Origin of the sequence: Vibrio navarrensis (assembly GCF_000764325.1) — a bacterium.
Taxonomy (GTDB): Bacteria; Pseudomonadota; Gammaproteobacteria; order Enterobacterales; family Vibrionaceae; genus Vibrio; species Vibrio navarrensis.
This window is the reverse complement of the sequence record NZ_JMCG01000001.1, coordinates 3112464-3170134: the sequence shown is the minus strand read 5'-3', so window position 1 is coordinate 3170134 and position 57671 is coordinate 3112464. Positions and strand designations below refer to the sequence as shown.

Below are 57671 nucleotides of genomic sequence, written 5' to 3'. Positions count from 1 at the left end.
GAGGGGCAAAAATGTAATTGATTGCAAATTTGGTCCACACATAACAAACTGTTCAAGCAGATTCGGCATGCGTGGCATTTTTGGTTTGCGGTGGTTTGAGTGATTACGTAGTGATGCGGTAACTTTTGTTGTGCATGCCTCACTCCTTAACAGGGCGTTAGCTTAAAACAAATAAAATCAATTGGTTGTGGTCTTTTCTTTCTTCCCTTGGCCATTCGTTCAGGTTTTTCGGCAAATCAGCATTGTTTAACAATGCGAGTTTTGAGCCGTTGCCTCAATTGAGTGCTGGGATTGTGCGAGGTTAGCTGATTTGGCGCAAAGTCGCTTTGGAAGTTTTGCGTTCGCTTTGATTTTTGCGAAAACGGGTTGTCAAAATTTACTGATTTTTAATGTAAATGAACGGCCACAAAGTTTGCGTTATTTCGGGTTTCAAAGCTTAAGTGGTTTGTTGGTTTTCCAAATCGGTTTAATCTCAGGCTTGGTAAATCTAAAGTGCTGAAATTTAAGCTAACAAACTGCTTAAGAGGGATTCGCAATGCGTGGCATTTTCAGCATGCGTTGGGTTTTGTGGTTAAGGCGGTGTGCGGTAGCTTTCGTATTGCATTGCTCACCCCTTAGCAGGGCGTTATGTTTATGGAGATAATATGAAAAAATTTAATTCAATCTCTAATTTGATTAATTATCTCAAAGAGAATGATATAAATAACCCTTTTTTCCCAAAGACAGAGGATGGCCCAAACTTCGAATGGATTGACAAAGGTAACGGATTCGGTGCAATTATTCCGTCACTTAACAAAATTAATAGCTTTTATGTGTATCGGGGACAGAATAAGCGTTTTAGTCCATGCGTTTCTTCCTTACTAAGAGGGGTGGTTAGGCATGAGGATATTTTTGCGTACAAAATTAAATTGGCTGAGTTTAAGAGTATTTTAGATAATCCGCGGAAACAACTAGCCAAAGAAATAGGCCTAGAGTTGAATTTGGAGGCACTTGCCCAGCACTAAGAAGTGGCCCCCAATTTTCGGACATGACTTTAAGTGGTCGATCTGTTTTGATAGTACCCAACAATACAGGGACAGATTATGACTAGAAAACGTAGAAACCACTCTCCTGAGTTTAAAGCTAAGGTGGCTCTCGATGCCGCTAAAGGCGATAAAACCGTCGCTGAGCTAGCTCAGAAATATAACCTGCACGCTAACCAGATCTCAACATGGAAAAAGGAGCTGCTTGAAAACGCAGCCATGATTTTTGCCACCGAAAATCACTCAGGAAAAGAGAGTTCCGAAGATGTGGACAAACTTCACGCCAAGATCGGTCAATTGACCATGGAAAATGATTTTTTGGCCAAAGTGCTCGGTCGTTAGACCGAGCCCAGCGAAAGAGTTCGCTGGTTAAATCCACCCCATTGCCGATAAAGCGCCAATGTGAGCTGCTCAATATTGCTCGCTCTACCGCTTACTATCAGCCCATCGGACTCTCTGCTGAGGAGATCACGTTACGACGTATGATTGACGAAATTCATCTGCAGTATCCGTTTATGGGCAGTCGGCGCATTCGAACTGAGCTGGCTAAAAAGGGCCATAGCGTTAATCGTAAGCGTGTTGTTCGACTCATGCGCGATATGGGGATTGGGGCGATTTATCCCAAGCCCAAAACGACGCTGGCTAACAAAGCACACAAGGTGTATCCCTACCTGTTGCGTGATATCGAAGTCACTTACCCAAACCAAGCTTGGGCGATTGATATCACGTACATCCCGATGGCGAAGGGGTTCCTGTACCTCGTTGCGATTATCGACTGGTATAGCCGCAAAGTGCTGGCTTGGCGACTATCCAACACCATGGACACGAGTTTTTGTATCGAAGCGCTTGAGGAAGCGCTGAAGCATTATGGGCCACCTGATATCTTTAACTCAGATCAAGGCAGCCAGTTTACCAGCACAGAGTTCACACAGAAGTTAATTGAACATGACATACGTATAAGCATGGACGGGAAAGGCCGCTGGGTTGACAATGTTTTCATTGAGCGATTATGGCGAAGCCTGAAATATGAGGAGGTTTACTTAAAGGCTTATACCACGCCCCGTGAAGCCGAGCTTGAAATCGGCAACTACATGGTGTTTTATAATGAAGAGCGTAACCATCAAGGACTGAATAACCTCACTCCTGATGAGGCCTACTTCGGTAGGCAAAGATACGCAGCATGAGCTGGGTCAACCACTTAACAAATGAGCTTATGTGTCCAACCAGCGGGGTCCACTTCTCTATGGTCTCAAAACAACGCACTTAGATGTTACTCACTCCTTAGATGTTGCTGCATTTTTTGCTTGTTGCGAATGTACAAATAATACCTGGAGTCCGGTAAGTGATGGTGTAGGAGTTATTTATAGGTTGCCATTTATACCAGGTTCTACGTGTGAACTGGTTGGCGCTCAAGTTTATCCAAGACCAAAAGAGCAGATGGCACAATCTGTGTTAGTGGATATCAATCAAGACTTTGAAAAAATGCCCTTTGTTGAAATTTATGAATTCGAGCATTCCTATGAGGAATCTGATAAATACTTTCGCATGTTCAACGAGGGGAAAGAACTCTTCCCATTCGACTTGTTAGCTGAAAAGGCGAATTTAGTCGCCAACGATTCATCCCTATCTATCGTCACAGTTTTGCGTGCAATGGATGAAGACGGTCTACCTTATGATATAAGAGAAGATAAGCTGAATGAGTTTAAAACAAAACTGAGCAATGGAGGAAAGTACTCAATAAGTCATAGAAATGAGCATGTTTTTTCTCAAAGTGAGCTAGAAATCCTTGCAGGTACAGTCAATGAAATAAAGGAAAGTCTGCTTGGTGATACAGGAGCGAGATTTATTTTCACAAAATAAACATAACAAAGCATTTAAGAGGGACTCACAACGCGTGGCATTTTTATCATGCGTTTATTTTTGTGATGAAGGTGCTATGCGTTAAGTGCTTTTGTGTGTTGTTCGCCCCTTAATGCGGCGTTAGCTTAAAACATTGAAAATCAATTGGTTGTGGTCTTTTCTTTTTTCCTTTGGCCATTCGTTCAGGTTTCTCGGCAAATCAGCATTGTTTGCCAACGCGAGTTTTGAGCCGTTGCCTCAATTGAGTTTTGGGATCGCGCGAGGTTAGCCAGTTTGGCGCAAAGTCGCTGTGGTAGTTTTGCTTTCGTTTCGGTGTTTTTCAAGATAGTTGCCATCATTTGCTTGCTTATTAAGCAGCTTCTCTTTCTGGATTTAGGTGGACTTCACCAACTGGTTCACAGTTCCTGATATCACCAGGCCAGCGCTCAGGTTTTCGCTGTTTTGCTGCGAGCAATACCTCAGCTCGGCGCTTCAAGATCTCTTCATCTTTTCCATTATGACGCTCTGAAGGCGTGACATAATTTAGCTTACTGTGTTTGTGCTCGGTGTTGTACCAGCGCACGAAGGCTTCAACCCAACGTCGACTGCTGTCGAGACTTTCAAAGCCCTTTGTCGGCCAGTTTGGCATGTACTTTACCGTGCGGAACAACGATTCTACATACGGATTATCATCACTGACTCTTGGACGGCTATACGATGAGGTAATGCCTAACTCATCCATCTTCGCTTTGAACGTCAGCGACTTCATAGGCGCACCGTTATCTGAGTGAAGAACCAGCGGTTGACTGAAGCACTGCTCTCGCATCAACGTCCGCTGCAGGAGTTGTGAGGCTAACTCGCCGCACTCACGTTCATACACCTCATAACCCACGATTTTTCGGCTGTAGATGTCCTCAATGACGTACAGATAATAGTGCTGGCCTCGAACCTTTGAAGGCAAGTAAGTGATATCCCATGTGTAGACTTGATTCGAGCCTGTCGCCGTATAACTCGTTGGCTTCGCTTGTGTTTGTCTACTCCTCTGACGGCCTCGATGATGAAGTTGCCCTTGTGCACTCAGTACCCGATAATAGCTCGACTCTGAGGCGATATACTCACCTTTATCAAGCAGTGTCGGTACGATTTGAGTTGGAGGTAAGCTCGCGAACTCTGGGCGGTTACACACCTCGATAATGGCATCACGCTCTTGCTGAGAGAGCTTGTTAGCTGGCTCAGGTCTGGCACAGGTCGGTCTTTTATCCGCTTGAACCTCTCCTTGCCGATACCATCGACGATACGTTCTCAGGTCAATTTGAACCTCATAACAAGCTCGCTCTAAGCGGCAACCACTTTGCTTGGCATCGTGGATAAGAGCAATCAGGTGCTGCCTTTCATCGGTTGAGGTTAGTCGTCCTCTGGCTCTTCCCCGTAAAAGGCTATGAGCTTTTTTCGTAGAACCAACAGGGCAGCCGTTTCAGCGAGCGCCTTTTCTTTGTGGCGTAACTCCTTCCTAAGCTCTTTGATTTCAAGCTTATCCGCTTTGGCCTGCTTCTTTGCTTGTGCTTCCCGCTCTTTACTCGACATGAAGCCTTGCATACATTCGCTGCGCCAGCGTTGGACTTGCTCTGGAAACAGACCTTTTTCACGACAATATTGGCTGAGTTCATTCTCGGTCATCGAGTAAGTCTCGGCGACGATGGCGAGTTTAGTTTGAGCAGACCACTGCTCTGATGAAGTGTTGCTGTTTGGCACTGCGGCTCCTGAACGTCTGAGTTGCTGTCGCCAATGATACAGGGTTGCAGTGCTAATGCCTTCCTCTTTTGAAAGTTCGCTCACTGACATTGAGTATGGAGGCAGCAGCTTCTTCAATATGGCTTCTTTTCTTTCTGTTGGAATACGAGACACAATTCACTCTTACCGCCCTAGACTGGTTAAATTTTAACAGTGACAACTATCCTGCCAGAGGGGGGTTTTGAGTATTTCGAAAATGATTTATCAAAATTTTCGAGTTTTCAAATCGCACGAAAGGCCACAAAGTTTGAGTCAATTCGGGTTTTAAATCTCAGGTGGTTTGTTGGTTTTCCAAATCGGGTTAATCTCAGTTTTGGCAAATCTAAGGTGCTGAAATTTAAGCTAACAAACTGCTTAAGCGGGATTCGCAATGCGTGGCATTTTTAGCATGCGGTGAGTTTTGTGATTAAAGCGTTGTGCGGTAGCTTTTGTAGTGCATTGCTCACCCCTTAGCAGGGCGTTAGCTTAAAACGATAAAAATCAATTGATTGCAGCCTGTTTTTCCACCCTTGGCAGCTCGTTCCGGTTTTTCGGCAAATCAGCATTGTTTGCCAACGCGAGTTTTGAGCCGTTGCCTCAATTGAGTTTTGGGATCGCGCGAGGTTAGCCAGTTTGGCGCAAAGTCGCTTTGGTAGTTTTGCTTTCGCTTTGAGTGTTCCGAAAATGATTTATCAAAATTTTCGAGTTTTCAAATCGTGTGAAAGGCCACAAAGTTTGAGTCAATTCGGGTTTTAAATCTCAGGTGGTTTGTTGGTTTTCCAAATCGGGTTAATCTCAGTTTTGGCAAATCTAAGGTGCTGAAATTTAAGCTAACAAACTGCTTAAGCGGGATTCGCAATGCGTGGCATTTTCAGCATGCGGTGAGTTTTGTGATTAAGGCGGTGTGCGGTCGCTTTCGTAGTGCATTGCTCACCCCTTAGCAGGGCGTTAGCTTAAAACAATAAAAATCAATTGTTTGCTGCTTGTTCTTTCTTCCATCGGCAATTCATTCGAGTTTTTCGGCAAATCAACATTGTTTGTCAACGTGAGTTTCGAGATGTTGCCTCAATTGAGCTTTGAGATTGCGCGAGGTTAGCCAGTTTGGCGTAAAGTCGCTTTGTAAGTTTTGCTTTCGCTTTGAGTTTTCCGAAAGTGATTTATCAAAATTTTCGGGTTTTCAAATCGTATGAAAGGCCACAAAGTTTGAATCAATTCGGGTTTCAAAGCTCAGGCAGTTTGCCGGTTTCCCAAATCAGGTTAATCTCAGGCTTGGCAAATCTAAGGTGTTGAAATTTAAGCTAACAAACTGCTTAAGCGGGATTCGCAATGCGTGGCATTTTTAGCATGCGGTGAGTTTTGTGATTAAGTTGGTGTGCGGTAGCTTTCGCAGTGCATTGCTCACCCCTTAGCAGGGCGTTAGCTATTATTTTATTCAGCAGTAAGGAAATTCAAGATGCCAAAATATCAATTTTTCTGTAAACCAAATTCAAATCGTAGTGAGTTTACTTATCTGAATATGGGTTCAGAAACTGGTCGCGGTAGGAATAGCGGTCACCCGCTACCCCCCGCACAGATCCGTACGTGCGCTACTAACGCATACGGCTCCTACCTTGGGTCTAACGTCAAATCGCTGCTCAGGATAAGGGTGGACAATTCTTGCTTTGGGGATCCAGTAATCAACTAATTTCCTAAAACGTGACCATGTCATTTTATGACGCTGGCTACGCCTTCGCAGTTGCTTTAGCCATGCATTAGTGATCTCTGTAATAAACAGATTTAGGGAGCTACCATTCATTGGGACACCATAATAGTTGATGTGCCCTCGAATAATCTGATTCAGCCACTTTCCAACCTTCCACGGCGGTAAGTGAAGCCTTTTCTTTAGCTCCTGTCTGACCCATTTTATCTTACTGATAAGTCGCTTTTTGATTGTCTTCCGCTTGATCATTATGGCCTTTTGGCTCTTAGTCAGGTCACAGTAATGTGTGAATCCAAGGAAATCAAAGGTTCCTGGTCTTTGAACTTTCCCTCTTTTAAAGTCTTCAAAAGCGAATCGTCCAAAATGTATCAACTTGGTTTTGTCCGGATGAACGGATAAGCCAAATTGAGAGAGGCGTCTTTTCAACCCCTCTAAACACGCATTTGCATCATTTTTATGCTGAAAACCGATAACAGCATCGTCAGCGTACCTAACCATGATGACATCGCCAGTTGCACTTCGATGCCGTTCTCGGTTCAGCCAAAGATCAAAAGTATAATGAAGATAAACATTTGCCAACAATGGTGAGATCACCGATCCTTGAGGAGTCCCGAGGAGCGATTTAACTCGCTGGTTATGTTCATCAACGTACCCTACTTTTAACCATTTGGTAATAATTTTGAGCAATGGTTTATCTGCGACTCTGTGCTCTAAGAACTGGATCAACCAATCATGTTCTACAGTATCAAAGAACTTGGTTATATCTAAATCAAGCACCCAGTTTATCTTTCTCCGGTTGAGAGCAACATACAGTGCATCAAGAGCTTGATGCTGATTCCGCTCTGGTCGAAAACCATATGAAAAGCCCATAAAGTCGCTCTCATAGATCGATTCTAGAACTTTACTGACTGCTTGTTGAACAATTTTGTCCCTAATGCATAGGATATTCAGCGGTCGCTGACTACCGTCTTGTTTAGGGATATAAATTCTTCTGGCAGGTTTTGGCTTATATCGTCCTGATTGAATATCTTCACATAGCTGCTTGATGAGCTGTTTTGAGAATAATTGATATTTATCCCATGTTACCCCATCGATCCCTGCGGCAGAATCACGCTTGAGAGTGTAAAAGCACTCCATGAGCAATTCTTCCGTTATAAGATGAAGAAGGTTGTTAAACTTCAGTGTCTTATTTTGAGCTGCGAGTTTGCGTATGGCCACCAACTTTGACATCACGGGGATCCAGCTCTGTGTCTGGCCGTGGTTAGACTGTTGACCATTCCCCTTGGTCAGGATACTTCCCTCCGCAGACTCCGCGTCTGTTTTACGAGTTTTGTTCGTCTGTTTCATCAGTACTATTATCCTGTCCGACTTCCTATACCATATTTATCTTGCCTGAGAGGGTTCAATAATTATGCCCGGTTGATACTTACCGGGACTGTATAGGATCTCCTAGGTTCCGGCGTATAAATTTCTCTGTATGCATAAGGTCTCCGACCCCGGGAAGTGTGCCCAAGAACTCACCAAATTACGCTCTTGTCACTATTGGATTCTGCTTCGCTTAACAACATCTCCACTTCCAAACTGAATTTCGTGGCTCAATACTTAGCCTACAGATGCCTCTACTAACACTTCACTAATGCAGTTACCCACACTCAGCGCATAGCTCGAGAACCCAGCGGATGGTTAGTCCTTACTGAGATGGGACTTCCACCCATTATTTATTCGCCAGCTTTGCCTAGCGTTCTAAGCGCATCATAAACCCCGCATTCTAATCGTCTAGCCCGAATAATAAGATCAAACCTCCAACCCAAAGGAGATTTGAAATGGCCAAACGACGCACTAACCAAGAATGGCGAACCCTGTTCGAACACTATGAATCCAGCCAGTTATCACAACGATTATTCTGTGAACGTAACGGACTGAGTCTCTCCACTTTTTACGCTAAGCGCCAACAGTTAAAGCACTGCGAAAAACCGAACACGGTTGGCTTTGTTAAAACAGAAGTCGTTGAAAAGACCACAAAGTATCAAGCCACTCACGTTGCCGTTGCCAATATGACCCTGCTCGTCAATGATGTTGAACTGAGCATCCCACAAGGCACGCCAGCGACCTATCTCGCAGAGCTTATCGGTGCGCTGTCATGAAACGTATGCTCAGTGCTCCCGAAATCTATCTCTATCGCGAAAGCAGGGAAAAATCATGAACATGCCCGTGTTTAAAGGGTTTGCAGCATTCTGATAAAGAATTCGAAAGTGAAAAATCCGGATAGATTGAATAGTTTGAATCGAGTTGATTTTCATGGTTGATTAAAATCAATGAGTTACAATTTTTGGCTATTTATCTAATAGGCTCGTTGTGAAGTTTTTGACCAGCTTTGAGCCCTTATGTAGCAAGGATGTTCATGATTTTTCCCTGATCGCGAAAGCGTCGATTTTAGAAAGTCCATCAACGGCCTCGCGGCGATTATCGAAAGTGACACCGACTTACCCTTGGGCAGTGGTGCGCTGTTCCTATTCACCAACAAACAGCGCGATAAAGTCAAAGTGTTGTACTGGGATAAAACAGGCTTCGCTCTTTGGTACAAGCGCCTCGAAAAAGCCAAGTACAAGTGGCCTTCCAAAGAGCAAAATGAGGTGTTTACCCTAACTCAATTCGAGCTTGATAGACTGCTTTCTGGCTTCACGATTATCGGCCATAAACCCATTGAAATAAACGATTTTACAATGACTTAAGCGATAATAAAGTCTTATCCACCAAGCGTTAACGTCATGATTTTAGTATAATCAACGCCATGAAAAAGACGCTAAATATCAACCCAGAAAGCCAAGATGTTGCCGAGCTACAAGCGATGGTGAAAGTGCTGATGTCGGAGAAAAATGAGTGGCAACAAGAGCGTCAATCCCTACTTGAACAGCTCAAGCTTGCCTTCGACCGTCAGTTCGCTAAACGCTCAGAGGCGTTAAAGCCTTACAATGAATCCCAAGGTGACCTCTTCAACGAAGCGGAGTGTGAAGCTGCTAAGGAAGAAGAGGTTGATGTTGTCACAACGACCACCACAATGAAGAAACGCGGCAAACGTCAGCCCCTGCCAAAGAGCTTGCCTCGTGAGGTTATCGAACTTGATTTAGACGACGATGAAAAGCAGTGCACTTGCTGCCAACATCACCTGCATAAAATCGGTGAAGACCGTAGCGAGAAACTTGAGTTCACGCCAGCGGTACTCAAAGTGTTGGAATATGTTCGTCCTAAATATGCTTGCCGCCAATGCGAGCAAACTCAGGACAACAGCCGCATCGTTCAAAAGCCAGCGCCGCAAAGTATTATCCCTAAAAGCTTCGCTACAGAAAGCTTGTTGGCCAATATCATCCTCGGCAAATACCAATACGCGATGCCACTTTATCGACAAGAGTCGTTGTTTACCCAGTCGGGTATCGAACTCTCGCGCACCACCATGGCAAGGTGGATTATCCAAGTCAGTGAGAAGTTCGCTCCACTTTATGCGGCCTTGAAAGCGCACCTACTTGAGCAAATGGTGATTCAGGCGGATGAAACGCCGCTCAATGTCCTCAAAGAAGATAAACAGTGTTACATGTGGCTCTACTGCTCGGGCGCGGACTCGCCAGATGCCGCACTGCCCAATGTAAAAAATATCGTCTTGTATGACTATCAAAACAGTCGCGCGAGGTCGTGCCCTGTTGCCTTCTTGGGCGACTATGATGGGTATCTGCAAACCGATGGCTATGGTGTTTATGATGGGCTTCATCGAGTCACCAATGTCGGTTGCTTTGCGCATGCTCGGCGCAAGTTCATGGACACGAAAAAGCTTCAAGGCAAAGGTAAGTCAGGCAAAGCGGATAAAGCGCTGGCCAAAATCCAGAAACTCTATGGGATAGAATCCCGCTTAAAAGGTGCCAGTGCCGAAAAACGGAAAGCAGAGCGCCAAGAGCATGCTAAGCCGATACTGGATGAGCTTTATGAATGGATGACAACTCAGAAAGTGCTTGAGTCTAGCCCGCTGGGTAAAGCGATAAAATACACGCTCGGTCAGTGGCCGAAGCTCATTCGCTATATCGATGACGGTCACTTATCGATAGACAATAACCGTGCTGAACGCGCAATAAAACCGCTGGTTATTGGGAGAAAGAACTGGCTCTTCTCGACCAATCCCAATGGAGCGGAAGCGAGCGCGATGCTTTACAGTATCGTCGAGACAGCGAAAGCCAACGGCCTTATCCTTTACGACTACATAGTCAAGTGCATGCAGGAGTTAGCGAAAGCAGAACCAGATATCGATGCACTCCTGCCTTGGAACTTCAAACACTAACAATATCGCCCCGTGGGTTCATGGGGCGGATACCAGAAACTTATCTTTTTGAAAAGAAAGAACTCTTGAGTTCGGGGCTTGAAGTAGACGGTGATACGATACAAGCTCGCACTCCAGAAGAAGCGATTGATAAATTCAAATTAAACTTCTGTCAGCCTTTAGAAGATTATGCAAATTCAAGTGCTTCAGGTGGGTTGGCGACATTCATTTTTGAATCATTCAAATCAGTTACTGAGAAAAAATAGCTAACAAACTGCTTAAGAGGGATTCGCAATGCGTGGCATTTTCAGCATGCGGTGGGTTTCGTGATTAAGGTCGTGTGCGGTAGCTTTTGTAGTGCATTGCTCACCCCTTAGCAGGGCGTTAGCTTAAAACAATGAAAATCAATTGGTTGTAGCCTGTTTTTTCTTCCCTTGGCTGTTCGTTCAGATTTCTCGGCAAATCGGCATTGTTTGCCAACGTGATTTTTGAGCAGTTGCCTCAATTAAATTTTGGGGCTGCGCGAGGTTAGCCAGCTTGGCGCAAAGTCGCTTTGGAAGTTTTGCTTTCGCTTTGAGTTTTCTGAACGTGTGTTATCAAAATTTATTGTTTTTCAAAGCAAATGAACAGTTACAAAGTTTGAACCAATTCGGGTTTCAAAACTCAGGCAGTTTGCCAGTTTCCCAAATCAGGTTAATCTCGGGCTTAGTAAATCTAAGGTGCTGAAATTTAAGCTAACAAACTGCTTAAGCGGGATTCGCAATGCGTGGCATTTTCAGCATGCGGTGGGTTTTGTGATTAAGGCGGTGTGCGGTAGCTTTCGTAGTGCATTGCTCACCCCTTAGCAGGGCGTTATGCCGCAACTTGAAATTTCAACAAAATTATTATTTATTAGAGAGATGTAAAATGTATAAGAAAATCATTATCCTTGGTTTGCCCGTTTTATTAGCAGCATGTGCTGCACCAAAATATACAGCTGAAGCTATCTCGGGAGAGAACCAGAGCAAAGAAATCACTATCGTAAAAGATGACGCAACTCGAGAAATTTTCTTAGATTCGATGCAAGAATGGTGTTTGGATACGGCTCACAAATGCACGGTTGTGAGTGATGGTACTCCACCTAAGAGCTCTGAGCTTACACTTACTTATGTTTCTCGTTGGAGCTGGGACTTCAGGACGTTTATTGCAGACGCCCAAGTTAAAGCATATAAAAATAATGAGAAAGTTGGTGAAGTCGAGTTCAAGGTGCCAAACAGTGCCAGTACAGACAAGTGGGGAGACGACAAGAAACGAATCATCACGATGATGGATATATTGTTTGGTAAGCAAACGGTAAGTGAAGCTCAGTCCAAAATCAAATCGGGCGAAATGTAGCGGCATAACAAACGGTTAAAGAGGGACTGCCAACGCGTGGCGGTTTTTGTTCAAATCAGCATTTGTGATTACGGTTGTTATTTTAAGTTCAGTGTTTTGCGTTGTCAGCCCCTTAACCGGGCGTTAGCTTAAAACAATTAAAATCAATTGGTTGTGGTCTTTTCTTTCTTCCTTTGGCCATTCGCTCAGGTTTCTCGGCAAATCAGCATTGTTTGCCGGCGCAAGTTTTGAGCAGTTGCCTCAATGGAGTTTTAGGATTGCGCGAGGTTAGCAAGCTTGGCGCAAAGTCGCTTTGGAAGTTTTGCTTTCGCTTTGAGTTTGGCGAACATGTGTTGTCAAAAATTATTGGTTTTCAAATCACATGAAAGGCCACAAAGTTTGCGTCATTTCGGGTTTTAAAACTCAAGCGGTTTGTTGGTTTCCCAAATCGGGTTAATCTTAGCTTTGGTAAATCTAAGGTGCTGAAATTTAAGCTAACAAACTGCTTAAGAGGGATTCGCAATGCGTGGCATTTTCAGCATGCGGTGGGTTTTGTGATTAAGGCGGTGTGCGGTAGCATTCGTAGCGCATTGCTCACCCCTTAGCAGGGCGTTAGGCGTCATTTGAGATCGAGGTAACATGTTAATTATTGAGAAATATAATAAAACTCGTGATGCTGAAGTTGAAAAATTACGAGTAAAACCCGAACAAGTTCAGTTCACAGTCGATAAGCTTGGTGAATTCATCTTATCTTTAAAAGAAGATGAACATCCTCATTTGATCATCGAAAATGATCAAGTTGTTGGTTTTTTCGTCTTAGATCTATCTTATTCTGACGCTTATAGTTTTAGTGATCCAAAAGCGCTAGGCGTTCGAGCTTTGCTGATTGATCATAATCATCAAGGTTTAGGTGTTGCGAGTAGAGCAATGAATTTGTTACCAAGCTATGTTGCTTCAACCTATCCCGAGTTTGAACGGTTACAATTGACGGTAAATTGCCGTAATAAAGCCGCGTACAATTGTTATCTTAAATGTGGTTTTGAAGACACCGGGAATTTGTATTTAGGTGGTCCAGCTGGTCCTCAACATATAATGCAGAGAACCGCCGCCTAACAAAGCATTTAAGAGGGACAGCCAACGCGTGGCATTTTTATTATGCGTTAGTTTTTGTGATTACGGTGTTATGCGGTGAGTTGGTAGTAGCGTTGTCTGCCCCTTAATGCGGCGTTAACTGATGCGAATATATTTAAGTGCGGGGATTTACTCTTGAATAAAATTGGTGTTCTAATCTACTGGTTATCTTGTATTTATATTTTTAGTCATCTATTTCTAATGAATAGTTGGCTTCAATTTTTTGATGCTTTTTCAATTATATGTACGTTTGTGCCAGCAATTTTCTCGTTACTTATCATTAAAGGGCGGACTTTAGTGATTAATTTTTCAATCTTTTTAAAAGTAATGTGGTTTAGCGCGGGATTAACAACGTTTTACGGAATAATTTTAACGCTGAGTAATTTAACTGTAGAGTATGAAGCATTGGCTGCAGGATTTAGTGTTGCGATTCTTCCAATCTTTTACGCATTTGGTGCTAGTCTGTTGCTATTGCCGTTGATTGTTCAAGATTGACAATCAGTTAACAAAGCATTTAAGAGGGACAGCCAACGCGTGGCATTTTTATTATGCGTTAGTTTTTGTGATTACGCTGTTATGCGGTGAGTTGGTAGTAGCGTTGGCTGCCCCTTAATGCGGCGTTAGCTTAAAACGAATAAAATCAGTTGTTTGTGGCTTTTCCCTTCTTTGGCCATTCGTTCAGGTTTTTCGGCAAATCAACATTGTTTGCCAATGCGAGTTTTGATCAGTTGCTTCAATTGAGTTTTGGGATTGCGCGAGGTTAGCCAGTTTGGCGCAAAGTCGCTTTGGAAGTTTTGCATTTGCTTTGAATTTGCCGAAAATGATCTATCAAAATTTTCAGGTTTTCAAATCGCATGAAAGGCCACAAATTTTGAGTTATTTCGGGTTTTAAAACTCAAGTGGTTTGCTGGTTTTCCAAGTCAGGTTAACCTTGATTTTGGTAAATCTTAAGGTGCTGAAATTTAAGCTAACAAACTGCTTAAGCGGGATTCGCAATGCGTGGCATTTTCAGCATGCGTTGAGTTCTGTGATTAAAGCAGTGTGTGGCAGCTTTTGCAGTGCATTGCTCACCCCTTAGCAGGGCGTTAGCTTAAAACAAATAAAATCAATTGGTTGTGGTCTTTTCTTTCTTCCCTTGGCCATTCGTTCAGGTTTTTCGGCAAATCAGCATTGTTTAACAATGCGAGTTTTGAGCCGTTGCCTCAATTGAGTGCTGGGATTGTGCGAGGTTAGCTGATTTGGCGCAAAGTCGCTTTGGAAGTTTTGCGTTCGCTTTGAGTTTTGCGAAAACGGGTTGTCAAAATTTACTGATTTTTAATGTAAATGAACGGCCACAAAGTTTGCGTTATTTCGGGTTTCAAAGCTTAAGTGGTTTGTTGGTTTTCCAAATCGGTTTAATCTCAGGCTTGGTAAATCTAAAGTGCTGAAATTTAAGCTAACAAACTGCTTAAGAGGGATTCGCAATGCGTGGCATTTTCAGCATGCGTTGGGTTTTGTGGTTAAGGCGGTGTGCGGTAGCTTTCGTATTGCATTGCTCACCCCTTAGCAGGGCGTTATGCTTAATCTCACAAAATCAATCGGTTGTGGCCTTTTCTCTGTTCCTTCAGCCGTTCGTTCTTGTTTGTCGGCAATTGAATAATGTTGTCGCTGTTTGAAGTAAATTGATGCTGTGAATGTCGAGCGGTTGCCTCATTTTAGTTTTGAGCTGGTTTGTGTTGAGTTTCTTTTTCTCAAAGCCGCTTTGAGTAATCTGGCTCCTTGGCTTATCGGCCAAAAGCGTATCGGCAATTTTCTATTGTCTTGCGCTGCCTAATGAAAAGGCAATTTGGCTGACGCTGTTGGTTCAGCGTAGTTGCCTCATTCGAGTTTCATGCCAGTTTGCTGTGAGTCTGATTGGTCAGATTTTCGTTAACAGGGCATTTTGTTCTCATGATCGTGGTGAATATATCTCAGTTTTTGTTCAAATTATGGTTTCGATCAGGTTAACAAGTTTTGGTGCTTGGGTTGGTTTGAAAGTCTGAGTTATTCTAATGGTTGCTTAAAGCTAAGTGTTTGAAGTTTAAGCATAACAAACGGTTCAAGAGGGACAGTCAACGCGTGGCATTTTTATTATGCGTTGGTTTTTGTGATTACGGTGTTATGCGGAAGCTTGGTAGTGGCGTTGTCTGCCCCTTAACCGGGCGTTATGCTTAATCTCACAAAATCAATCGGTTGTGGCCTTTTTTCTATTCCTTCGGCCATTCGATCTTGTTTGTCGGCAATTTGTTAAGGCGGTCGCTGTTTCAATTAAATTGATGCTGTTAATTTCGAGCGATTGCCTCATTTTAGTTTCGAGCCGGTTCGTGTTGAGTTTCTTTTTCTCAAAGTCGCTTTGAGTGATTTGGTTCCTTGGCTTATCGGCCAAAAGCGCATCGGCAATTTGCTATTGTTTTGCGCTGCCTAATGAAAAGGCAATTTGGCTGGCGCTTGTGGTTCAGCGTTGTTGCCTCATTCGAGTTTTACGCCAATTTGCTGTGAGCTTGGTTGGTCAGATTTTCATTGAAAGGGCACTTTGTTATCTTGAGCGAAGTGAATTTAACTCAGTTTTTGTTCAAATCATGGTTTCGATCAGGTTAACGAGTTTTGGTGCTTGGGTTGGTTTGAAAGTCTGAGTTATTCTAATGGTTACTTAAAGCTAAGTGTTTGAAGTTTAAGCATAACAAACGGTTCAAGAGGGACAGCCAACGCGTGGCATTTTTATTATGCGTTGGTTTTGGTGGTTACGGCGTTATGCGGAAGCTTGGTAGTGGCGTTGTCTGCCCCTTAACCGGGCGTTAGCTTAAAACAATAAAAATCAATTGTTTGCAGCCTGTTTTTTCTTCCTCTGGCCATTCGTTCAGGTTTCTCGGCAAATCAGCATTGTTTGCCAACGCGAGTTTTGAGCAGTTGCCTCAATTCAGTTTTGGGCCTAATCGAGGTTAGCCAATTTGGTGCAAAGTCGCTTTGGAAGTTTTGCTTTCGCTTTGAGGAGTTTTCCGAAAATGAGTTCTCAAAATTTACTGGTTTTCAATGCGCATTAAAGGCCACAAAGTTTGAGCCTATTCGGGTTTTAAAACTCAGGTGGTTTGCCAGTTTTCCAAATCGGGTTAGTCTCAGTTTTGGTAAACCTAAGGTGCTGAAATTTAAGCTAACAAACTGCTTAAGAGGGATTCGCAATGCGTGGCATTTTTAGCATGCGGTGAGTTTCGTGATTCAGGTGGTTTGCGGTAGCTTTCGCAGTGCATTGCTCACCCCTTAGCAGGGCGTTAGCTTAAAACAATGAAAATCAATTGGTTGTAGCCTGTTTTTTCTTCCCTTGGCTGTTCGTTCAGATTTCTCGGCAAATCGGCATTGTTTGCCAACGTGATTTTTGAGCAGTTGCCTCAATTAAATTTTGGGGCTGCGCGAGGTTAGCCAGCTTGGCGCAAAGTCGCTTTGGAAGTTTTGCTTTCGCTTTGAGTTTTCTGAACGTGTGTTATCAAAATTTATTGTTTTTCAAAGCAAATGAACAGTTACAAAGTTTGAACCAATTCGGGTTTCAAAACTCAGGCAGTTTGCCAGTTTCCCAAATCAGGTTAATCTCGGGCTTAGTAAATCTAAGGTGCTGAAATTTAAGCTAACAAACTGCTTAAGCGGGATTCGCAATGCGTGGCATTTTCAGCATGCGGTGGGTTTTGTGATTAAGGCGGTGTGCGGTAGCTTTAGCAGTGCATTGCTCACCCCTTAGCAGGGCGTTAGCTTAAAACAATAAAAATCAATTGCTTGTGGTCTTTTCGTTCTTCCCTTGGCAATTCGTTTAGGTTTCTCGGCAAATCAGCGTTGTTCGCTAATGCGAGTTTTGAGCGGTTGCCTCAATTGAGTTTTGGGATTGCACGAGGTGAGCAAGTTGGGCGCAAAGTCGCTTTGGAAGTTTTGCATTTGCTTTGAGTTTGCCGAAAATGAGTTCTCAAAATTTACTGGTTTTCAAAGCGCATGAACGGCCACAAAATTTGAGTCATTTCGGGTTTTAAAGCTCAGGTGGTTTGGCGGTTTCCTAAATCGGGTTCATCTCAGGTTTGGTAAATCTAAGACGTTGAAATTTAAGCTAACAAACTGCTTAAGAGGGATTCGCAATGCGTGGCATTTTCAGCATGCGGCGGTTTTCGTGATTAAGTTGGTGTGCGGTAACTTTGGCAGTGCATTGCTCACCCCTTAGCAGGGCGTTAGCTTAAAACAATGAAAATCAATTGGTTGTGGCTTTTTCTTTCTTCCTTTAGCAATTCGTTCAGGTTTTTCGGCAAATCAGCATTGTATATGAACGTGAGTTTTGAGCTGTTGCCTCAATTGAGTTTTTAGGTTGCACGAGGTCAGTCAGTTTGGCGCAAAGTCGCTTTGGAAGTTTTGCTTTCGCTTTGAGTTTTCCGAAAATGAGTTCTCAAAATTTACTGGTTTTGTAAAGCAAATGAACGGCCACAAAGTTTGAGTCATTTCGGGTTTTAAAGCTCAGGTAGTTTGCCGGTTTCCTAAATCGGGTTAGTCTCAGGTTTGGTAAATCTAAGGCGTTGAAATTTAAGCTAACAAACTGCTTAAGAGGGATTCGCAATGCGTGGCATTTTCAGCATGCGTTGGGTTTTGTGATTAAGGCGGCGTGCGGCCGCTTTGGCAGTGCATTGCTCACCCCTTAGCAGGGCGTTAGCTTAAAACAAATAAAATCAATTGGTTGTGGTTTTTTCTTTCTTCCCTTGGCCATTCGTTCAGGTTTCTCGGCAAATCAGCATTGTTTACCAATGCGAGTTTTGAGCGGTTTCCTCAATGGAGTTTTGGGGTTGCACGAGGTTAGCCAGTTTGGCGCAAAGTCGCTTTGGCAGTTTTGCCTTCGCTTTGAGTTTTCCGAAAATGGTTCATCAAAATTTACAGGTTTCAAAGCAAACGAATGGCTACAAAGTTTGAGTCAATTTAGGTTTCAAAACTTAGGTTGTTTGCCATTTTTGCAAATCAGGTTAATCTTGGGCTTAGCAAACCTAAGGTGCTGAAATTTAAGCTAACAAACTGCTTAAGAGGGATTTGCAATGCGTGGTATTTTTGGCATGCGGTGAGTTTTGTGATTAAGGCGGTGTGCGGTAGCTTTTGCAGTGCATTGCTCACCCCTTAGCAGGGCGTTAGCTTAAAACAATGAAAATCAATTGATTGCAGCCTATTTTTTCTTCCCTTGGCGGCTCGTTCCGGTTTCTCGGCAAATCAGCATTGTTTGTCAACGTGAGTTTCGAGCAGTTGCCTCAGTTGAGTTTTGGGATTGCGCGAGGTTAGCAAATTTGGCTCAAAGTCGCTTTGGCAATTTTGCTTTCGCTTTGAGTTCTCCGAAGATGAATTTTCAAAATTTGCTGGTTTCAAAGCAAATGAACGGCTACAAAGTTTGAGTTCTTTCGGGTTTTAAAGCTCAGGTGATTTGCCGGTTTCCCAAATAGGGTTAGTCTCGCGGTTAGTAAATTTAAGGTGCTGAAATTTAAGCTAACAAACTGCTTAAGCGGGATTCGCAATGCGTGGCATTTTCAGCATGCGTTGGGTTTTGTGGTTAAGGCGGTGTGCGGTAACTTTCGTATTGCATTGCTCACCCCTTAGCAGGGCGTTAGCTTAAAACACGTAAAATCAAATGGTTGTGGTTTTTTCTTTCTTCCTTTAGCAATTCGTTCAGGTTTTTCGGCAAATCAGCATTGTATATGAACGTGAGTTTTGAGCTGTTGCCTCAATTGAGTTTTTAGGTTGCACGAGGTCAGTCAGTTTGGCGCAAAGTCGCTTTGGAAGTTTTGCTTTCGCTTTGAGTTTTCCGAAAATGAGTTCTCAAAATTTACTGGTTTTGTAAAGCAAATGAACGGCCACAAAGTTTGAGTCATTTCGGGTTTTAAAGCTCAGGTAGTTTGCCGGTTTCCTAAATCGGGTTAGTCTCAGGTTTGGTAAATCTAAGGCGTTGAAATTTAAGCTAACAAACTGCTTAAGAGGGATTCGCAATGCGTGGCATTTACAGCATGCGGTGAGTTTTGTGATTAAGTTGGTGTGCGGTAACTTTTGTAGTGCATTGCTCACCCCTTAGCAGGGCGTTATGGCTATTGAACAGTACACTTCTTTTATACAAAAGAGATATGAGCCGCAAATGTAGTAATTGATATTTTTGTATGTCAACTACTCAGTTTTAACATATGCCCCATATTTAGAAATCTGGTGGTAATTATGAGTGTTAAAGATAAGGAAATTAAATTAACTATTGCAAAGTTAATCGAAATTGCATATTCGAGCAATAAAGGGTTAACAACTTCGATTATGTTCGATGTTGGAACAGCAAAGCTAACAGTAGACAGTAATGGCAATTCTATTTTATCCGGCAAAGTTGGTGTTGTGACTTTTAGCGGTAAAGATGTTATAGAAGAACTCGGATTGCAAGTGAAGAGAGTTGCAGTTAGTTTTAAAAATGAAGGCTCTGGAACTACATCCTATACAGCAACATTACAGCTTGGATTAATTAGTACCTCTATAAAAGGAAGCTTTAATGTTGAGGAGCTATTGTTGTCATGCTCTGGTTTATTATGCATTGCTGCTCGTAGGATAAAAGGGCGACCTGCATATATAGAAGAGCAGTTAGCAAAAGCTATGGGTAAATAACATGAAGATTTTGCTTGTTATTATTGCTTTTTTAGCAGGTTGCTCGCAAGGTTACAAAGAAGTTTCGCTGTTTTCATTTTATGAAATGTATCTTGCTAATGCAAAAAGAGAAAATATCAAATTGACATATAAAGACTTTTTTGATGAAGCACTAATGGTTGGCTTGGATGTAAATGATCCTTTTATAATTGAGCAGTTGTTATTTAAAGACAGCATGTCAAAAATTATTAGCCACAAGGAAAGAATATATGAAAGTTATGGTTGTTTGACAGTAAATGGCGAGAGTCATGATGGCAGGTCGATTTCTATTAATATTGAGTTTTCCAACCATAAACCTAAACGGTTAATGAAGATGGTGGATATATTAATTTTGGATAGTAAAGAAGATTATAGTAATACAGGGGTTTGCCCTAAAGAGTATATAGTATATTAAAATAGCCATAACAAACGCTTCAAGAGGGACAGCCAACGCGTGGCATTTTTACTATGCGTTGGTTTGTGTGATTACGGTGTTATGCGGAAAGTTAGTAGTAGCGTTGTCTGCCCCTTAAGCGGGCGTTAGTTGCTTTCATAAATAATAGGTAAGTACATGAAAGAGAGTTTGGTATCATTTGATCTCGAAACAGATCTAGTCATGTCATTGCGGTGCTTACTTGACGCTTTGTCTCAAATTGAAAGAGGGCAAAACACGTATTTCAAATGGGCAGTGATCTATGGGCATAATTCTGTTCAATCGGCAATGTGTTTAGCTCTCATTACATCGGACTCACGCCTAGTTCGGAAAAAAGGTAGTTATCACTCAGAGTATGGTGATTTGGATAATATCGAATGGCTTTACGAAAAATTGCGGAAAGAAGACTTTCTTCCTTACATGGGTAGTCAAGTAATTGATAGTCAGCGATTTGAAAAAGAAAAAGTTAGCCGTTTGCAGACAGTTAGGAATACATTTATCCACCAACACCCATCACTCTATGTCTTTACATTTAATGAATTAGTAGAGTTAATCCTTATCTCTGTTGATCTAGTACCGTTTCCATTTAATTCTGATCGATTGAGCTACCAATCCAATGGTAGCTCTTTTACATCAATAGCCACCTTGATACTTCGGCTGACACCAGCTTCTTTCGTTATCAATCCACGCTCTTCAAGCTTCAATAACATCTGATGAACACTTGGTGGTGATACCTCAAAGTAATCTTGTAGATCTGCATGAGCTGGCGCTCGTCCATTCACTTTGGTGTAGTAGTAAATATAGGCCAGATACTGCCCTTGTTTCTTGGTGTATTTCCCAGACATTTTCCCATCTTAGATCGACATTTTTACCGGAGTATGAGCAATTGTTGGTTTTAAGAATGAAGCCTATCATGCCATGAATATCTCCTACCGTGTTGAACTAACTTGTGAAGAAATTGCTGAACTTAACGAACTCACCAGTAAAGGGAAGCACAACGCCAGAAAGCTAAAACGTGCCCAAATCCTTTTACTGGCAAATCACAGGCAACATACAGACGCTGAAATATGTCAGCTCTTAAACACCAGTACTTCAACGGTCTATAGAACCAAACGCGGTTTTGTTGAAGAAGGCCTGCAATCTGCCCTGGAAGAAGGAAAACGTCGTGGGCAGCCGAAGGCATTAAGCTCAAGCGAGGAAGCCACGCTTATCACTATCGCCTGTACCAAGCCACCTGAAGGGGTCGCTCGCTGGACGCTTTCTTTAATTGCAGACAGGCTGATTGCTTTGACGGACTTAGAAAGTATTTCTCTGGAAACAATCCGCTCACGACTTAAGGAAAATCAACTCAAACCATGGCAGAAGAAAATGTGGTGCATTGGTCAACTCAATGCGGACTTCATTGCACAGATGGAAGAAGTTTTGGAGTTGTATGCTCAACCTGCCAACCCCAAAGAGCCGGTCATTAACTTCGATGAGGCCATGAAGCAGATGGTTTCCCATACAAGAGAGCCTATTTCAGCTAAACCTGGACAACCAGAACGCATCGATTATGAATATCGCAGGGAAGCGGTAGCGAATATCTTCCTGATGTATGACCGACATAATGGTTGGCGACATGCGAAAGCAACAAAAACCAAAAAGTTCGAAGACTTTGCTTGGTGCATGAAAGAGTTAGTTGATGAACATTACCCGGATGCAGAGCAAATTCATGTTGTATTAGACAATTTTACCACTCACAAGGCTGGCGCACTTTATCACACGTTCCCTGCGGGAGAGGCTCGTCGAATATTAAGGAAAATCACTTTCCACTATACTCCCCCTCATGCCAGTTGGCTCAACATGGTGGAGATTGAGATCGGCGTTATGAATCAGCAATGCCTTAATCGACGTATCGGGAGTTGGGAGGAATTACATCGGGAACTTAAAGCTTGGGAGACTATGCGCAATACAGAGAAAGCATCCATTGAATGGTTGTTTGATGTAGACAAAGCCCGGAATAAACTTCACCGGGCTTATGATGAACTAACCATTCAAAACTAAATGGAAAGGGTACTAGTTGGTTTCTTAGTCAACGAAAGTGAGCGTCTAGCTATCGATGGGTATAAACAATCTCAAATAAAGGGGTTGGTGGACGAGTTGAGTACGCAACTAACAAGCTGTTTAAGAGGGATTCGCAATGCGTGGCATTTTTAGCATGCGGCGGTTTTCGTGATTAAGTTGGTGTGCGGTAACTTTGGCAGTGCATTGCTCACCCCTTAGCAGGGCGTTAGCTTAAAACAATTAAAATCAATTGGTTGTGGTCTTTTCTTTCCAGGGAAAAATCATGAACATGCCCGTGTTTAAAGGGTTTGCAGCATTCTGATAAAGAATTCGAAAGTGAAAAATCCGGATAGATTGAATAGTTTGAATCGAGTTGATTTTCATGGTTGATTAAAATCAATGAGTTACAATTTTTGGCTATTTATCTAATAGGCTCGTTGTGAAGTTTTTGACCAGCTTTGAGCCCTTATGTAGCAAGGATGTTCATGATTTTTCCCTGCTTTTCTTTCTTCCTTTGGCCATTCGTTCAGGTTTCTCGGCAAATCAGCATTGGTTGTCAAAGCGAGTTTTGGGTTGTTGCCTCAATTGAATTTTGGGATTGCACGAGGTTAGCCAATTTGATGCAAAGTTGCTTTGGCAGGTTTAGCTTTCGCTTTGAGTTTTGCGAAAACGTGTTTTCAAAACTTACTGGTTTTTAAAGCAAATGAACGGCCACAAAGTTTGAGCCATTTCGGGTTTTAAAACTCAGGTGGTTTGTTGCTTTTCCAAATTGGGTTAGTCTCGGGTTTGGTCAATCTAAGGTGCTGAAATTTAAGCTAACAAACTGCTTAAGCGGGATTCGCAATGCGTGGCATTTTTAGCATGCGGTGGGTTTTGTGATTAGATTGGTGTGCTGTAACTTTTGTAGTGCATTGCTCACCCCTTAGCAGGGCGTTATGTTTAATCACGTCAAATCAGTTGGTTGTATCTTTTCTTTGCTCCCTCGGCTTGTAGGTTTTGCGCTTGTCGGCAAGTTGGCTTCGTTTGGCGCTGGAAATTCAGAGAGTTGCCTCAGTCAATTCTCGGGTAAGCGCGAGGTTAGGGTGGTTGGCTCAATCAGAAAATTGATCTTAGGTTTTGGGCTTGAACAGTCGAAATTTGAAGTTGTTTTTCAAATCTATGAGTCATTTCAGTTTTTTAGGTCTTGGCTTTTGTTTGTGAGTCAACGCTGAGTTAATCTTGGTTTTTGTAAAACGTAAGCCCTTGAAGCTTAAACATAACAAACGCTTTAAGACGGATTCGCAACGCGTGGCATTTGTGGTTTGCGGTAAACTTAGTGATTTAGGTGGTGTGCGGTAACATCGTATTGCGTTGCTCACCACTTAAGCGGGCGTTATGCTTAATCTCATAAAATCAATCGGTTGTGGCCTTTTCTCTGTTCCTTCAGCCATTCGATCTTGTTTGTCGGCAATTGGTTAAGGCGGTCGCTGTTTCAATTAAATTGATGCTGTAAATGTCGAGCGGTTGCCTCATTTTAGTTTTGAGCAGGTTCGTGTTGAGTGTCTTTTTCTCAAAGTCGCTTTGAGTGATTTGGCTCCTTGGCTTATCAGCCAAAAGCGTATCGGCAATTTACTATTGTTTTGCGCTGCCTAATGAAAAGGCAATTTCGTTGGCTCTGCTGGTTCAGCGTTGTTGCCTTAGTCGAGTTTTACGCCAATTTGCTGTGGGTTTGGTTGGTCAGGATTTTATTGAAAGGGCACTTTGTTCTTTTGATCGTAGTGAATTTAGCGTGGTTTTTATTCAAATCATGGTTTCGATCAGGTTAACGGATTTTGGTGCTTGGGTTGGTTTGAAAGTCTGAGTTATTCTAATGGTTACTTAAACCTAAGTGTTTGAAGTTTAAGCATAACAAACGGTTCAAGAGGGACAGCCAACGCGCGGCATTTTTACCATGCGTTGGTTTTGGTGGTTACGGTGTTATGCGGAAGCTTGGTAGTGGCGTTGTCTGCCCCTTAACCGGGCGTTATGCTTAATCTCACAAAATCAATCGGTTGTGGCCTTTTCTTTGTTCCTTCGGCCATTCGTTCGTGTTTGTCGGCAATTGAATAATGCTGTCGCGGTTTCATGTAAATTGATGCTGTGAATTCCGAGTGCTTGCCTCATTTTAGTTTCGAGCTGGTTCGTGTTGAGTTTCTTTTTCTCAAAGTCGCTTTGAGTGATTTGGTTCCTTGGCTTATCGGCCAAAAGCGCATCGGCAATTTGCTATTGTTTTGCGCTGCCTAATGAAAAGGCAATTTGGCTGGCGCATGTGGTTCAGCGTTGTTGCCTCATTCGAGTTTTACGCCAATTTGCTGTGAGCTTGGTTGGTCAGATTTTCATTGAAAGGGCACTTTGTTATCTTGAGCGAAGTGAATTTAACTCAGTTTTTGTTCAAATCATGGTTTCGATCAGGTTAACGAGTTTTGGTGCTTGGGTTGGTTTGAAAGTCTGAGTTATTCTAATGATGGCTTAAAGCTAAGTGTTTGAAGTTTAAGCATAACAAACGGTTCAAGAGGGACAGCCAACGCGTGGCATTTTTATTATGCGTTGGTTTTTGTGGTTACGGTGTTATGCGTTAAGTTGGTAGTAGCGTTGCCTGCCCCTTAACCGGGCGTTAGGCAAAAGAGAATGCGTTTAGCTGCTTATAGAGTATAATGGCAGGATGCAGTAAACAGTGAAGAATTATGATCTACATAACAATTGATGGCGATGATATCGGACAAATGATTACATCATCGTATTTGAAAAATGACATAGACGAACTCTCTCGAATCAATCACTTAGTGAACAATAAGACAAATTTAATCGCTGATTTTTTGAGAAAGCAAGGTTTCAGTATCATATTTTGCGCCGCTGATGGCGTTGCCGGGTATATTGAGTCAGATGAAATAAATGAAATGTTAATCTTTCAATCAATCAAGGATATAGCAAACCCCGAGTTGACTTTTTCTGCTGGTCTTGGGTCTACATTACAAGAGTCATACATAGCTCTTATATCAGCTAAGAGTAATGGTAAACGCTGTTTACATAAGTTTTCTGATTTGAATTAATATGTTTAGGATTGTAAATTTCAAGTTCCTTTTTAGAATTGTTGCAGTATTAACAACTATTTTGAGCTTAACCACATATGACCTCATTAGTAGCCATTTCGATAATAGCTTAACTATTATGAGTATTTCTGGTGGTATAGCCATTCTTCTAATACTGATCATCACGTCTAACTTTACAGCCCGACCAATATGGAAAATATTAAAGTTTTTCATCCCTTCATTGTACCCAGACTTAAACGGTACTTGGGAAGGGGAGATTACAACTGAAAATAAACAGGTAATCCCAGTAAGGGTATTGATTAAACAATCACTACTTGAGACCCAAATTAATATACATACAGAGACTTCAAAGTCTTTAACTCTTGAAAGTACACCAATAGTAGAGGGTGGAGAACCTAAGCTATATTATATGTATCGCTCTTTGCCTAAAGATCCTAATTGGAGTTCATACTTAGGAACAACGATATTTGACGTTAGGAAAGTTGAAGAAAATAAAAAATCTAAGTTTGAGCTTTCTGGTTACTATTACACTGACCGTAAAACGGTCGGCAGAATTAGATTTCGCCAAATTGGAAAAGATACTGAAAAGGATGTGTCTTTCTATTGAGTTAGATTTTGCCTAACAAACTGTTTAAGAGTGATTCGCAACGCGTGGCATTTTTACTATGCGTTGGTTTTAGTGTTTAAGGTGGTATGCGGCGGCTTAGGTATTGCGTTGCTCACCCCTTAACAGGGCGTTATGTGTAAGGCCAAATTCCAATAACTTTTTCTATCACAAGATATTGTTTATAAAGGGATATTAACTATGGTTAACGTAAATGAAACCGAAAGTGAAGATCCTAAATCACCTTGTAATAGGCATTGCAGTCTAGATGAAAATGACATTTGTTTAGGATGTTTCAGAACACTCAATGACATACTCAAATGGCAATCATCAACGACAGCAGAAAGGATTGAAATTCTATCATTATGCCAAAAAAGAAAAGAGCACTATTCGAGGTAGAGCTTTTCATTATTCAAAATGTGGTCGGTAATTATTTTAGTGATTATGTGAAAGTCCAATTGAAACAAACACATAACAAACGGTTCAAGAGGGACAACCAACGCGTGGCATTTTTACTACGCGTTGTTTTTGTGGTTGCGGTGTTATGCGGAAAGTTGGTAGTAGCGTTGGTTGCCCCTTAACCGGGCGTTATATTTATTTGACCTCTAGACCATTTTTATCGTGTACTTTTACGCCTTTTCTGTGTGCGGAAAAGTCTTCTAGAACAAAGGTGACTTCTCGTAAATCTGAAAACTCAATAGTATATCGTTGCTTTCCGGAGTTACTGAGCTGAGTCGGAACCAATTTTGAAATTGTACCGCTTGCTCTACGTTTTTTAACGGGATCACTAATCGCAACTTTGCATCCGTTTTGAGCTGAGATATAGCTTTCCTGATTTGGGGTCAGAATATAACCATAAGCTTTCAATGTACGTAGAGATTCATCGAGATCTTTTTTAAATCCTAAACCATTATTCGCCTGTTTTTTGTAACGCATACTTAAAGTAACTAATGACATAATCGGGTCTCGAGTAACTGTTGTGTTAAATTAATCACCTATTGATTCTGGATTCTATAACAAGTTCGAGTGTCGTACTATAAATATAACAAGGCGTTTAAGTGGGATTCATGCCGCGTAGCATTTTTGGTTTGCAGTGAGTTTGGGTGGTAAAGGTGGTCTTCGGAAACTTGGTTTAGGCGGCATTCACCCCCAGGGCAAGATCATGAACATTTCTTGTACAACGCAAGGTTAAATTTGACCTGAAGCACGGTCTGTGATCTTATGCTCTTCTTTTGGGGAGCGACCATGAATATTAATACCATCAAAGCGCATTTCAGTATCATCCGTGACAAACGACAAAGTGCAAAAGTTGATTATCCTCTGTTTGATATTTTGTTTGGGTCTATCTGTGCCGTGATAGCCGGAGGTCAAGGCTGGACTGACATTCGTGAATATGTTCTTGGCCACCATGAGTGGTTTCTTAAACAGGGACTGTTTGAAAACGGTGTGCCTGTCGACGATACCTTTGCTCGTTTGATTGCAAATATTGATCCTGCCGAGTTTCGCGACTGCTTCCTGGGTTGGATGAATGCGGTACATACCATGACGTTTGGTGAGGTGGTTGCCATTGATGGCAAGACTTTGCGCGGCTCCTACGATAGAGACGACAGGAAAAGCACCATCCATATGGTGAGCGCCTATGCAAGTGCCAACCAACTGGTATTGGGCCAACTCAAAACTGACGATAAGAGCAATGAAATTACCGCGATTCCAGAGCTTATTAAGATGCTCGACTTGCGAGGAGCTATCGTGACGATTGATGCGATGGCCTGCCAGACCAAGATTGCCAAGGCGATCACTAGCAAGGGCGGTGATTACTTGTTGGCAGTAAAGGGGAATCAAGGCAAGTTGTCGGCAGCCATACAGACAGCCTTCGCCCCACACCGCCGTGCCCCGATTGACAAAACCACTTATCAAATCGAGAAACAAAAAGGCCGCGTTGAAGCACGTACTTGCCATGTACTCAAGGCTAGTGAGTTAGAGGGTGACTTCTCAACGTGGAGCGGACTCGCCAGTATTGTCATGGTTGAAAATTACCGAGTTGCCAAAGGTAAAGCGCCAAAGCTGGAGTACCGCTACTACATAAGTTCAGCAGACCTGACCGCGGAGCAGGCAGGAAATGCCATTCGAGCCCACTGGGGCATAGAGTCAATGCACTGGATTTTAGATGTGAGCATGCGAGAAGATGCTTGTCAGATTTACCGACAAAACGCGGCTGAAAATTTGGCAGGTTTAAGACACATGGCGCTTAACATGCTAAGAGCTGAGCCAAGCAAAATTAGTGTGCCAATGAAGCAGAAACGTTGCATGATGAACCCCGGCTTCTTGGAGCAAGTCTTAGTCGCTGGATTTAAGTCAATGACTAAATTCTAACCACTCATGCGGACGCCCTGCATTCACCCCTTAACGCGGCGTTAGCCGACTTCTAGCACCTTACTCATCAGTAAGTGTATACTTAGCCGAGTTTTACTTACATTGAAGAATATCACTATGACAGCATTAACAGATAACATGTGGAATATGAAACCCAATATACCGTTGGCCAAACAACTTGCCAAAAGAGATGTACCGGCTTTGGTTTATGACGCTGTTAACCTCGAAGGTGTTGCAATGACTTTACCTGAGGTGCAAACCATTCTAGATGGGATCACCGTAGGTGGTCATCGAATTAGTGATCAAAATATGGCAATGAACCAAGCTCGAGCATGGGAGTTTATTTTTGGCTTGGTTGATCAAGGTGAGTTCCAATTTAATAAAGAAACCGCCTTAAAAATCCACAATATCGCAGGCAAAGAAGAAGCGTTAGAGTGGGGTAAATTTCGCTCTGGTTACGTTTCTATCACGGGGTCAGAGTATGAGCCTCCGGCTCCAGATGAGTTGGACGAAAAATGGCTTGAAGTTGAGAGTCAGGTGAATAGCGAATCTGATGTTTACGATCAAGCAATTACTGCATTTTTACAAATGGCACGCGCTCAATTTTTTTGGGATGTTAACAAACGTACAGGTCGGTTCATGATGAACGGTATTTTGTTAGCTAACGGTTTCCCTATCATTAATGTGCAAGCCAAGCGTCAACAAGAGTTTAATACGCTCATGCTCGACTTCTATTCTTCTAATGATATGACAGCAATGAATAAGTTTTTACGTAGTTGTTTGGATGAAAAAATCATTCGTAATTTCAAGCTAGATCTGAAAATCGGCTAACAAACGCTTCAAGAGGGACAGCCAACGCGTGGCATTTTTATTATGCGTTGGTTTTTGTGGTTACAGTGTTATGCGGAAGCTTGGTAGTGGCGTTGGCTGCCCCTTAAGCGGGCGTTATGGCTATCAAGTTTAGTTCATCATTAATGTCGGTAAATTGGTTTAAATTGGAGTACTATTCTGCGATTAAACTCGCTGAAGAACTCGATGACAATCCCAATTAAAAATGTATCAAATCCGGAAATATCGTGCTCAAACTGCCATGCTTGTTGCTGCCGTTTAGAGGTTATGATCATTACCGATACAGGTGTACCAGAGCAGCATATTGCATTCGATGAATGGGGTGGAGAAACGATGCTGCGTTTGTCAGATGGTTGGTGTTCAGCTCTAGATCGTGAAACGTTCATGTGCACAATTTACGAAAATCGCCCTTGGATTTGTCGAGAATTCGAAATGGGCTCTTACGAATGTCGAGATGAACGGATAGACCTTTCTTAAGGTTTTACCAATAAATCAGTGAGTTGTTAGCCATAACAAACGGTTCAAGAGGGACAGCCAACGCGCGGCATTTTTATTATGCGTTGGTTTTTGTGGTTACGGTGTTATGCGGAAGCTTGGTAATGGCGTTGGCTGCCCCTTAACCGGACGTTAGCTTAAAACATTAAAAATCAATTGTTTGCTGCTTGTTATTTCTTCCTTCGGCAATTCGTTTAGGTTTTCGGCAAACCAGCATTGTTTGCCAACGCAAGTCTTGAGCAGTTGCCTCAATTGAGTTTTGGGAATGCGCGAGGTTAGTCAGTTTGGCGCAAAGTCGCTTTGGCAGTTTTGCTTTCGCTTTGAAGAGTTTTCCGAAAATGAGTTCTCAAAATTTACTGGTTTCAAAGCAAGTGAACGGTTACAAAGTTTGAGTCATTCCGGGTTTTAAAGCTCAAGTGGTTTGCCAGTTTTCTAAATCAAGTTAATCTCAGGTTTGATCAATCTAAGATGCTGAAATTTAAGCTAACAAACTGCTTAAGAGGGATTCGCAATGCGTGGCATTTTCAGCATGCGGTGGGTTTTGTGATTAAGGCGGTGTGCGGCAGCTTTTGCAGTGCATTGCTCACCCCTTAGCAGGGCGTTAGCTTAAAACATTAAAAATCAATTGGTTGTGGTCTTTTCTTTCTTCCTTGGCCATTCGTTCAGGTTTTTCGGCAAATCAGCATTGTTTATCAATGCGAGTTTTGAGTAGTTGCCTCAATTGAGTTTTGGGACTGCACGAGGTTAGCAAGTTTGCCGCAAAGTCGCTTTGGAAGTTTTGCTTTCGCTTTGAGTTTTCCGAAAGTGATTTATCAAAATTTACTGGTTTAAAAGCAAGTGAACGGTTACAAAGTTTGAGTCATTCCGAGTTTTAAAGCTCAAGTGGTTTGCCAGTTTTCTAAATCAAGTTAATCTCAGGTTTGATCAATCTAAGGTGCTGAAATTTAAGCTAACAAACTGCTTAAGCGGGATTCACAATGCGTGGCATTTTCAGCATGCGGTGAGTTTTGTGATTAAAGTTGTGTGCGGTAGCTTTCGCAGTGCATTGCTCACCCCTTAGCAGGGCGTTAGCTTAAAACATTGAAAATCAATTGGTTGTGGTCTTTTCTTTCTTCCCTTGGCCATTCGTTCAGATTTTTCGGCAAATCAACATTGTTTGTCAACGTGAGTTTCGAGCAGTTGCCTCAGTTGAGTTTTGGGATTGCGCGAGGTTAGCAAATTTGGCTCAAAGTCGCTTTGGCAATTTTGCTTTCGCTTTGAGTTCTCCGAAGATGAATTTTCAAAATTTGCTGGTTTCAAAGCAAATGAACGGTTACAAAGTTTGAGTCATTCCGGGTTTTAAAGCTCAAGTGGTTTGCCAGTTTTCTAAATCAAGTTAATCTCAGGTTTGATCAATCTAAGATGCTGAAATTTAAGCTAACAAACTGCTTAAGAGGGATTCGCAATGCGTGGCATTTTCAGCATGCGGTGGGTTTCGTGATTAAGTCGGTGTGCGGTAGCTTTAGCAGTGCATTGCTCACCCCTTAGCAGGGCGTTAGCTTAAAATAATGAAAATCAATTGTTTGCAGCCTGTTTTTCTTCCCTTGGCAGTTCGTTCAGGTTATTTCGGCAAATCAGCATTGTTTGCCAACGTGAATTTTGAGTTGTTGTCTCAATTGGGTTTTGGGGCTACACGAGGTTAGCCAGTTTGGCGCAAAGTCGCTTTGGAAGTTTTGCGTTCGCTCTGAGTTTTCCGAAAATGATTTATCAAAAATTTCGGGTTTTCAAACTTAAGTGGTTTGCCAGTTTCCTAAATCAGGTTAATCTCAGGTTTGGTAAATCTAAGACGTTGAAATTTAAGCTAACAAACTGCTTAAGAGAGATTCGCAATGCGTGGCATTTTCAGTATGCGGTGGGTTTTGTGATTAAGGCGGTGTGCGGTAGCATTCGTAGCGCATTGCTCACCCCTTAGCAGGGCGTTAGCTTACCAGTCGAAAGTATCGCCCATAATTGTTTATTATTTCAGGTGATTTTGCGGTAACTGAGATTGCCCCAATACAGCTACGATTAAGATGAAATTCTCTTCCTTTGTGAAGTAAGCAGTGTGTTTTCCAATCGGAAAGTAAAAGCCGTTACTATATATTTCATGGCAGCTTCGTCCTAAATCAGGATTATCAGCGAGCATTTGAAAGCCAGAAAGTAGTGTTTCTTTATAACGTTGCCACTGTAATTCGGAAAAATTGTTGATGGTATAATTTTTTACTTTACGTAAATGAGTTTGAGCCAAACTACTCAGTTTATATTGTTTATTGTGCATATTGTTTGTTATAGCTCATTCAAAAAATCTTTACCATCAACGACATTGCCTTTTGCCAAGTCATCTTTAGCCACGTTGAAACAATGTTTAAGATATTCTGTTTTCATCATTTCAAGCTCTTCGTAGTCATGTATAGACATCACGACAACAGCATCTTTGCTGTTTTTACTGATCTTAATTGGTTGGCGTTGAGCATTAAGAAGCAATTCACCAAAATTTCGTTTAGCGTCATTTGCTGTTAATGTATACATGGTTATTCTCCACAGTCTTTAGTCTAATTGGAGTATAGCTCATCACACGAAGCGGTCAATATAATTAAATCGCACGAAATGTGTGAAAAGGTAAGCTAACAAAGCATTTAAGAGGGACAGCCAACGCGTGGCATTTTTATTATGCGTTAGTTTTTGTGATTACGCTGTTATGCGGTGAGTTGGTAGTAGCGTTGGCTGCCCCTTAATGCGGCGTTAGTACTGGGTTGGCATCAAAGGTTAAAAGTTTCTGTGTTTATTGGTTTCTTTTCCTAACTATACACCTGATCAAATGTGCCTTTCACGTTCGCTCCGGTGGCACTAGATGCGAAGTTTTCGCTTTGATTTCACCTTTTACGGTTTCTAATTTTTGGGTTATTTCTTTGGTGTGGCTTCTTTGGTGTTGGGAGATGTTTGGCAAAAACGGCGTTTCTTTGGCGTTGTTGTCAAAGTCTGAAGACCGAATCCTTTGCTAATTTGAAAACGGTGAAAAAGGGAAGTTTGGCACGTTTTTCTTCTAGCCAACTTTCATCTTGAGGTCGGTTTTTAGATTGTCAGTTGCCCGTTAGGCTTCTGTGTTTTTAACCACAAGTTTCGTGCTATATTTCAGTATCTTGGCGTGTGCCAAAGGCTTTGCGGGCAGCGTACTAACAAGCTGCTTAAGAGGGATTCACAACGCGTGGCATTTTTACTATGCGTTGATTTTAGTGATTAAGGGGCATGCGGCGGCATCGGTATTGCGTTGTTCACCCCTTAGCAGAGCGTTAGCTTAAAACATTTAAAATCAATTGTTTGTGGCTTTTTCTTTTTTCCTTTAGCAATTCGTTCAGGTTTCTCGGCAAATCAGCATTGTTTGCCAACGCAAGTTTTGAGCCGTTGCCTCAATTGAATTTTGGGATCGCACGAGGTTAGCCAGTTTGGCGTAAAGTCGCTTTGGAAGTTTTGCTTTCGCTTTGAGTTTTCCGAAAATGATTTATCAAAATTTTCGAGTTTTCAAATCGCATGAAAGGCCACAAAGTTTGAGTCAATTCGGGTTTTAAATCTCAGGTGGTTTGTTGGTTTTCCAAATCGGGTTAATCTCAGTTTTGGCAAATCTAAGGTGCTGAAATTTAAGCTAACAAACTGCTTAAGCGGGATTCGCAATGCGTGGCATTTTCAGCATGCGGTGGGCTTTGTGATTAAAGCGGCGTGCGGTAGCTTTTGCAGTGCATTGCTCACCCCTTAGCAGGGCGTTAGCTTAAAACACATAAAATCAATTGGTTGTGGCTTTTTCTTTCTTCCTTTAGCAATTCGTTCAGGTTTCTCGGCAAATCAGCATTGTTTGCCAACGCAAGTTTTGAGCAGTTGCCTCAATGGAGTTTTAGGATTGCGCGAGGTTAGCAAGCTTGGCGCAAAGTCGCTTTGGAAGTTTTGCTTTCGCTTTGAGTTCTCCGAAGATGAATTCTCAAAATTTACTGGTTTCAAAGCAAATGAACGGCTACAAAGTTTGAGCCAATTCGGGTTTTAAAACTCAAGTGGTTTGTTGGTTTTCCAAATCTGTTTATCTCAGGTTTGGTAAATCTAAGGTACTGAAATTTAAGCTAACAAACTGCTTAAGTGGGATTCGCAATGCGTGGCATTTTTGGCATGCGGTGAGTTTTGTGATTAAGGCGGTGTGCGGTACAGGGCGTCCGCATGAGTGGTTAGAATTTAGTCATTGACTTAAATCCAGCGACTAAGACTTGCTCCAAGAAGCCGGGGTTCATCATGCAACGTTTCTGCTTCATTGGCACACTAATTTTGCTTGGCTCAGCTCTTAGCATGTTAAGCGCCATGTGTCTTAAACCTGCCAAATTTTCAGCCGCGTTTTGTCGGTAAATCTGACAAGCATCTTCTCGCATGCTCACATCTAAAATCCAGTGCATTGACTCTATGCCCCAGTGGGCTCGAATGGCATTTCCTGCCTGCTCCGCGGTCAGGTCTGCTGAACTTATGTAGTAGCGGTACTCCAGCTTTGGCGCTTTACCTTTGGCAACTCGGTAATTTTCAACCATGACAATACTGGCGAGTCCGCTCCACGTTGAGAAGTCACCCTCTAACTCACTAGCCTTGAGTACATGGCAAGTACGTGCTTCAACGCGGCCTTTTTGTTTCTCGATTTGATAAGTGGTTTTGTCAATCGGGGCACGGCGGTGTGGGGCGAAGGCTGTCTGTATGGCTGCCGACAACTTGCCTTGATTCCCCTTTACTGCCAACAAGTAATCACCGCCCTTGCTAGTGATCGCCTTGGCAATCTTGGTCTGGCAGGCCATCGCATCAATCGTCACGATAGCTCCTCGCAAGTCGAGCATCTTAATAAGCTCTGGAATCGCGGTAATTTCATTGCTCTTATCGTCAGTTTTGAGTTGGCCCAATACCAGTTGGTTGGCACTTGCATAGGCGCTCACCATATGGATGGTGCTTTTCCTGTCGTCTCTATCGTAGGAGCCGCGCAAAGTCTTGCCATCAATGGCAACCACCTCACCAAACGTCATGGTATGTACCGCATTCATCCAACCCAGGAAGCAGTCGCGAAACTCGGCAGGATCAATATTTGCAATCAAACGAGCAAAGGTATCGTCGACAGGCACACCGTTTTCAAACAGTCCCTGTTTAAGAAACCACTCATGGTGGCCAAGAACATATTCACGAATGTCAGTCCAGCCTTGACCTCCGGCTATCACGGCACAGATAGACCCAAACAAAATATCAAACAGAGGATAATCAACTTTTGCACTTTGTCGTTTGTCACGGATGATACTGAAATGCGCTTTGATGGTATTAATATTCATGGTCGCTCCCCAAAAGAAGAGCATAAGATCACAGACCGTGCTTCAGGTCAAATTTAACCTTGCGTTGTACAAGAAATGTTCATGATCTTGCCCTGGCGTTAGCTATTTTTCGGATTTAGCGAGAAATTTCAAATGGAATGGATTAAAAAAGAAACAACAGTTATAGATAAATTGTGTTCCAACAATCAATTGCTCGCAAATACAATTGATACTGCTTTATGGTCAGCATTTTCAAAAATTGATGAACATGCATACGGCCAAGATATTCTTCTTGCAAAGGAAGTGTTAAGAGGTGAGTTAGGTTTAGACCATGACCAAAAACCCGGAGATATAGATCTCTTAATCATCCCTATTGTAGGAGATACCCCTTTACTGCACAAAACTGTAGCGGTTGAAGCCAAAGTAGTTAGACCTACAGTTCGTAAACCAAGTAAGAATGCATCATCAATGGGTGTTACGCAAACCAAAGGGTTATTAAGAGACGGATTTCCTTATACAAGTCTTTTACATGTGGTAATTCCTGAATCACTGCCATCGGAAATGCATTGGTCTATACCGCTTAAATCGATGGAACTTGATGACAATGGCGACCTAAAGGATACAGGCGAGGTTATCAAACACGATCCATTTCCTCTTATTAGTGCAGGTAGGCAAAAAGGTCGTATTGTTGCCACCGATTTACCAGACGAAGCATCATATAGGGTACTAGGTCTGTCTCTAAGTAACGGAGATATATCGGGCGTTACGCAAGGAGATTTGCGTATGGGCAAAGTTAACCCACGTGTATCAGAAACATTGCTGGCTAATATTCACAAGTTTTTAGTCTCAAACCCAGATAGATTTGAGCGTATCAAGTGGTTTGAATAAAATAGCTAACAAACAATTTAAGAGTGATTCAGCACGCGTGGCATTTTTACTATGCGTTAGTTTTAGTGATTAAGGGTATCCGCCCCATGAACCCACGGGGCGATATTGTTAGTGTTTGAAGTTCCAAGGCAGGAGTGCATCGATATCTGGTTCTGCTTTCGCTAACTCCTGCATGCACTTGACTATGTAGTCGTAAAGGATAAGGCCGTTGGCTTTCGCTGTCTCGACGATACTGTAAAGCATCGCGCTCGCTTCCGCTCCATTGGGATTGGTCGAGAAGAGCCAGTTCTTTCTCCCAATAACCAGCGGTTTTATTGCGCGTTCAGCACGGTTATTGTCTATCGATAAGTGACCGTCATCGATATAGCGAATGAGCTTCGGCCACTGACCGAGCGTGTATTTTATCGCTTTACCCAGCGGGCTAGACTCAAGCACTTTCTGAGTTGTCATCCATTCATAAAGCTCATCCAGTATCGGCTTAGCATGCTCTTGGCGCTCTGCTTTCCGTTTTTCGGCACTGGCACCTTTTAAGCGGGATTCTATCCCATAGAGTTTCTGGATTTTGGCCAGCGCTTTATCCGCTTTGCCTGACTTACCTTTGCCTTGAAGCTTTTTCGCGTCCATGAACTTGCGCCGAGCATGCGCAAAGCAACCGACATTGGTGACTCGATGAAGCCCATCATAAACACCATAGCCATCGGTTTGCAGATACCCATCATAGTCGCCCAAGAAGGCAACAGGGCACGACCTCGCGCGACTGTTTTGATAGTCATACAAGACGATATTTTTTACATTGGGCAGTGCGGCATCTGGCGAGTCCGCGCCCGAGCAGTAGAGCCACATGTAACACTGTTTATCTTCTTTGAGGACATTGAGCGGCGTTTCATCCGCCTGAATCACCATTTGCTCAAGTAGGTGCGCTTTCAAGGCCGCATAAAGTGGAGCGAACTTCTCACTGACTTGGATAATCCACCTTGCCATGGTGGTGCGCGAGAGTTCGATACCCGACTGGGTAAACAACGACTCTTGTCGATAAAGTGGCATCGCGTATTGGTATTTGCCGAGGATGATATTGGCCAACAAGCTTTCTGTAGCGAAGCTTTTAGGGATAATACTTTGCGGCGCTGGCTTTTGAACGATGCGGCTGTTGTCCTGAGTTTGCTCGCATTGGCGGCAAGCATATTTAGGACGAACATATTCCAACACTTTGAGTACCGCTGGCGTGAACTCAAGTTTCTCGCTACGGTCTTCACCGATTTTATGCAGGTGATGTTGGCAGCAAGTGCACTGCTTTTCATCGTCGTCTAAATCAAGTTCGATAACCTCACGAGGCAAGCTCTTTGGCAGGGGCTGACGTTTGCCGCGTTTCTTCATTGTGGTGGTCGTTGTGACAACATCAACCTCTTCTTCCTTAGCAGCTTCACACTCCGCTTCGTTGAAGAGGTCACCTTGGGATTCATTGTAAGGCTTTAACGCCTCTGAGCGTTTAGCGAACTGACGGTCGAAGGCAAGCTTGAGCTGTTCAAGTAGGGATTGACGCTCTTGTTGCCACTCATTTTTCTCCGACATCAGCACTTTCACCATCGCTTGTAGCTCGGCAACATCTTGGCTTTCTGGGTTGATATTTAGCGTCTTTTTCATGGCGTTGATTATACTAAAATCATGACGTTAACGCTTGGTGGATAAGACTTTATTATCGCTTAAGTCATTGTAAAATCGTTTATTTCAATGGGTTTATGGCCGATAATCGTGAAGCCAGAAAGCAGTCTATCAAGCTCGAATTGAGTTAGGGTAAACACCTCATTTTGCTCTTTGGAAGGCCACTTGTACTTGGCTTTTTCGAGGCGCTTGTACCAAAGAGCGAAGCCTGTTTTATCCCAGTACAACACTTTGACTTTATCGCGCTGTTTGTTGGTGAATAGGAACAGCGCACCACTGCCCAAGGGTAAGTCGGTGTCACTTTCGATAATCGCCGCGAGGCCGTTGATGGACTTTCTAAAATCGACGCTTTCGCGATAGAGATAGATTTCGGGAGCACTGAGCATACGTTTCATGACAGCGCACCGATAAGCTCTGCGAGATAGGTCGCTGGCGTGCCTTGTGGGATGCTCAGTTCAACATCATTGACGAGCAGGGTCATATTGGCAACGGCAACGTGAGTGGCTTGATACTTTGTGGTCTTTTCAACGACTTCTGTTTTAACAAAGCCAACCGTGTTCGGTTTTTCGCAGTGCTTTAACTGTTGGCGCTTAGCGTAAAAAGTGGAGAGACTCAGTCCGTTACGTTCACAGAATAATCGTTGTGATAACTGGCTGGATTCATAGTGTTCGAACAGGGTTCGCCATTCTTGGTTAGTGCGTCGTTTGGCCATTTCAAATCTCCTTTGGGTTGGAGGTTTGATCTTATTATTCGGGCTAGACGATTAGAATGCGGGGTTTATGATGCGCTTAGAACGCTAGGCAAAGCTGGCGAATAAATAATGGGTGGAAGTCCCATCTCAGTAAGGACTAACCATCCGCTGGGTCCTCGAGCTATGCGCTGAGTGTGGGTAACTGCATTAGTGAAGTGTTAGTAGAGGCATCTGTAGGCTAAGTATTGAGCCACGAAATTCAGTTTGGAAGTGGAGATGTTGTTAAGCGAAGCAGAATCCAATAGTGACAAGAGCGTAATTTGGTGAGTTCTTGGGCACACTTCCCGGGGTCGGAGACCTTATGCATACAGAGAAATTTATACGCCGGAACCTAGGAGATCCTATACAGTCCCGGTAAGTATCAACCGGGCATAATTATTGAACCCTCTCAGGCAAGATAAATATGGTATAGGAAGTCGGACAGGATAATAGTACTGATGAAACAGACGAACAAAACTCGTAAAACAGACGCGGAGTCTGCGGAGGGAAGTATCCTGACCAAGGGGAATGGTCAACAGTCTAACCACGGCCAGACACAGAGCTGGATCCCCGTGATGTCAAAGTTGGTGGCCATACGCAAACTCGCAGCTCAAAATAAGACACTGAAGTTTAACAACCTTCTTCATCTTATAACGGAAGAATTGCTCATGGAGTGCTTTTACACTCTCAAGCGTGATTCTGCCGCAGGGATCGATGGGGTAACATGGGATAAATATCAATTATTCTCAAAACAGCTCATCAAGCAGCTATGTGAAGATATTCAATCAGGACGATATAAGCCAAAACCTGCCAGAAGAATTTATATCCCTAAACAAGACGGTAGTCAGCGACCGCTGAATATCCTATGCATTAGGGACAAAATTGTTCAACAAGCAGTCAGTAAAGTTCTAGAATCGATCTATGAGAGCGACTTTATGGGCTTTTCATATGGTTTTCGACCAGAGCGGAATCAGCATCAAGCTCTTGATGCACTGTATGTTGCTCTCAACCGGAGAAAGATAAACTGGGTGCTTGATTTAGATATAACCAAGTTCTTTGATACTGTAGAACATGATTGGTTGATCCAGTTCTTAGAGCACAGAGTCGCAGATAAACCATTGCTCAAAATTATTACCAAATGGTTAAAAGTAGGGTACGTTGATGAACATAACCAGCGAGTTAAATCGCTCCTCGGGACTCCTCAAGGATCGGTGATCTCACCATTGTTGGCAAATGTTTATCTTCATTATACTTTTGATCTTTGGCTGAACCGAGAACGGCATCGAAGTGCAACTGGCGATGTCATCATGGTTAGGTACGCTGACGATGCTGTTATCGGTTTTCAGCATAAAAATGATGCAAATGCGTGTTTAGAGGGGTTGAAAAGACGCCTCTCTCAATTTGGCTTATCCGTTCATCCGGACAAAACCAAGTTGATACATTTTGGACGATTCGCTTTTGAAGACTTTAAAAGAGGGAAAGTTCAAAGACCAGGAACCTTTGATTTCCTTGGATTCACACATTACTGTGACCTGACTAAGAGCCAAAAGGCCATAATGATCAAGCGGAAGACAATCAAAAAGCGACTTATCAGTAAGATAAAATGGGTCAGACAGGAGCTAAAGAAAAGGCTTCACTTACCGCCGTGGAAGGTTGGAAAGTGGCTGAATCAGATTATTCGAGGGCACATCAACTATTATGGTGTCCCAATGAATGGTAGCTCCCTAAATCTGTTTATTACAGAGATCACTAATGCATGGCTAAAGCAACTGCGAAGGCGTAGCCAGCGTCATAAAATGACATGGTCACGTTTTAGGAAATTAGTTGATTACTGGATCCCCAAAGCAAGAATTGTCCACCCTTATCCTGAGCAGCGATTTGACGTTAGACCCAAGGTAGGAGCCGTATGCGTTAGTAGCGCACGTACGGATCTGTGCGGGGGGTAGCGGGTGACCGCTATTCCTACCGCGACCGTTTTAGTTATAGGTACGCTGTCAGTTATGTTGGTTTACAACCCTCAATTGTCACTGATTGCAATTGCAGCTGCGCTCGGTTATGTCGCTCTCAGGTTTGCATGGTTTGGCGCTTTTAAACGAGCAGAAGAAAATACTTGGGAGGCTAGCACCCAAGAAGAAAGCTACTTTATAGAGACAGTTCGTGGCGTATTGAGCTTAAGAGTTAACGGGACGTTACCTTGGCGAGAATCATCTTGGCGAAACCTTAACATTAATCGAAGGAACGCACAGTTACACGAGCAAAAGCTTGGAATGATATACAACATAATGAATGTGACCCTTGTTAGCCTCGTGTCTGCGACAGTTCTCTGGTTTGGTGCAAATTTGGTGCTTGATGGACTTTTTACAATTGGCATGCTCATGGCTTTCCTTTCTTATCAAGGTCGATTTTCTGCCAGCATTAGCTCACTAATCAACAAGTACTTCGAGTTTAAGATGTTATCTGTGTATAACGAGCGTTTAGCGGATATTGTCTTAACTGAAAAAGAAACGGACAGCGTCCCTGATGCTGTGGGGCTGCCTATTATAACTAACTACCAGGGCGATAATGTTATCGAGTTTGACAACGTTTACTTCTCTTATGGAAAAGATCAACCCCCTATTCTGAATGGTGCAAGCTTTAGTGTTAGAAGTAATGAGATTGTTGCTTTAGTCGGAGCATCAGGTTGCGGTAAATCAACAATTTCTAAACTTCTATTGGGTATATATTCAGTCACATCGGGTAGCATTCATTATTTTGGTAGTAAATCAATAGTCTCTAAATCACTTAGAACTCAAGTTGGAGCAGTATTGCAAGAGGACCAACTGTTTAGTGGTTCGATTATCGAGAATATTACGTTCTTCGCTGGCGATTTGGATGAAGAGTGGCTTATTGAGTGTGCTCGTAGGGCGGGTGTTCACGATGATATAGAGCGCCTAAATATGGGGTATCACACTCTGATTGGTGAAATGGGATCGAGTCTATCAGGAGGCCAAAAACAAAGAATTCTCATTGCGCGAGCTTTATATAAAAAACCTAAGTTTCTGGTGTTATCCTAACCAGAGAAATTGCTTTTGACTTTGCTAAACGGACGCAAAAATTGCTTTGTCAGACGTTTTAGGTAGAAAAAAGCCCACTCGATGGAGTGGGCAAAAGCGTAATCGCATTTTAGGGGGTGTATTACGCCGTAGCGCGAACGCCTTGTTTGGCTTTTTCGCGCATGCCAAGCATGACGGTTAAGCCGAAAGCAACAGCAAAAGAGATCACCATGCCCACCACGTAGTAGCCGATCTTCTCTGGGTTAATTGAGATGACGCCTGGCAAGCCTGCCGCGCCTAGCGCCTGAGCTTTAACGTTAAACAGGGTGATAAAGGCACTGGAAGCCGCCGCGCCGATGATCGCAGCGATAAATGGGTAGCGCAGTTTTAAGTTCACACCGAACATTGCTGGCTCAGTAATACCCAGTAGCGCCGTGATACCCGAAGGCAGCGCAATGCCTTTCAGCTTGGTCTCTTTGGTGGTGAAGCCGACGGCTAAAGCCGCTGCACCCTGCGCCACGTTTGACATCGCCGCGATTGGGAAAATAAAGGTGCCGCCCGTAGTCGCGATGTCGGCTAAAAGCTGAGTTTCAATCGCGATAAAGCTGTGGTGCATGCCGGTGATCACAAATGGCGCGTAGATAAAGCCAAACAGTGCGCCGCCGATAAAGCCGGCCGAATCGTACAGCCAGTTCAAGCCGTCGCCCAACATAAAGCCAACATCACGAGTGATCGGACCTACCAGCGTGAAGGTAAGAAAACCAGTGATGAAAATTGCCAACATCGGAGTGAGCAAGTTATCAAGAACCGATGGCACCACTTTACGCAGACCAAGCTCTACTTTCGCCAAGATGAACGCCGACACCAGCACAGGAAGCACCGAGCCTTGATAGCCTACTTTTTGGATTTCCAGACCGAGAATATTCCACGTCGGCACCGTACCGGAAACCGTCGCGCTACCAAAACCCCAGCCGTTGAGTAAGTCTGGATGAACCATCAACATACCAAGTGCCGCGCCAAGGAATGGGTTGCCACCAAACTTGCGAGAAGCAGAAAATGCCAATAAAACAGGGAGATAAACGAAAGGTGCATTGGCAAAAGTGTTGATCATACTGGCGAGATCAGCAAGGCCCGGATTGGCATCAATCAAAGATTGCCCATCAATAAACAGCCCCTTGGCGGTTAGCACGTTAAACAGACCCATCAACAGGCCGCCCGCGACAATCGCCGGAATGATAGGGACAAAAATATCCGACAAACCTTTGACCGCACGCTGCACAATGTTCTGCTTTTCTGCGCCAGCGCTGGCGACGTCGTTGGTCGACATCTCTGCCATACCAGTGAGTTTCGCCATTTCGGCATACACTTGGTTGACGATGCCAGAACCAAAAATAATCTGGTACTGACCAGCGACCTTAAACTGGCCCTTTACCCCGTCTAGAGAATCAATCGCACTCTCATTGATCAGCGCTTCATCTTTGACTGCTAAGCGCAGACGTGTTGCACAATGCGCTAATGCCTGAATGTTGGCTTTACCGCCCAAATGTTCTAAAAGTTGTTTTGCTATGACTGGATAGTCCATAACTCACCCCGATTGTTGTTTCGTTTCAGTATAGTGGTTGACTGCGATTTTGTTTTCATTTTTTGGGAACGTTTGCAAAATGAATTCTTGTCAATAAATCGCCATTGGTCAAAACATGCGGGTAAAATCTGTGAGTGGGATCGGTAAATTCAACGCAGAGGATCCGTAAAACAAGGGTAGAATCACGTTAAAAGCGGGTTGAGATCGACCAGTTCTGCAATCAATCCCAAATAAAATGTGAAATAGGATGCTTTATGGCAAGTTTGCATGACGTCGCCAAAATGGCTGGCGTGTCCAAATCGACGGTTTCTCGGGTGATCAACGACGAGTACGGTGTAAAAGAATCAACAAAAATCAAAGTGTTACAAGCTGTTGCCGAATGTGGTTACGTCGTCAATCAAGTCGCCAAAGATTTAAAATCGCAAAAGACCAACTTGATTGGGGTGATTGTACCGCGCGTCTCTTCCCATGCGACGGCGCAAGGTGTGGATGGCCTCACCGCCATTTTTGAACAAGCAGGCAAACACGTTCTGCTGGCCAATACACATCAAGTTCATGAAAAAGAACTTGAATATATTCAGATATTTAACCAGAAGCGTGTCGAAGGCATTGTCTTTTACGCTACCCATTTAGACGCACCGCTGGTCAAAGCGATCCAACAATCCGCCGTGCCCGTGGTACTGGTTGGGCAAGATGGCTCCATGCACAATATTCCCAGCGTGGTTCACGATGATATGCGTGTCGGCTTTGAGGCCGGTAATCGCTTAGTCCAAGCGGGCTGCTCACAGATCGGCTTTATTGGTGTACAAAGGGATGACATCGCCGTGGATGTGCTGCGCTCACAGGGGTTAGAGCAATCTTTGGCGTTTCATCAACAAGCGCTTTTGTTCCATGTTCGCAGCGATTTCTCTATTGAGTCGGGCTACCGTTTAGCAAAAGAACAGCTTAAAGCGCATCCTAAACTCGACGGCCTGTTTTGCGCCACCGACCGTTTGGCTGTGGGGGCGGTGAAAGCCTTGCAAGAAGAGGGCGTTCGGGTTGGCGAGCAGATCAAAGTGCTGGGCGTGGGGAACGATGAACTCGCTTACGTCAGTACACCCTCACTTTCAACATTCAACTATGCCTTTGATAAAGCGGGAGAAAATGCCGCAAAAATGCTACTTGAACGCATCGCGGGGCGCGGTCAGGAGATGAGTAAAGTGGTGCTTACCTTCCAAAATATCAGCCGCGAAACTTGCTGAGCTCCCCTCTCAGTTTTTTCTCTTTTGTGCCGGGTTTCTGTGCCCGGCCTCACACTCACTACACTCTGCTCTCCTCTTTTGCCAGAAAGACTTGCCTAAATCTGCTTTGTTTTATATTTTTGAGAACGTTCCCGAATTTATTATTAGGTAAGTTATGTCACTAGAAAAGCTTATCGAACTCGCCGGCGGGCTCGATAATATCCAACGAATTTTGGCGCCGAAGGGGCAAGTGACGGTTGCCGTGATCGACGCAAAGCGCGTTACACAGCCCGACGCTGTCTGCGCCGAGTCTGTACTCGGAGAATGGCAACTGTCGATGGCGCGCGATGCCAGCATCAGCGATGAGGATCTTGCAAAGGTGGGTTTGGCTATCGCTGCTCGCCAGCGCCAACAAGCCTCGCAGTATCTGCAACCCACCGCTTGCCCGTATCGCCCACAATGGCACATTTCACCGCCGCAAGGCTTACTCAACGATCCGAATGGCTTTGTCTACCATCAAGGCGAATATCACCTTTTCTATCAATGGTACCCTTTTGCCTGCGAGCACAAAGACAAATACTGGGTACACCTGAAAAGCGCGGATCTCGTCCACTGGGCTTGGCAGTCCATCGCCCTTACCCCTTCAGATTGGTTCGATAGTCACGGGGTATTTTCTGGTCATGCCGTCAGTGATGGCGACGATTTGTGGCTGTTCTACACTGGCAACACACGCCTTGGCCATGATCGTGACAGACAAACCATGCAGTGTGCGGCCCACCTTAGTGCAAATGGCGCTTTTGAAAAAATGGGGCCAGTGATCCGCACGTTGCCGCCGGGTGTCACCGAGCATATTCGCGACCCCAAAGTGGTGTTCAAACAAGGGCGTTGGCACATGTTGCTTGGCGCGCAGACGCAAGATTTGCAAGGCAGGCTAGCGGTATACCACAGTGAGGATCTGCATGAGTGGCAGTTCGATAAGCTCTACGGCGATGAACTCGCGCCATATGGCTATATGTGGGAATGTCCGGATTGGTTTGAGATCGATGGTGAGCAGTTTGTCGTGTTCGGCCCCCAAGGCATCACCTCTGATAACCCACACCACACCATAGTGCACCAAAACCGCATCTTTCGCGTTGAGCAGGATGAGCAAGGCGGATTCCATTTTCTGCAGGGTTGGGAACTGGATGCTGGCTTTGATTTTTATGCCCCGCAAAGCCTACAAACCGCCGATGGTCGCCGCGTAATGTGCGGCTGGATGGGGCTGCCCGACGAAATTGATCACCCAAGTTGTGATAACGGCTGGATCCACCAATTCACCGCGTTGCGTGAACTTCGTTGGCAAAAAGGTCAAATTATCCAGCAACCAACGGCCGAACTGGACGCTCTGCGCGGCGAAACGCAACCACTGGCATTAAGCGCACAGCCAATCACGCTTGGCAGCAAAAGTTTTGAGCTGCAAGTGACTCTGCCTTGGGGCAGCGAACTGCACTTAATGCACGATGAGCAGCATCGCGTGGTGCTAGCTTTAGATGCACAACAGCGAGTGCTGCGTTTTGATCGCAGCGCCACCGAGATTCGCCAAGGTGATACCATTCGCGAACTCGCGCTCACGTCCGACAAAGTGAAACTGCACATTCTGGCCGATAACTCTTCGCTGGAAATCTTCATCAATGACGGAGAAAAAGTGATGACAGGGCGCATCTTTACTCCGCCAAACGCAACACAAATCTCGCTCTACCATACCGAGGCGCAGGCGAATTTTACCCCGCTAAATACTATGTCATGGTCATTTGCACCACGCTAAAACGAAAAACCACCGTATGCCACGGTGGTTTTTCTTGTAGCCTATGGTGTTATTTAGTCAATAAAATTCACGCTCGGTAAACTCTCAAAGCCGGGCTTGGCAAAAAAATAACCTTGCATCAACGCCACCCCTGCCTCTTTTAGCCAACGGTATTCGCCCTCGCTCTCTATTCCTTCCGCGAGCGGGGTAATATTGAGATCGCGAAACATCGACAAACAGTGCGTGACAATGGATTGGCGCGTTGTATCGCGGTCAATATCACGAATCAAACCCATGTCCAGTTTGACAATGTTGGTTTGAAAATCCGCCAGCAGACTCAAACCAGAATAACCCGAGCCAAAATCGTCGACCGCGGTTTTAAAGCCCAACGATTGGTAATAGGAGACGATGCGTTCAACGTGCTGGCTGTCTTCGATTTTCTCCACTTCGGTAAACTCAAACATGATGTTTTCAGTCGGGAAATCATACTTTTTCGCCGCTTCCAGCGTGGTGCGAATGCAGCGCTCAGGTTGGTAAACCGCATTGGGAAGAAAGTTGATGCTCAGCATAGACTGGATGCCTAGCTTCGCCGCCAACGAAATGGCTTTGACGCGGCACAACTGATCAAACAGATAACGATTTTCGTCGGTAATACGAGAAATGATAGAAAAAGCAGGTTCGTTATTCAGCCCTCTAACCAAAGCTTCATAACCAAAGACGCTTTGCGTGTGGCAGTTAATAATGGGTTGAAACGCCATCGAAAAATCGAAACCCAGCTGATTTTTATCAGCACAATTTCGGCAGGTTATTCGCTCACCTTGCATCAATTCTTCTGCCATATCCTAGCCTTATTAGAGATTTACTCTAAAGACTAGCTGGCTATTGAGTTGAACGCAACTAGGCAAGCTGGCAGTTTACGCGTGGGAAAAGTGGCAAACGCTCCCCGATAAACCAATTCGCAATATGACAAGTTGCAGTATCTTTCGCTAACACGCTGTTGTGTGCTCTTTTCAACATCACGGCCAACCTAAGTAGCTAGCAAGCATGCCGGCGTTATCTTGTGTAGCTAGACTATACTGCAATATCAGGGAACGATCCCGAAATAAAATAGAAAACTTTAATCTGATTCACGATCTGAATTGGTTTTGTGATCTAGGCAGACAAAAAAAACGACAACAGAAAAAAGGCGAGCTCTAGGCTCGCCCACAACAAATTCTCTCGTACCATCAAGCAAGAAAGGCCATAAGCGCCGCTTGATTGGGCAGTGCCGTCATCGCCCCTTTCTGCGTCGTAGCAAGCGCACCACAGCCGTGCGCCCAAGTAATAGCCTGAGTGATGGCCTCAGCCGAGCGCCAATCTTGCGCGGCAGACAGCTGGTAGAGTAAGCCGCCGACAAACGCATCGCCCGCTCCGGTCGTATCAATCGGCGTCACCACTTTTCCGCTCACCAACGTCTGCGTTTTGCCCGCCACCACTAAAGCCCCCTTGGCACCTTGCGTGATCACCACCAGCGGCAGTACATAGCTTTCCAATACAGCCAAACCTTCTTCAATCGAGGCCGTTTGGGTGAGCAGCATCAGTTCTTCTTCGGAGAACTTCACCACATCCGCCAGCGCAACCGCACGCATAACCACCTCGATCAGCTCCTGTGGTTGCGCCCAAACTTCTTCGCGCAAGTTTGGGTCAAAACTGACAAAACCGCCTGCCTGTTTCATCCGCGCGATCGCTTCAAAGGTGCTGCTACGGCTGGGCTCGTTGGCCAAGGCAATCGAGCAAACGTGCAGCCACTCGCGCGATTTAAACCCCGGGATGTCAGTGGGTTGGAGAAATTGATCCGCGCTTGGCTTGACCATAAAAGTAAAGCTACGCTCACCGCTATCATCCAAATCGACCACCACCGTTGAGGTGCGCTTTTCGCTATCTAGAGTTAAATGCTGGCAGTCCACCGCTTCATCGCTAAGTGTTTGCTGCATAAACCGCCCAAAGGGATCGTTCCCGACCCGGCCGAAAAATGCGCTATCTCCACCTAGGCGAGCAACTGCCACCGCAACATTGGCGGGCGCGCCACCCGGACATTTAAGGTAGTGCGCTTCACCATCGGGGATCAAATCCACCACCGCATCACCCGTTACCCATACTCTGCTCATCTCAATTCTCCAAACATGATTTTCTTCAGTGTAAGAAGATTTACAGCACCACTCAAGCTTTTGGCGATTAGTTTCGGTAACGTTCCCTAAAAATTTTAACCTTCATCTCACTTGCTGAAAATCATCAACGGCAAAATCAATCAAAGCGCGTACTTTTCTCGGCACAACATTCCCCGCGAGGTACACCACGCTAATGGGGTGGGTTTTCATCGTATAATTGCCAAGCAGCTCAACCAGCCGACCTTGGTGCAGCGCCTCGTACAATACAAAATCTGGGCACAACGCAATTCCGCGTCCATCCATCGCCCAATCTCTGGCGATGCGCGCGCTGTTCACTAGCAAATGGCGTTGCGGCGTAAAGGTGATCGGGGTTTCACCACGATAAAACGTCCACTTGCTGTAATCGCGTCGATTGGTATCGACGATGCACAAATGCGATCTCAGATCATCCGGCACCAACGGCGTGCCGTAATTCGCCAAGTAGTGGGGTGAAGCAACCAAACAGCTGTTAATTTCACCCAATTTGCGCGCTTTGAGTGTGTTCACCTCCGGCTCTCCGATGCGAAAAGCGAGGTCAAAACCATCGGCCGCCAGATCAACGTATGAATCGGTTAGGCGCAAATCAACACAAATTCCCGGATGCAACGCCGTAAAACGGCTGATAAGACCCGTGATGTAAATCTCGCCAAAGGTGACGGGCGCAGAAATTCGCAGTTGCCCGGTTAACCCCTGTGACGCTTCAGACACGCTTCCGAGCAGATCGTCCAGCTCGTCGAGCAGGGCCGGAGCGCGCGCCAATAACTCCTGCCCGATTGGCGTTAAGCCCACTTTGCGCGTGGTGCGTTGCAACAGCCTAGAGCACCATATAGTTTAAATTTTAAGCAGCCAAACTCATCGCTATATGCAGGTTGGTAATAGCTGCCGTTCTGTTTAAATCATATTCATTTAGCCGCAAGCCTCGGTACCTTGCTCTAGGACCTTTGCGGTTGCAGATTGATGCTAGAGAGTGCTCTACTTTGACCCGCTCTCTAGCATCAGCCCGACCTTGAGACGTACTTACGTACTTCTGAAGCTTTTGCAGCATCGCTTCCTGCTCGTGTATTTTAATTTTTCGACCTTTCTCTGATGTCGTACAATCTGCTTTTTTCGGACAAGCGTTGCATTCCGTTGATTTAAAACGGGCTTGCGTTACTTTTCCAGACTTTATCATGGCAACTTTCCCTGCTGGGCACATGACACTGCCTTCAACCAAGTCAATTTGGAAGGCGTTTTTACTCAGTGCGCTCTTGGATGGCGGTGTCCATGGTTTTGCAACAACCTCTTTTCCTGCTTCGTACAGCTCCGTTGTCCAGTGAGCAGCTAAATAACCCCTATCTATTTGAATTTGTTTAACTTCACCGTAAGCATTGACTTTGGGTTTTAAGTACTCCGACGCCTTGTGCTCCGGTTCATTGGCAGGACGGACACAGGTCGCTAATATCAGCTTGTTGTCTAAGTCGACAGCAATATGTTGCTTAAACCCGCTAATCGTCCTTGAGCTTGATTTTCGTCCATGGCGCATGGTTGAGTCTGAGATAGAGATTTGCCTATCCGGCACCGAACCCTCTTTTACTTTAGGCCCATTTCCGTCCGGGTCGGGGTCTATATTCTGTTCCAAAACTTTTGCAAGTAAAGCGAGGCTCTCTTCCAGCCCTTTATGCTTAATAAAGGCGGAGGGTTGTTTTTCTAACCACTGCTTCAGAGCGTCAACATCATTTTGCAAGGTTTCAACGGCTTGATGCTTCTCGTTTTTATCTGACCAATCAATGTCTAACGCCGCTTTGACACTGCTTTTTCCTACCAGTTTTAGACCACATTCTTCGATGAGTTCTTCTTCTGAGATCATCTTTATTTGTGCAGCACAATTGACGACTAATTCAAGAGCATGTCCCACTAAATTGAACGTATCTTCAACTCGACCAGCGCCCTGTAGTGGCGCTGAGTCTAGGGCCACTCTGAGCTGAACATGACTAAAACCTCCAACTTCACGAGCGACATTTACAGTATGTTCAAGTAAAACTACATCCATATCGTGCGCAATTAAACGATGACGAAAATCACATAAGGTGCCTTGTGAAAATGGCGATTCCTCGCTCCCTAGACAGTCCAGTACCATTTGCCAACGTTGGTCAAACATCGCTTCTAATGTCGCTCCGGCATCCGATTTTTGCTCGTATGCTTGGAGAATCGTTGCCATAGCTAAAAGAGCGGCCGGAACAGCAGGCTTTCCTCTTGGGTGGTCAGCATACATCGACATAAGCTTATGATTAATCTCTTCATTAATGATGAGATGACGATTGGTGCGTAAGAACACAAACAGTTTTCCGGTCTGTTTTAACTTTTTGCAAATAAACTGCTCTTTTTTGGAAAGAGCAGTTGGTGGTTCCCAGTTTCTAGAATTAGACATAATCAATCAGTTGATAAGTTAATAATACTGTGTATTTGATCATGTTTTGAGTCTAAAGTCACTGTGTGTTTTTTAAACTGATCGGTGCTCTAGCCCCCATGCGCTCTTCCAACTGAGCGACATATTTTGAGGTGATGCGATTGGAAACCCCCAAACGCTCTGCCGCCTCAGTAAATGAGCCCGTTTGCGCCGTTGCCACAAACGCTTTTAGTCCATCAATTAAGTCCATTTTTTCACGCCAATTAAGAACATTTCGAGGATTGTTATTCTACATAATCGCCATTGCGTGGAAAAGCAGCGAGGCTGATACTCTCTGCATCGACAACAAAAGCATGACCGCATAGGAAAGAGTATGAGCCTTGCATCTTCACTAGAAAAACTCAAACACAGCCTGAAACATTCACCGAGGATGCCACTCGTCTTCCTCGGGCATGGTTCGCCAATGAATGTGATAGAAGATAACCCTTTTAGCCGCAGTTGGGCGGAGCTTGGCCGGTCGCTGCCTCGGCCACAAGCCATTTTGGTCATTTCAGCGCACTGGATGACACGCGGCACCACATTGGTTGATGTGTCTGCCAAGCCTCGCACCATTCATGATTTCTACGGCTTTCCTGACGAGCTGTACGCCAAGCAATATCCGGCCAATGGGCATCCGCAACTGGCGGGTGAAGTGGCAACATTGCTCTCGCCGTATCAGGTAGAAACCGATGATACTTGGGGTCTGGATCATGGCGCTTGGGCACTCTTAGATGCCTTGTTCCCTGCCGCCGATGTGCCAGTGTTCCAGCTTTCTGTCGACATCACTCAAACGATGGACTGGCATTTGCGTATCGGTCAGACCTTGTCTGAACTGCGTGATCGCGGTGTGCTTATCCTCGGTTCAGGTAACATTGTGCACAATCTGCGTGCGCTGCGTTTTGACGGGAAAGCGCACGACTGGGCACTTGAGTTCGATCGCTTTGTTGCGGATAGACTGAATGAGCGCAATTTTGCCGCGCTCGCCGATGTGAGTTCGATGGGACAATTGATGAACATGGCCAATCCGACACTGGAACATTACGCACCAGCATTGACTATCGCGGGCGCTTCCAGCAGCAAAGATGAGCTATTCTTTGCGACCGAAACCATCGACCTCGGCTCTATCGCCATGCGCTCGTTTGTGTTTCACGGCGGGTAAAGCGCGCACTTCTGCCACTGGCTGCAAACAATGATTGCAGCCAGTATCTTCCGTTGTTATTGGCATATGCTATTAACTCAATTTGCCTAACCACCGGGATCACCATGAATCACGCCCTCACCCTGCACAAAGGCTGTGCTGTCTGTGCCAGCGAACAACAAAACCCATACAGCCTTGGAGTGGAATACCAATTGAGTGAAGAAAATCTCATCTTTGCGCAGTTTACTCCGCAGGTTCGTCATATGGGCTATCAAGGTCTGCTCCATGGTGGTATCGCCAGTGCCTTGCTCGATGGCGCAATGACGCACTGTTTGCTGTTGCAAAATATCCCAGCGCTGACCGCAAGGCTCGACGTTCGCTACCATGAACCGATTGCAATTGGCGAACAGGTGATGATTTTCGCCCGTTGCGATACGCAGAAACGGGGCATATATCAGCTTTCTGCCGAGCTGTGTGTACAGGGAAAGGTTCACGTGAGGGCAAGCGGCAAATTTATTGTGCCAAAGCCGCAAAACTAGCGAGCACACTCGCGGGGAGATAGGCCAAAGTGGAGCGAAAAACGGCGGCTGAAGGCGGAAAGATCGCTGTAGCCAACCTGCTGCGCAATCAATTGAACGGGCAAATCTGTATGGGTGAGCAGCGCTTTGGCTTTTTCCATCCGTCGCTCAGTGACGTACTGCAAAACACTGCAAGAAAGGTTTTGTTTAAAACGCTTTTTAAACTGAGTTGGGCTTAAACAGGCCACAGCCGCAAGCCGATCAATCGAGAGCGGTTGATCGAGGTTTTCCGCAATATGTCGCTGCACCGCCCGTATTCTCGGCTCGATCTGTTTGCTGCCGTTTTGCTGCTGCAAAAGCAGGTTAAAAACGCTGAGTATCGAGCTTTCAATGCCGCTATCCACCTGAAACTCAAGCTGCTTTTCGATGAAATTTAAAAAGCTTAACATAGGCGGCGTAAGCTGAAACACCAACCATTCTTGCTCAGTCAGCGAAGCTGGCAGCTCACTTAAGTCAGCGACAATGAACCTCGCTAGCTCATCGGCTTTAAACGCATGCGATGTACCAGAGGCAATCACCACGCACTCCCCGACGCTCACCTTACCGCGAAAACTGGCCATTTCGATATCAATACTGCCCCGCACGGGCAGCACCAACTGGTGATAGTCATCGTGTGCATGGCTTTGCAGTTGCTTGGTGTAGGCACGAATACTCAGGCTGTCTTTCATCAACGTCGGCTCAGGCAAAAGAGAATGGGCAGTATAACTAGCCAAGCCATGCTCGCCTAGCGACAAGGGCTAAGCGTCATCGCTGACCGAAGAGACATCGTGAGCTCGTCACTCGACTTCACACTATGGGCGTTTTTTCTTTCAGCTCATTCGCATTGAGCTTTACCGCTCATTTTGCCGAAAGGGAAAACTCCCTCTAGTTCAATATGATAGAAACTGCCGCATAACTTATTGATACTTATTTTTTTAACATGTTGTTTAAATTAACTTGGTGAAATAAGGTACATCACAATGTAAGCAATTGTGATAAAAGCTATAATCCTTAATACTGTCCTCCGCCCAAGGTAAACCGACATGTTTTTTAATAAATCTCTACAAAGAGAAAACCAAGAACTAAAAGAAAGATTGTATTCGCTTGAACAGATAAATGAGAGCCTCAACAATGACATGCTACGTATGACGCTTGATCCGCAAGGGAAAGTCATTGACATCAACGCAAATTTTGAGCAAGAACTGGGCATTAAACTCGCTAATATCTCTGGCAAACACCTCACTAACCTCGTTCCCAAACATGCTAGAGCTACCCCACATTATACGCGGATGAAAAGTGCCATTGAGAAGCGTGAACATTGGAATGGTGCCTTGCAAATAGAGAAAGGTAATCACCAAGAAGCCTGGCTCAGAGCAATTGTTCAACCTGTGATAAATATTAAAGGTAAAGTTCAAAGCTTCATCGTTTTTGCCACTGAGCTAACCCGTACCATCAGTAAATCTCGCGAGCACGAAGATTTGCTCAAAGCGCTCAATCGCTCTACCGCAGTAATTGAATTTAACCTTGATGGCACAATTATTCGCGCCAATGAGAATTTCTTGCGCAGTATGGGATTTAGCAACAATGAACAAATCGCCGGGAAACATCACCGCATTTTTTGTCATAGCGAGGAAGTCAACTCTCCCGCCTACGCGGCGTTTTGGAAAAAACTGGCATCTGGTCAATTCGTCTCTGATCGCTTTAAACGAATAGATAATTATGGGCGTACTGTCTGGCTCGAAGCCTCCTACAACCCGATACACAATGAGCTGGGTGAACTCTATAAGGTGGTCAAATTTGCTACGGTGATCACCGATCAAGTCAATCAGGAGAGCGCTGCCGCCGAAGCCGCGCAGTTTGCTTACAGCATCTCTGATGAGACCGGAAAACAGACATCGCAAGGCCAAGAAGTGGTCAGAAGCATGATCAACAAGATGGACAGCCTAGTACAGCAGATGCAACGCGCGAGCCGCGATATCGAAGCGCTCAACGAACATTCGCAGAAGATCGATGCACTAGTAGGCGATATTAGCGCCATCGCCGACCAAACCAACTTGCTGGCACTAAACGCAGCGATTGAAGCGGCACGAGCGGGCGAACAGGGCCGGGGATTTGCCGTGGTGGCGGACGAAGTACGCAAACTGGCATCGAGAACCAACCAAACCACCAAAGAGATAGCCGATGTGGTGTCAGAAAATTTACAAAGAACCACCAAAGCGGTTGAACTTATCGCGGACTGCCAAGTGCAGGCTGGTGACACGTTGCAATTATCCAATCAAGCTGGGCAATTGATGGAAGAGATCAAATCTGGCGCGGAGCAAGTCATCGAATCGGTCAGTCAGTTCAACCAAAAGCTCTAAGCCGATCACAAGCGAAAGTGCCACTAGAATTCACCACTTGTGGCCCAAAAGCAAAACGCCCACAGCAATGCGAGCGTTTTTTTGTTTTTGCGGTCGTCAGGCTGGGTTATCAGCCAATCAAACGTTCGCTGTTTTCCACTTGTTCATTAAGCGCGATGGTCTGCGCACGTTTGAAAAAGTTAAAGTCTGTGGCCGTCGCGCTGGTGTACGCGCCCATGGTACGGCCAATCACCAAATCGCCGTTTTCCAGTTTTGGCAGCATGATGTTTTCCGCAATCACGTCCACACTGTCACAAGTTGGGCCAGACAACACGCTTGGCAATAGCTCACCGCCTTGTTTGATGGTCACCAATGGGTATTTGGCATCATCGAACATCAAACCACTGAACGAACCGTAGATACCGTCGTCTAGGTAATACCAGATCTGTCCTTCACGCTCGGCTTGCCCCATCACCGAAGCAACGCTAGTTACCGCTGGCGCGCAGATAAAGCGTCCGGGTTCAGCCAGCACATGCACCGTATCAGGCAGTGCATTTAACGCTTGGTTAATCGGCGCACAAAACTCATCAATCGGCATCACTTGCTGAGTGTAGTTGACTGGGAAACCGCCCCCGATATCGAGCGTGCTCAGTGCTGGTAGGCCCATTTCCACCACTTGCTGCATCACACGATGGCAGGTGTGGATTGCTTCTACATATTTATGCGGATTGGTGGTTTGTGAACCAACATGGAACGACAAGCCTTTAATGCGGATATTCCACGCTTGAGCGGTTTCAATAATGGTCAGTGCTTGCTCTGGTGAACAGCCGAATTTTTTCGACAAATCAGCAAACGCTTCTGAGTTGCGAAAGCTCAAACGCACCAACAATTCCACCTCTTCGCTGTACACTTTGAACTTCGCCAGCTCATTGAGGTTGTCGACCACAAACACATTACAGCCATACGCCAGCGCATCGCGGATATCCGCATCACGTTTGATCGGATGGGTGTGGATGGTCAGCTCGGCCGGTACGCTTTCTTGCGCAACGAGGTCGACTTCTCCGCTGGTTGCCAGATCAAAACTGGCGCCTTCCGCCAACAGCGTTCTGACCACAACTGGGTGTGGCAGTGGCTTGAGCGCGTAGTGTAACGTCACGCCGGGTAAGGCATTTTTCAGTGCACGGTACTGCTGACGAATAATATCGCAATCAAGCAGCAACAGCGGCGCGCCAAATTGTTCAACGGAAGATTCGATCAGCGCGATGTCGTCATTGGACAGCGCAGGAGAAGAGATAGATTGAAAACCAAATGCAGAATGAGCCATTGTAAACCTCCAAGTCTGTTGGGCACTTTTCATGTGAGTCGTGATGAAAAGTGGAGCGTCAATAAGAGCGCGCGGGCGCCGTCAAAGTCACTCTTGGATAGTTGCTCTATCGCCTTGCCACAAAACAGAATGTGATGTACTCGGATTGGCTATCATCAAGAAGCAGGGGGATAATAAGGTCATCGTTTACTCAGCACAATAAAAAATGTCCCGCCTAAGGAAAAGATTTTTTATGGTAAAGACCACGATTATTTATAACTATATTTTGCATATCTATTTAACAAATCCTAATGCAATTGCATTTTCCCTTTTGGCTCGGCCTCTTTGCGCTGATGAGGTACACTTGGCGCTTAAAGCAAAAGATAACAAGGCGTTGTGATGAATCTGGCTCTGTTTGACTTCGACGGCACACTCACCAACGAAGATATGTTTTCACTCTTTCTCAACCATTCCGCCTCAGGCACGCGTAAGTGGGTTGGCCGAGTGGTGATCGCGCCGTTTTATCTGCTGTATAAAATCAATCTGTTGCCAAGTCATCTTATGCGCCCCATCGCCAGTTGGATCGCGTTTAAAGGCCGCCGAGAAGCGACGCTGCAATTAATAGGAGCGCAGTTTGCCCGTGAGGTTATTCCACGTTACCTACGGCCGGAGGCAATGGCGAAACTGGCTTGGCATCAACAGCGCGGCGATCAGATCATCTTGGTCTCCGCGTCGCTCGATCTCTATCTGCGCCATTGGTGCGACGCGCAAGGCATTGAGCTATTGTGCAGTGAAATGGCGGTCAGCCGCGGTCGGTATACGGGCAAATATCAACAAGGCGATTGCAGCAGAGAACAGAAAGTACTGCGGGTAAAGCTGCACTGTCGATTAAGCGACTACAGCAAGATTTATGCTTATGGCGACACCGAAGAGGATAGGCCGATGCTCAATTTGGCCGATGAAGCGTTTATGAATTGGCAGCGCGTGCACACTGCCAATCGTTAGTCGCGAGACTATTTCCAAACGCCCCACTCTCCGGTTGTACCCGGCTCTTCACCTTTGGTCCACCATTTGGCCGTCCATTCGCGTCCGTTGTGGCTCACTACATCGCCCGCCTGATAAACTTTGTCTTTATTCCAAAGGTTATTTGGCTCGGTCGGCGGTGTGATATCGCCTTTGACCAGCGACAGCGCGTAACTGAAATTGGCGCTTGGCGCATGGACTTGGTTGGCAAACAAGTTGCGCGTATCGAACATATAGTGGTTCATCTCCTGATGCCAGATACCGATGTACCAATCTTTATGCTGCTGACCATTGAACTGCCCTGCCAGCTCTGCCGCCCAAGTGCTGGTGTTGTTGACGCTGATCGGTAAAGAGAGATCCACCAACTCTGCGCCAGACGCATCAAAGGTTCGAAAACGCACCGTATCTCCCGATTCCACCGTAAAGCCTTGCGGAACAAAGTAGCCCAGCACGCTCAGGTTGTTACCCGGCTCAGTCGGTGGATCCGTCGGGTCGGTTGGAGGCGTGGTTCCTCCGTCTTTGAACGTGATGTCGCTACAGTTGTAGAAGCCTTCGCCACCGGCATCAACACGCTGCCAGCGAGTGTAGAGAATGGCATCACCGCTGCGCCCCGCTGGAAAGCTGACCTTAATGCGATAGCGTTTTTGCTCATCCACCGCCACATCGCCAGCGCTATCAATCAGCTCGAGATCATCCCACGTCAGTGGCAAAGAAGGATCGTAGCTTGGCTTGGTGAGATAAAATTCCCAGTAAGAGGGGTTATGCGGCACCACGCCAGCAAACACTAAATCCAACTGATTGTTGGCATCCAAAGAGACATTA

The 57671-nt window shown here is 44.7% G+C and carries 45 protein-coding genes and 3 pseudogenes (1 of these 48 only partly in view); 29 read left to right on the top strand and 19 right to left on the bottom strand.

The features are described 5' to 3' along the window. Positions 1-644 precede the first annotated feature (644 nt). The 3 genes from EA26_RS14040 (at position 645) to EA26_RS14025 (ending at position 2882) form a co-directional block, all read left to right on the top strand. Complete coding sequence (locus EA26_RS14040; protein WP_039428557.1) at positions 645-1004, top strand: hypothetical protein; 360 nt, start codon at positions 645-647, stop codon at positions 1002-1004. Positions 1005-1082: 78 nt separating this feature from the next. Further along, positions 1083-2206, top strand: a protein-coding gene (locus EA26_RS14030) for an IS3-like element ISVpa4 family transposase (protein ID WP_100269006.1) whose coding sequence is annotated in 2 segments (ribosomal slippage) — positions 1083-1335 and positions 1335-2206 — 1125 coding nt in all. Because the reading frame shifts where the segments join, the coding sequence is not laid out codon by codon here. Positions 2207-2237: 31 nt separating this feature from the next. Next, the gene (locus tag EA26_RS14025; protein WP_152593695.1) at positions 2238-2882 is read left to right on the top strand and encodes a hypothetical protein; all 645 of its coding nucleotides are present in this window, start codon (positions 2238-2240) and stop codon (positions 2880-2882) included. Positions 2883-3231: 349 nt separating this feature from the next. Here the strand turns inward: EA26_RS14025 and EA26_RS14020 are convergent. Together EA26_RS14020 and ltrA (EA26_RS14010) are read right to left on the bottom strand one after the other, a co-directional pair. After that, positions 3232-4766 (bottom strand): IS3 family transposase gene (locus EA26_RS14020; protein ID WP_404975831.1). Its coding sequence is split into 2 segments (ribosomal slippage): positions 3232-4313 and positions 4313-4766, totalling 1536 coding nucleotides; the frame shifts between segments, so codons are not numbered across the junction. Between the two features lie 1423 nt (positions 4767-6189). Then, on the bottom strand, positions 6190-7677 hold the full coding sequence (gene ltrA, locus EA26_RS14010; RefSeq protein ID WP_052079615.1) for a group II intron reverse transcriptase/maturase: 1488 nt from the start codon (positions 7675-7677) through the stop codon (positions 6190-6192). 476 nt (positions 7678-8153) lie between these two features. Here ltrA (EA26_RS14010) and tnpA (EA26_RS14005) point away from each other — a divergent pair, with 476 nt between their 5' ends. The 9 genes and pseudogenes from tnpA (EA26_RS14005) to EA26_RS13950 all read left to right on the top strand — a co-directional run bounded on the left by tnpA (EA26_RS14005) (position 8154) and on the right by EA26_RS13950 (position 20201). Further along, on the top strand, positions 8154-8474 hold the full coding sequence (gene tnpA / locus EA26_RS14005) for an IS66 family insertion sequence element accessory protein TnpA (RefSeq protein ID WP_039423672.1): 321 nt from the start codon (positions 8154-8156) through the stop codon (positions 8472-8474). Positions 8475-8762: 288 nt separating this feature from the next. Further along, a pseudogene (gene tnpB, locus EA26_RS14000) lies at positions 8763-9062 on the top strand (IS66 family insertion sequence element accessory protein TnpB); the annotation flags it as partial. Between the two features lie 59 nt (positions 9063-9121). Continuing rightward, complete coding sequence (gene tnpC / locus EA26_RS13995) at positions 9122-10654, top strand: IS66 family transposase (RefSeq protein WP_039428553.1); 1533 nt, start codon at positions 9122-9124, stop codon at positions 10652-10654. After that, on the top strand, positions 10636-10899 hold the full coding sequence (locus tag EA26_RS13990) for a hypothetical protein (protein ID WP_235425326.1): 264 nt from the start codon (positions 10636-10638) through the stop codon (positions 10897-10899). Before tnpC (EA26_RS13995) ends, EA26_RS13990 begins: the two co-directional genes overlap by 19 nt. A gap of 640 nt (positions 10900-11539) precedes the next feature. Continuing rightward, on the top strand, positions 11540-12007 hold the full coding sequence (locus tag EA26_RS13985; RefSeq protein WP_039428551.1) for an Sbal_3080 family lipoprotein: 468 nt from the start codon (positions 11540-11542) through the stop codon (positions 12005-12007). Between the two features lie 618 nt (positions 12008-12625). Continuing rightward, positions 12626-13099 (top strand): GNAT family N-acetyltransferase, encoded by a 474-nt coding sequence (locus EA26_RS13975; RefSeq protein ID WP_039428546.1) that lies wholly within the window; start codon positions 12626-12628, stop codon positions 13097-13099. Between the two features lie 153 nt (positions 13100-13252). Next, on the top strand, positions 13253-13612 hold the full coding sequence (locus EA26_RS21490; RefSeq protein ID WP_032471909.1) for a hypothetical protein: 360 nt from the start codon (positions 13253-13255) through the stop codon (positions 13610-13612). Between the two features lie 5727 nt (positions 13613-19339). After that, positions 19340-19768: a hypothetical protein gene (locus EA26_RS13955; RefSeq protein WP_039428538.1), complete on the top strand. Its 429-nt coding sequence runs from the start codon at positions 19340-19342 to the stop codon at positions 19766-19768. A gap of 1 nt (position 19769) precedes the next feature. Beyond that, a complete protein-coding gene (locus EA26_RS13950; protein ID WP_039428537.1) occupies positions 19770-20201 on the top strand; it encodes a hypothetical protein in 432 nt (143 codons plus the stop codon). Positions 20202-20824: 623 nt separating this feature from the next. Here the strand turns inward: EA26_RS13950 and EA26_RS13945 are convergent. After that, on the bottom strand, positions 20825-21064 hold the full coding sequence (locus tag EA26_RS13945; protein ID WP_020432846.1) for a LexA family protein: 240 nt from the start codon (positions 21062-21064) through the stop codon (positions 20825-20827). Positions 21065-21137: 73 nt separating this feature from the next. On the opposite strand from EA26_RS13945, the gene EA26_RS13940 reads away from it, so the two are divergent. The 4 genes from EA26_RS13940 (at position 21138) to EA26_RS20550 (ending at position 26333) form a co-directional block, all read left to right on the top strand. Next, positions 21138-22262: an IS630 family transposase gene (locus tag EA26_RS13940; RefSeq protein ID WP_039428535.1), complete on the top strand. Its 1125-nt coding sequence runs from the start codon at positions 21138-21140 to the stop codon at positions 22260-22262. A 2702-nt stretch (positions 22263-24964) separates the two neighbouring features. Continuing rightward, positions 24965-25330 (top strand): mCpol domain-containing protein, encoded by a 366-nt coding sequence (locus EA26_RS13915; RefSeq protein WP_052079772.1) that lies wholly within the window; start codon positions 24965-24967, stop codon positions 25328-25330. 118 nt (positions 25331-25448) lie between these two features. After that, positions 25449-25937: a Cap15 family cyclic dinucleotide receptor domain-containing protein gene (locus EA26_RS13910; protein WP_420719015.1), complete on the top strand. Its 489-nt coding sequence runs from the start codon at positions 25449-25451 to the stop codon at positions 25935-25937. A gap of 198 nt (positions 25938-26135) precedes the next feature. Continuing rightward, a complete protein-coding gene (locus tag EA26_RS20550) occupies positions 26136-26333 on the top strand; it encodes a DUF1289 domain-containing protein (RefSeq protein WP_081947082.1) in 198 nt (65 codons plus the stop codon). Positions 26334-26528: 195 nt separating this feature from the next. Here the strand turns inward: EA26_RS20550 and EA26_RS21435 are convergent, their stop codons facing one another. Further along, complete coding sequence (locus tag EA26_RS21435; RefSeq protein ID WP_039428522.1) at positions 26529-26891, bottom strand: hypothetical protein; 363 nt, start codon at positions 26889-26891, stop codon at positions 26529-26531. 288 nt (positions 26892-27179) lie between these two features. On the opposite strand from EA26_RS21435, the gene EA26_RS13895 reads away from it, so the two are divergent. The 3 genes from EA26_RS13895 (at position 27180) to EA26_RS20535 (ending at position 29633) form a co-directional block, all read left to right on the top strand. Next, complete coding sequence (locus EA26_RS13895; protein WP_039426512.1) at positions 27180-28307, top strand: ISAs1 family transposase; 1128 nt, start codon at positions 27180-27182, stop codon at positions 28305-28307. Positions 28308-28424: 117 nt separating this feature from the next. Continuing rightward, positions 28425-29138: a Fic family protein gene (locus EA26_RS13890; RefSeq protein WP_172465333.1), complete on the top strand. Its 714-nt coding sequence runs from the start codon at positions 28425-28427 to the stop codon at positions 29136-29138. Positions 29139-29342: 204 nt separating this feature from the next. Further along, the gene (locus EA26_RS20535) at positions 29343-29633 is read left to right on the top strand and encodes a YkgJ family cysteine cluster protein (RefSeq protein WP_080569473.1); all 291 of its coding nucleotides are present in this window, start codon (positions 29343-29345) and stop codon (positions 29631-29633) included. Between the two features lie 2014 nt (positions 29634-31647). Here the strand turns inward: EA26_RS20535 and EA26_RS13875 are convergent. The 3 genes from EA26_RS13875 to EA26_RS13865 form a co-directional block, all read right to left on the bottom strand. Further along, positions 31648-31947: a type II toxin-antitoxin system RelE/ParE family toxin gene (locus EA26_RS13875; RefSeq protein ID WP_039428516.1), complete on the bottom strand. Its 300-nt coding sequence runs from the start codon at positions 31945-31947 to the stop codon at positions 31648-31650. 8 nt (positions 31948-31955) lie between these two features. Continuing rightward, complete coding sequence (locus EA26_RS13870; RefSeq protein WP_039428513.1) at positions 31956-32198, bottom strand: type II toxin-antitoxin system Phd/YefM family antitoxin; 243 nt, start codon at positions 32196-32198, stop codon at positions 31956-31958. Between the two features lie 1679 nt (positions 32199-33877). Further along, positions 33878-35005: an ISAs1 family transposase gene (locus EA26_RS13865; protein ID WP_039426512.1), complete on the bottom strand. Its 1128-nt coding sequence runs from the start codon at positions 35003-35005 to the stop codon at positions 33878-33880. Between the two features lie 132 nt (positions 35006-35137). On the opposite strand from EA26_RS13865, the gene EA26_RS13860 reads away from it, so the two are divergent. Beyond that, a complete protein-coding gene (locus tag EA26_RS13860) occupies positions 35138-35872 on the top strand; it encodes a hypothetical protein (protein WP_039428510.1) in 735 nt (244 codons plus the stop codon). A 108-nt stretch (positions 35873-35980) separates the two neighbouring features. Here the strand turns inward: EA26_RS13860 and tnpC (EA26_RS13855) are convergent, their stop codons facing one another. From tnpC (EA26_RS13855) to tnpA (EA26_RS13845), 3 genes are read right to left on the bottom strand one after another with little or no spacing between them, the layout of a single operon-like run. Further along, a complete protein-coding gene (gene tnpC, locus EA26_RS13855; protein ID WP_039424673.1) occupies positions 35981-37513 on the bottom strand; it encodes an IS66 family transposase in 1533 nt (510 codons plus the stop codon). Between the two features lie 59 nt (positions 37514-37572). Next, entirely contained in the window at positions 37573-37926 is a 354-nt protein-coding gene (gene tnpB, locus EA26_RS13850) for an IS66 family insertion sequence element accessory protein TnpB (protein ID WP_039423669.1), read from the bottom strand. Then, positions 37923-38243, bottom strand: a complete 321-nt coding sequence (gene tnpA, locus EA26_RS13845; protein WP_039423672.1) for an IS66 family insertion sequence element accessory protein TnpA — start codon at positions 38241-38243, stop codon at positions 37923-37925. Before tnpA (EA26_RS13845) ends, tnpB (EA26_RS13850) begins: the two co-directional genes overlap by 4 nt. A 476-nt stretch (positions 38244-38719) precedes the next feature. On the opposite strand from tnpA (EA26_RS13845), the gene ltrA (EA26_RS13840) reads away from it, so the two are divergent. Beyond that, positions 38720-40207 carry a group II intron reverse transcriptase/maturase gene (ltrA, locus tag EA26_RS13840; protein WP_052079615.1) on the top strand — a complete coding sequence of 496 codons (1488 nt, stop codon included), beginning with the start codon at positions 38720-38722 and terminating at the stop codon, positions 40205-40207. A 27-nt stretch (positions 40208-40234) separates the two neighbouring features. After that, positions 40235-41308: pseudogene (locus EA26_RS13835) on the top strand (peptidase domain-containing ABC transporter); the annotation flags it as partial. Positions 41309-41435: 127 nt separating this feature from the next. Here the strand turns inward: EA26_RS13835 and EA26_RS13830 are convergent. Next, the gene (locus tag EA26_RS13830) at positions 41436-42875 is read right to left on the bottom strand and encodes a sucrose-specific PTS transporter subunit IIBC (RefSeq protein WP_039428509.1); all 1440 of its coding nucleotides are present in this window, start codon (positions 42873-42875) and stop codon (positions 41436-41438) included. A gap of 254 nt (positions 42876-43129) precedes the next feature. Between EA26_RS13830 and EA26_RS13825 the strand changes: the two genes are divergently transcribed. Then, positions 43130-44116 (top strand): LacI family DNA-binding transcriptional regulator, encoded by a 987-nt coding sequence (locus EA26_RS13825; protein ID WP_039428507.1) that lies wholly within the window; start codon positions 43130-43132, stop codon positions 44114-44116. A gap of 154 nt (positions 44117-44270) precedes the next feature. After that, positions 44271-45899 carry a glycoside hydrolase family 32 protein gene (locus EA26_RS13820; protein ID WP_039428505.1) on the top strand — a complete coding sequence of 543 codons (1629 nt, stop codon included), beginning with the start codon at positions 44271-44273 and terminating at the stop codon, positions 45897-45899. A 53-nt stretch (positions 45900-45952) separates the two neighbouring features. On the opposite strand, the gene EA26_RS13815 is transcribed toward EA26_RS13820, so the two are convergent. From EA26_RS13815 to EA26_RS20505, 5 genes are all read right to left on the bottom strand, one after another. Next, on the bottom strand, positions 45953-46717 hold the full coding sequence (locus tag EA26_RS13815; RefSeq protein ID WP_039428503.1) for an EAL domain-containing protein: 765 nt from the start codon (positions 46715-46717) through the stop codon (positions 45953-45955). A 387-nt stretch (positions 46718-47104) separates the two neighbouring features. Continuing rightward, positions 47105-48025, bottom strand: coding sequence for a fructokinase (cscK, locus tag EA26_RS13810; RefSeq protein ID WP_039428501.1), 921 nt, complete (start codon positions 48023-48025; stop codon positions 47105-47107). 102 nt (positions 48026-48127) lie between these two features. Then, positions 48128-48874, bottom strand: a complete 747-nt coding sequence (locus EA26_RS13805; RefSeq protein WP_052079770.1) for a substrate binding domain-containing protein — start codon at positions 48872-48874, stop codon at positions 48128-48130. A 28-nt stretch (positions 48875-48902) separates the two neighbouring features. Further along, on the bottom strand, positions 48903-50471 hold the full coding sequence (locus EA26_RS13800) for an IS1182 family transposase (RefSeq protein WP_039422768.1): 1569 nt from the start codon (positions 50469-50471) through the stop codon (positions 48903-48905). A 58-nt stretch (positions 50472-50529) separates the two neighbouring features. Next, a complete protein-coding gene (locus tag EA26_RS20505; protein ID WP_081947077.1) occupies positions 50530-50700 on the bottom strand; it encodes a helix-turn-helix domain-containing protein in 171 nt (56 codons plus the stop codon). A gap of 123 nt (positions 50701-50823) precedes the next feature. Between EA26_RS20505 and ygiD the strand changes: the two genes are divergently transcribed. Beyond that, positions 50824-51648 carry a 4,5-DOPA-extradiol-dioxygenase gene (ygiD, locus tag EA26_RS13795; RefSeq protein WP_039428500.1) on the top strand — a complete coding sequence of 275 codons (825 nt, stop codon included), beginning with the start codon at positions 50824-50826 and terminating at the stop codon, positions 51646-51648. Between the two features lie 104 nt (positions 51649-51752). Next, positions 51753-52166 carry a PaaI family thioesterase gene (locus EA26_RS13790; protein WP_039428497.1) on the top strand — a complete coding sequence of 138 codons (414 nt, stop codon included), beginning with the start codon at positions 51753-51755 and terminating at the stop codon, positions 52164-52166. Here EA26_RS13790 and EA26_RS13785 read toward each other — a convergent pair. Next, positions 52163-52873, bottom strand: a complete 711-nt coding sequence (locus tag EA26_RS13785; protein ID WP_039428495.1) for an AraC family transcriptional regulator — start codon at positions 52871-52873, stop codon at positions 52163-52165. The two genes, EA26_RS13790 and EA26_RS13785, sit on opposite strands and share 4 nt — an antisense overlap. 354 nt (positions 52874-53227) lie before the next feature. Here EA26_RS13785 and EA26_RS22620 point away from each other — a divergent pair. Next, positions 53228-54007, top strand: a pseudogene (locus tag EA26_RS22620) (PAS domain-containing protein); the annotation flags it as partial. 99 nt (positions 54008-54106) lie between these two features. Beyond that, a complete protein-coding gene (locus EA26_RS22615; protein ID WP_404976180.1) occupies positions 54107-54544 on the top strand; it encodes a methyl-accepting chemotaxis protein in 438 nt (145 codons plus the stop codon). 109 nt (positions 54545-54653) lie between these two features. On the opposite strand, the gene EA26_RS13775 is transcribed toward EA26_RS22615, so the two are convergent. Then, the gene (locus EA26_RS13775) at positions 54654-55847 is read right to left on the bottom strand and encodes a type III PLP-dependent enzyme (RefSeq protein WP_039428490.1); all 1194 of its coding nucleotides are present in this window, start codon (positions 55845-55847) and stop codon (positions 54654-54656) included. A 378-nt stretch (positions 55848-56225) separates the two neighbouring features. On the opposite strand from EA26_RS13775, the gene EA26_RS13770 reads away from it, so the two are divergent. After that, the gene (locus tag EA26_RS13770; RefSeq protein ID WP_039428489.1) at positions 56226-56831 is read left to right on the top strand and encodes an HAD family hydrolase; all 606 of its coding nucleotides are present in this window, start codon (positions 56226-56228) and stop codon (positions 56829-56831) included. Positions 56832-56839: 8 nt separating this feature from the next. Here the strand turns inward: EA26_RS13770 and EA26_RS13765 are convergent, their stop codons facing one another. After that, a protein-coding gene (locus EA26_RS13765) for a lytic polysaccharide monooxygenase (RefSeq protein WP_039428486.1) crosses the window boundary here: on the bottom strand, positions 56840-57671 show its 3' portion. Its footprint extends 347 nt past the window's final position; the window shows 832 of its 1179 coding nt (coding positions 348-1179); its start codon lies beyond the right edge, outside the window — the gene reads right to left on this strand; the stop codon is at positions 56840-56842.

Excerpts from the sequence above, each read along its gene's own strand:
- EA26_RS14040 (WP_039428557.1), top strand. The coding sequence starts at position 645 with ATGAAAAAATTTAATTCAATCTCTAATTTGATTAATTATCTCAAAGAG.
- ltrA (WP_052079615.1), bottom strand. The coding sequence starts at position 7,677 with ATGAAACAGACGAACAAAACTCGTAAAACAGACGCGGAGTCTGCGGAG.
- tnpA (WP_039423672.1), top strand. The coding sequence starts at position 8,154 with ATGGCCAAACGACGCACTAACCAAGAATGGCGAACCCTGTTCGAACAC.
- tnpC (WP_039428553.1), top strand. The coding sequence starts at position 9,122 with ATGAAAAAGACGCTAAATATCAACCCAGAAAGCCAAGATGTTGCCGAG.
- EA26_RS13985 (WP_039428551.1), top strand. The coding sequence starts at position 11,540 with ATGTATAAGAAAATCATTATCCTTGGTTTGCCCGTTTTATTAGCAGCA.
- EA26_RS13975 (WP_039428546.1), top strand. The coding sequence starts at position 12,626 with ATGTTAATTATTGAGAAATATAATAAAACTCGTGATGCTGAAGTTGAA.
- EA26_RS13955 (WP_039428538.1), top strand. The coding sequence starts at position 19,340 with ATGAGTGTTAAAGATAAGGAAATTAAATTAACTATTGCAAAGTTAATC.
- EA26_RS13950 (WP_039428537.1), top strand. The coding sequence starts at position 19,770 with ATGAAGATTTTGCTTGTTATTATTGCTTTTTTAGCAGGTTGCTCGCAA.
- EA26_RS13945 (WP_020432846.1), bottom strand. The coding sequence starts at position 21,064 with ATGTCTGGGAAATACACCAAGAAACAAGGGCAGTATCTGGCCTATATT.
- EA26_RS13940 (WP_039428535.1), top strand. The coding sequence starts at position 21,138 with ATGAATATCTCCTACCGTGTTGAACTAACTTGTGAAGAAATTGCTGAA.
- EA26_RS13915 (WP_052079772.1), top strand. The coding sequence starts at position 24,965 with ATGATCTACATAACAATTGATGGCGATGATATCGGACAAATGATTACA.
- EA26_RS13910 (WP_420719015.1), top strand. The coding sequence starts at position 25,449 with ATGAGTATTTCTGGTGGTATAGCCATTCTTCTAATACTGATCATCACG.
- EA26_RS20550 (WP_081947082.1), top strand. The coding sequence starts at position 26,136 with ATGGTTAACGTAAATGAAACCGAAAGTGAAGATCCTAAATCACCTTGT.
- EA26_RS21435 (WP_039428522.1), bottom strand. The coding sequence starts at position 26,891 with ATGTCATTAGTTACTTTAAGTATGCGTTACAAAAAACAGGCGAATAAT.
- EA26_RS13895 (WP_039426512.1), top strand. The coding sequence starts at position 27,180 with ATGAATATTAATACCATCAAAGCGCATTTCAGTATCATCCGTGACAAA.
- EA26_RS13890 (WP_172465333.1), top strand. The coding sequence starts at position 28,425 with ATGACAGCATTAACAGATAACATGTGGAATATGAAACCCAATATACCG.
- EA26_RS20535 (WP_080569473.1), top strand. The coding sequence starts at position 29,343 with ATGACAATCCCAATTAAAAATGTATCAAATCCGGAAATATCGTGCTCA.
- EA26_RS13875 (WP_039428516.1), bottom strand. The coding sequence starts at position 31,947 with ATGCACAATAAACAATATAAACTGAGTAGTTTGGCTCAAACTCATTTA.
- EA26_RS13870 (WP_039428513.1), bottom strand. The coding sequence starts at position 32,198 with ATGTATACATTAACAGCAAATGACGCTAAACGAAATTTTGGTGAATTG.
- EA26_RS13865 (WP_039426512.1), bottom strand. The coding sequence starts at position 35,005 with ATGAATATTAATACCATCAAAGCGCATTTCAGTATCATCCGTGACAAA.
- EA26_RS13860 (WP_039428510.1), top strand. The coding sequence starts at position 35,138 with ATGGAATGGATTAAAAAAGAAACAACAGTTATAGATAAATTGTGTTCC.
- tnpC (WP_039424673.1), bottom strand. The coding sequence starts at position 37,513 with ATGAAAAAGACGCTAAATATCAACCCAGAAAGCCAAGATGTTGCCGAG.
- tnpB (WP_039423669.1), bottom strand. The coding sequence starts at position 37,926 with ATGAAACGTATGCTCAGTGCTCCCGAAATCTATCTCTATCGCGAAAGC.
- tnpA (WP_039423672.1), bottom strand. The coding sequence starts at position 38,243 with ATGGCCAAACGACGCACTAACCAAGAATGGCGAACCCTGTTCGAACAC.
- ltrA (WP_052079615.1), top strand. The coding sequence starts at position 38,720 with ATGAAACAGACGAACAAAACTCGTAAAACAGACGCGGAGTCTGCGGAG.
- EA26_RS13830 (WP_039428509.1), bottom strand. The coding sequence starts at position 42,875 with ATGGACTATCCAGTCATAGCAAAACAACTTTTAGAACATTTGGGCGGT.
- EA26_RS13825 (WP_039428507.1), top strand. The coding sequence starts at position 43,130 with ATGGCAAGTTTGCATGACGTCGCCAAAATGGCTGGCGTGTCCAAATCG.
- EA26_RS13820 (WP_039428505.1), top strand. The coding sequence starts at position 44,271 with ATGTCACTAGAAAAGCTTATCGAACTCGCCGGCGGGCTCGATAATATC.
- EA26_RS13815 (WP_039428503.1), bottom strand. The coding sequence starts at position 46,717 with ATGGCAGAAGAATTGATGCAAGGTGAGCGAATAACCTGCCGAAATTGT.
- cscK (WP_039428501.1), bottom strand. The coding sequence starts at position 48,025 with ATGAGCAGAGTATGGGTAACGGGTGATGCGGTGGTGGATTTGATCCCC.
- EA26_RS13800 (WP_039422768.1), bottom strand. The coding sequence starts at position 50,471 with ATGTCTAATTCTAGAAACTGGGAACCACCAACTGCTCTTTCCAAAAAA.
- EA26_RS20505 (WP_081947077.1), bottom strand. The coding sequence starts at position 50,700 with ATGGACTTAATTGATGGACTAAAAGCGTTTGTGGCAACGGCGCAAACG.
- ygiD (WP_039428500.1), top strand. The coding sequence starts at position 50,824 with ATGAGCCTTGCATCTTCACTAGAAAAACTCAAACACAGCCTGAAACAT.
- EA26_RS13790 (WP_039428497.1), top strand. The coding sequence starts at position 51,753 with ATGAATCACGCCCTCACCCTGCACAAAGGCTGTGCTGTCTGTGCCAGC.
- EA26_RS13785 (WP_039428495.1), bottom strand. The coding sequence starts at position 52,873 with ATGAAAGACAGCCTGAGTATTCGTGCCTACACCAAGCAACTGCAAAGC.
- EA26_RS22615 (WP_404976180.1), top strand. The coding sequence starts at position 54,107 with ATGATCAACAAGATGGACAGCCTAGTACAGCAGATGCAACGCGCGAGC.
- EA26_RS13775 (WP_039428490.1), bottom strand. The coding sequence starts at position 55,847 with ATGGCTCATTCTGCATTTGGTTTTCAATCTATCTCTTCTCCTGCGCTG.
- EA26_RS13770 (WP_039428489.1), top strand. The coding sequence starts at position 56,226 with ATGAATCTGGCTCTGTTTGACTTCGACGGCACACTCACCAACGAAGAT.